Origin of the sequence: Chryseobacterium caseinilyticum, assembly GCF_014837145.1 — a bacterium.
Classification (GTDB): domain Bacteria; phylum Bacteroidota; class Bacteroidia; order Flavobacteriales; family Weeksellaceae; genus Chryseobacterium; species Chryseobacterium caseinilyticum.
In genome coordinates, this window is sequence record NZ_JACYFS010000002.1 from 230,687 (window position 1) to 282,928 (window position 52,242).

Sequence of the window (52,242 nt, forward strand, 5' to 3'; positions counted from 1 at the left end):
TCTTCATCAATGTCGAGAGAGATTTTCTCATACGATTTGAAAGAGTAGGATGGAAGACTCTGAGGTGAATTTTCTCTGTACCTGTTGTTCACTTCACGTAAAATACGCAGAGCCTCAGGATCACTTTTGTTATCGAGAGTAACTTCCTGTATTGTTTTTGTTTTGGGGTCTTCTGTGCTTAGAAAGATTTCCATCACCTTGTCTACCACGACTTCATCTTCATAAAAACCGGCAGCAGAAACGTCGGCTTTTTTGCATTTGGTTTTAAATTCAAGTTCGCCCGATGCGTTGGTTTTTCCTAAAACAGTTCTGCCACATTTCACGGTCGCACCTGAAATAGGCTGTTGGTTTGCTGCATTTTTTACAATAATCTTAGACTGCGAATGTAAAGACGCACAGATTACAGCAAACATGAAGATAAAGATTTTTTGCATAAATTTTTTGAAGGTGTTTAGGTAAATCTTTCTGCTGAAAGACATACCTTTTGCCTAAGAAAAAACAATGCCAAGAAATATGTTTAAAATTTCCTAACGGAATTTTCAGTTTAAATGTGAAAGTTTTTCAGTGAACTGTTTTGAAAATTCTTTACGGTCTTCATCAAGTTTCTCTTTATTTACAGGCAAAATGTAGTTGAAGAGAATAGTGTCGTCTTCGTTTAAAAAAATAATTTCTTTTTCTTCACCGTCTATCATCTGCGCAAAAATTTCCCACATGGAAACATCTCTGAGTTTTAAAGTTTCAAAAAACGGATCGGCCTTTATTTCGATTGATTTCATAAAATATTTACTGAGTGCAAAGCTAAATATTTCTGTTTAAATTTAAAATTGCAAAAGTTTCAGTTTAAACTGAAGGGCGAAATTTTCCTTGAAATTTCCTGTTGTATAATATCCAACACGGTAAAAAAGTCCTAAGTTGAAATAGCTTGAAAGAAAATTATTCCATTCCAGGCCAACTTCCTGATAAAGTTTGTCGAGCTGCTGGTAATCAAACTGATGATTCTGCGGCCTTTTCATCGCACCAAGCGTTCCTCTCAAGACCAAATCTACACTTGAAACGTTCTGCCCAAAACTTTTAAAATACCATGGCAGCTGATGAGTAAAATAGTAGGCGATAAATCTGTCGTTGTAATATTTTCCGCCCTCCAGCGTTGCAAAACCAAGGAAAGAAGTAAGGTTAAAATTAAGGTCACGGCTGTTGGAAGCCATCCCGTTCATCGTAAAGTTTTTCCAGATCGGAGCGTCGCCAAAAACCATTCCTCCGTAGAGTCTGAAGCCGGTGGTTCCGATTAAAGTTTTGAAATTGTGAATAAAAAGCGCATCAAAACGGGTGTAATTAAAATCTCCACCGAAAGCACTGAAACTTTTTTCAAAATTAAAATACAGCTCAGGATTTCTCTGTTCCACAATAGATTTCCCTTGTGGCGTCATAATATTCGTAGAATTTGGCGAATATTTCAGTGTGAAAAGTGTGTTGAAATTGTGAAATCCGGCACCTTCATTTCTGAAATTATAATCAAACTGAGCTTCCTCAAAATTTCTTCTTGCCGCAAAAGCCAAAGTCAAACCATTGGAAACATCGTTTAAATAAGAAAGAGAAACACCTTTGTAATGATAATATTTATCGTTATTGATATTGTTTCCATAGTTCATCATCCGCATTTTGAAATTCCAGAGCCGGCGGTGAAATTCTCCTGAGGCAAAAACATCGTCGGTATATTCTATTCTGAAAAACGAATTTTTTTCTAATGTTGTTTTAAAATCAATCCCCAAACCGTATTTCCACGAATCATCTTTAAAACCGTAGGCGATGTAATAGTCCGGCGAAACGTAGGCATCGAAATTTTCGTTGACTTTGGTTTTTATACCTACTCTCAGTCCTTCATAAAGGTTGTAGTTGACGAGCTCGCCCACATCAAAATCCAGACTTTTAATTCTGATCTGTCCGTTGATCAAACCAGTGGCGAATTTTGCCTTACTGTCGATTCTGTAAATCCTCCCAAGACTGTCTATTGTTTTGTAGGTCCGCATTTCGCGGTCACTCAAGGGTCTTGTCCGGTATTGATCAAGTGTTTTTCCGTCGGCATTTTTAAGATTGAAAGTATATCCTTTAAAGTCACTCTTGTTCTCCTCAACCGGAGACTGAAAATCGAAATATTCAGCGTAAAGATAAGCGTAGGTTCCAAAGCTTTTCCTGATCTTTTTCTGTGGACGTTTTGCCTGATCGTTTTCCTGCTCGGCATCTTCTTCCATCACCATTCTGCTCATTTCCATCTTCACTCTTTCTTCAGCCAAAAACCATTTGGAATTGTAGTAAATCCATGTACTTGAGACCCTGCTTTCGTCCTTTTCCCTGCTCAGACTTTCAATTTTTTTGATGCCGAAAGTTTCGGTATCAATGTAAACGGTTCCTGTAAATTTCCTTTTTTTAACGGGTTTCCTGTAACTGACTTCCCTGAAATTGATGACAAAAGTTTTCCTGCCATCCATTACAATTGTATCTGAAAGAAAAAAATGGTAGAGACTGCGGTTTTCCTGAGTAATCTGATGCGGAATTTTGTTTCTGTTGCTCTGAAGTGTGATCAGTTCATTGATCGGTTGTTTCAAACCTGATATTCTGTTGTCTAAAATATTTATTTTTTCGCCGAATCTTTTGGAATATTTAAATTCCTGTGCGCGTTCCCAAAGAAAAAGTTTGCTCCTTGCAAAAATCTGTCTTGCCGAGATATCACTCAGCGAATCCCGCTTTTTTTTGTTGAATAGATGGATGTTTTTATTGAAGGCTTCCTTAAAATTGGATATGCTGTCCTGATCAATATCAAGAGAAACTTTTTCGTAGGCTTTATAACTGTAAGAATCGAGGCTGCGGGGAGAATTAGAATAATAAAGCCGGTCTGCCTTTCTTAATATTTCGAGTGCTTTGGGATCACTTTTGTTTTCCAGAATTATGGTTTCAATTTCCTGAATTTTTCCGTTTTCAGAGTTTGCAGTTTTACTCTTCGATTGAGAAAAACCAAAAATCATCATGCATAAGGAAAGAAACGTGAAAAAACTTTTCATACTAAATCAGCCTCAAAATTAAGCATATCGATTAGATTTTGAGTGTTTTAAATTATAAATTTTTGTGAATGAAAGTTAAAAATGGAAAATATAAACATGATATGATTTCCAGTTTGATAATTTTTAATGACCGGTAAATTTGAATTTTACGACTTGTTCATAACTGATCATATAATAAAATATCTGTTAAAATAATATCACAAAATATTATAGCAGATCTAAAATAATATCGTGAATTAAAATTTTTGAAATTAAACTTCAAACCGCTCAACCTAAAATATTTGGCCGGTGAACAGGGTACCACAAGTTTCTCCCGCGGTAAAAAAGTTGGTGTTATTCCGATTTTTAGCACTATTTTTGATGAGCAAGCCAAACATTCCAATCAGAATTAATACTCATGATCTTAATCGTAGATGATAATGAAAATAATCTTTTCTCACTGAAAAGACTGCTTCAATCTCAGGATTTTCCTGTTGATACGGCGTCATCAGGAGAAGAGGCCCTCACCAAAGCTTTAAAAAAAACATATTCTCTTATCATCCTTGATGTTCAGATGCCTGATATGGATGGTTTTGAGGTGGCAGAAACCCTTTCCGGATACAGTAAAACCAAAGAAATTCCCATTATATTTCTCTCCGCAGTTAATACCGATAAAAGATTCATTGCAAAAGGCTATGCCTCCGGTGGAATCGATTACGTAACCAAGCCTGTGGATCCTGAAATCCTGATGCTGAAAGTGAAAACCTTCAACAATCTTCAGGAGCAGAGCATTGCACTTAAAAAAAACCAGCAGAGCCTCGAGCTCGAGATAAAAGGCCGCCGCGAAATGCAGGTGAGTATGAAATCCAGGATTGATCACTTCCATCTCATGCTTGAAGCACTGCCACAGATTGCATTTACTTTAAACCAAAACGGAGATGTAGATTTTGTAAACGGAAAATGGTATCAATATTCAGACAAAGAAACTGAATTTCCTGAAACTCATGTCGATGATCTTAATATTCATGAAGAATTTGAGCGGTTCAGAAAAAAGAAGAAGGCATTTGAGCTTGAAGCAAGAATCAAAAACCTGCATTCGGGTGATTTCAGATATCATTTGCTTAAAATGTCTCCGGTACTTGAGGGAGAAAGCGTAAAAAACTGGGTGGGAACCTTTACTGATATTGAAGATCAGAAAAAGGTGGAAAAAGAAAAAGATGAGTTCTTAAGTATTGCAAGTCATGAGCTTAAAACTCCGCTCACCAGTATAAAAGCTTATATTCAGCTGTTAGTACGTAAGCTCAGACTGGCACCGGAATGTGCTGAAGCTGGCTATCTTAGTCGCACTCAGGATCAGATTGATAAACTCAATAATCTCATCACCGATCTACTCGATGTTTCCAAAATCGATAACGGAAAACTGAAAATCAACAGAAAATCCGGTAATCTGGAAAGTGTTATCCAGAATGCGATCGATACCATTATTCAGACCCATGATCATCTTGACTTAAAAATTGACTGGCACGGTAAAAGACCGGGTCAGACTTTTCTTTTTGATGAGGTAAGAATCGAGCAGGTCATCATCAATTTTTTAACCAATGCCATCAAATATTCGCCGAAGAACAACCAGATTATCATCAGCACATTCGCAGATGATGATGAGGTGAAAGTGAGCGTCACAGACTTCGGGATCGGTATCCCGGATTTCAAGCAGGATGCGGTTTTCCGGAAATTTTACAGGGTAGAAGAATCTTCAGTACAGTTTCAGGGTATGGGAATCGGGTTGTACATCTGTGCAGAAATCATCAAGCAACATCATGGCAATATCGGTCTTTCAAGTATTGTAGGTGAAGGTTCAACGTTTTATTTTACACTTCCTTTAAATTAATTTTATGGCTAAAAAATTCCTGAGAAATTTACAGTACGGAGTGGGTTTTTCACTTTTAGTATTGATCTTAAGTTCCGTGGCATCGTTTTTCAGCTATCAGCGTCAGATCAACAACAGAGAAGAACTTTCAAAAAGTAAGCGTGCCATCACGGCAATGAAAGATGTGATGATTGCGCTTCTGGATGCCGAAACCGGCAACAGAGGTTATCAGCTCACCGGAAAAACCAGTTTTCTGGAACCGTACAATTTGAGTATGGTTGCCCTTCCCAAGGCTATGGAAAATGCTTCGGAACAGGAAGTTACAGATGTAAGTCAGCAAAAAAGAATTGCAGCGCTTGAAGATAATGTCAACAGCAGAATCAGTAAACTGAAACAGTTTGTAGACCGCCGGAAAAACGGTACTGTTATGTCTGAAGCAGAAATGCTTTCCGGAAAGGAAGATATGGACAACTGCCGGCAAATCGTGCGGGAATTTGTAAAATACGAAGAAGGTGTTCTGGCCAGAAAAGACAGAAATCTGAATACTTCTACCACTACAACAGTAATTTTTATCCTGTTTTCTACACTTGCCGCCGTTGTGGTCACTATTTTCTTCTATTTTAAACTTAAAAATGATCTTTTAAGAAGAGAAAAGCTCGAACGTCAGCTAAAAACCAAGGATCACGAGATTTCAAGAAGGGTAAATGCAATAAAAGAAGTTGCAAACAGGGTAGCACAGGGTGATTACAGCCAAAAGGCATCAGATAATTCTCAGGATGATTTAGGTGACCTTGTAGAATCTCTCAATAACATGACAGATTCTTTGAAAACTTCTTTTGATGTGATCAACGCAAGCGACTGGAGACAGAAAGGTCTTGTTGCGCTTAATGAATCTCTCGTGGGAAATAAAACCCTGAGAGACGTTTCTCAGGAGTCTTTAAATCAGCTGATCAATTATGGAAACTGTATTAACGGTGCTATATATCTTCTGGAAGACGGAGTTTTAAAACTTTCACATGCATTCGGCCGTGAAAAAAATATGAAACCCATATTTGAATCAGGTGAAGGGATGATTGGCCAGACTTTTCTGCAGAAAAAGGTAAAAGTTTATCATGATTTAAATGATGACAGTTTTACAGCGACATTTGCAGGAAGCGAACTTAAAATTAAAAGTATAGCATTGCTGCCAATCATGTCCGGAAGGCAGATTTATGGTGTGCTTGAGCTTTCATCCGCAGAAAATTTTAATGAAAACAGTCTGCAGTATTTTACTGAAAGTGCTGCAAACATTGCTGTTGCCATTAATGCAGCCAGAGGTCGCGAGAAAGAACAGCGTCTTTTGGAGGAAACCCAGACTCAGGCGGAAGAACTGCAGGTGCAGCATTCTGAACTTGAATCTTTGAATACAGAACTGGAAGCGCAAACTCAAAAACTTCAGGCCTCTGAAGAAGAGCTAAAGGTACAGCAGGAAGAGCTGATGCAGATCAATGCCGAATTGGAGGAAAGATCAAAAAGCCTTGAGGAAAAAAATCATCTGATTGCTGAAAGAAATATTGAAATTCAGAAGAAAGCGGAAGAACTTGCGCTGAGTACAAAATATAAGTCAGAATTTTTGGCAAATATGTCTCACGAATTGAGAACTCCGCTGAATTCGATACTTCTTTTGTCAAGATTAATGGCTGAGAATTCTGAAGAAAATCTCAATGATGATCAGGTAGAATCGGCGAAGGTAATTCAGAGTTCGGGAACAAGTCTTCTGCAGCTTATCGATGAAATTCTTGATTTGGCCAAAATAGAATCCGGAAAAATGGATCTTGAATATCTACCGGTACAGATCAGTGATGTGGCAGAGGATATGAGAAAAATGTTCCAGCCGCTTATCCGTGAAAAAGGCCTGGAATTTAACATCAACATTTCAGATAAAACTTCGGGGCAGATTGTCACAGACAGAATGAGGCTCGATCAGGTTTTGAGAAATCTTCTTTCAAATGCTTTAAAATTTACTTCTGAAGGAAAAATCGATTTAGAAATACTTCCTGATCATAAAAAGAAAGATTTCATCATTTTTAAAGTTAAAGATTCAGGAATTGGAATACCCAAAGACAAACAGGCGGTTATTTTTGAAGCCTTCCAGCAGGCTGACGGTTCTACCAGAAGAAAATTCGGAGGTACAGGTCTTGGGCTCTCCATCAGCCGTGAAATTGCAAAGCTTTTGGGAGGAGAACTGGTTCTTGAAAGTGAGCAGAATATTGGAAGTGAATTCAGCCTGATTATTCCGCTGAAAAATGCTGTTAAAAAAAATCCGCAGACTGTAGAAAAAGAAATTCTGGATGTAATTCATACCGATGTGGAAGAAATTATCAATCTGGCTGAAGGATCAGAAGATGCCGTTAAAGTAATTACCCAACCGGTACACAATATTCCAGACGAAATCGAAGACGACAGAAACAACATTCAGGAAGACGATAAGGTAATCCTGATTGTGGAAGACGATACCAATTTTGCCAAGGCATTATTAAAATATTCAAGGAGAAACGGTTACAAAGCAGTAGCAGTTGTACGGGGTGACCATGCTCTCGAGGCAGCCAGAAAATACAGTCCTGTTGCCATACTTCTGGATGTACAGCTTCCGGTAATGGACGGCTGGCAGGCGATGGAACAGCTGAAATCTGATTCATCAGTAAAAAATATTCCTGTTCACATGATGTCTGTCCTGCAGGTGAAAAAAGAAAGTCTGATGAAAGGCGCCATTGATTTTATCTCAAAACCGGTTGCCCTGGATCAGATGACCGAAGTTTTCAGGAAACTTGAAGATGCTTTAAAGAAATCTCCAAAAGTTTTAATTGTAGAAGAAAATGCAAAACATGCTTCGGCACTGTCTTATTTTCTGAGCAATTTCAACATAACACTTTCCGTAGAAACCAATGTGGAAGACAGTGTAAAAGCACTTACGCAGAAAGATACAGACTGTGTGATTCTGGATGTTGGAGCCACAAAAGGAAATGAATATCAGATTATTGAAGAAATTAAAAGTTACGAAGGTTTAGAAAATCTTCCTATTATTATTTTCACCGAAAGAAGTCTTTCTGCCGGAGAAGAACTCAAAATAAGAGAATATGCAGATTCTATCGTGGTAAAAACTGCCCATTCTTACCAGAGAATTTTGGATGAGGTGGGGCTTTTCCTTCATTTGGTTAAAGAGAAAAATTCAAAAGAAAATTATTCTTCGGGTAAAAATCTGGGATCACTTTCAGAAGTTTTAAATGGAAAAAAGATTCTGATCACCGACGATGATGCAAGAAATATCTTCTCGTTGAGCAAAGCTTTGGAAAAATACCAGGTAGAAGTTGTGGTCGCGATGGATGGTAAACAGGCGATGGAACAGATGGCGGTAAATTCAGATATAGACGTGGTTTTGATGGATATGATGATGCCTGAAATGGACGGTTACGAAACCATCAGAGAAATCAGAAAAAATCAGAAATATTCTAAGTTGCCGATTATTGCTGTGACGGCTAAATCTATGGTGGGCGACCGTCAGAAATGTATTGATGCCGGTGCTTCAGATTATATTTCAAAACCTGTTGATCTTGATCAGTTGCTGTCACTTTTGAGGGTTTGGCTTTACGAAAATTAATTTTAAGATGAAGAAAAAAATCTTAATTGTAGATGACGATCCGCGAAATATTTTCGCTCTGAAACTTACTTTAAAATCTGAAGGTTTTGAAGTTCTGGATGCGTCAATGGTAGATGAAGCACTGTCAGTAATTAAAGAAAATAAAGATATTTCTGTAGTTTTAATGGATATGATGATGCCGGAGAAAGACGGATATCAGGCTTTAAAAATAATCTCAGAAACCCCTGAAATATCAGATATTCCGGTAATTGCAGTAACCGCTCAGGCAATGACGGGTGATCGCGAAAAATGTCTGGATGCCGGAGCAAAAGACTACATCACTAAACCGATTAACGTGGAACTTTTATTAAAAGCAATTCAAAATATTACGTGATGCTGGAGCCGAGTATTGTAAAAGACGAAGAAGTAGAATATCTCATCAGGGATGTTTACGATCTTTACGGCTACGATTTTTCAAGATACAGCCGTGCATCTTTCAAAAGAAGAGTCAACAGACTGTGTCTTATCGATAAATTTACCAGCTTTGCAGAACTTCGTTATACGATTATTACCGAACCGGATTATCTGAAACGTTTTGTTGAAGAAATCACGGTGAACGTCACAGAAATGTTTCGTGATCCTCTGTTTTTTAAAGAACTGAGAGAGCAGATTTTGCCGCATCTGGGAACTTTTCCTCTCATAAGAATCTGGGTGGCAGGTTGCTCAACGGGGGAGGAAGCGTACTCGATGGCGATTTTGCTGAAGGAGGCAGGGCTTTATGATAAATGCCTCATCTACGGAACAGATTTAAATCCATCGGTATTGGAACAGGCTAGATCCGGTGTTTTTCCAATGCATCAAATGAAGCAGTATTCAGAAAATTATATGCTTTCGGGAGGGAAAAAGGATTTTTCTGAATATTACACAGCGAATTACGACAGCGTACAGTTTGATAAGAGCCTTCAGAAAAAACTCATTTTATCAACACATAATTTGGTTTCAGACAGCTCGTTTAACAGTTTTCAGTTGATTATCTGCAGAAATGTTTTGATTTATTTTGAAAAAGATCTGCAGGAAAGAGTTTTTAAACTTTTTGATGACAGTTTAGAGAATTTAGGCTATCTTGCTTTAGGTTCAAAAGAAACTTTGAGATTTTCAAATCTTAAAAAATCCTATGAAACCGTGAGCGAACAGAAAATCTGGAAAAAAACAGAACATCACTAAGATGAATCAGAGCATGAATTATGAATATGGATTGGTACTTATCGGCGGATCTGCCGGCAGCCTTCATGTGATAATGGAAATGCTCAAAAAGATAGATTTCAGTCTGAATTTCCCTGTAGTAATAGTGGTGCACAGAAAACCATATTCCACGAGTGTACTTCCGGTTTTGCTGCAACAGTTTACAGAGATTGAAGTAATTGAAATAGAAGATAAAACAGATCTTCTGCCCAATAAAATCTATATTGCACCGGCAGATTATCACCTGCTTTTTGAAGATACAAAATCCGTATCTTTAGACAGTTCAGAAAAGATGAATTATTCGCGCCCGTCTATAGATGTAACTTTCAGATCTGCAGCCGAAATTTTTGGTTTAAATCTTGCAGCGGTGCTGCTTTCAGGAGCCAATTCTGATGGTGTGGAAGGTTTAAAATATGTGAAGATCAACGGAGGCAGAGTTTGGATTCAGAATCCTGAGACGGCGGAGGTGGACTATATGCCCAGGATGGCTTTGGGGCAGGTGGAATATGACCTTGTATTCAACCCGGATGAACTGGCAGAATTGCTGAGGAATTTGAAAATAGAGAGAGATAAATAATATATTAATTAAGCAAGTTTTTAGAGTAAATGAACAAAAAGAAGATCTTAATATTTGATGATGACACTACAATTCTGGAGGTGGTTACCATCATTTTTGAGGAAAACGGTTACGATGTCGAGATTTCCGAAACTTCGCACGACATCATGGAAAGAGTAGAAAATTTCCGTCCCGATCTTATTTTGATGGACAATTGGATCCCGAATATCGGAGGTGTGGAAGCCACAAAAAAACTTAAAAATCATCCCGATTTTAAAGCCATTCCCGTAATCTATGTAACGGCAAATAATGATATTGCCAAACTTGCAAAGGAAGCCGGCGCAGATGATTTTGTTGCCAAACCTTTTAACCTTGATGATATTGAGGAGAAAGTGGCGAAATATCTACAGTAGATATAAACAGTGTACAGACAATGCAAAAATCCTTTCAAATAAAATTAAAAGGATTTTTGTTTTGTCACGTATTTAAATTTTCTTTTTAAATGCTGTTTTTTTACTTTCCGCCACCGCTGTTTTTTTCAACATCGGTTTTGGTATTTTCTTTTACTTTCTGATTTCCAAAACGTTTCACAAAAGTTAGTGAAACTCCGTGCCAGTCTGATTTGGTTATATTTCTGTTGCTTCCGATTTGGCTGTACGTCGTAGAGTCAAAATTTGGTCTCCCAAAGATATTCATCAGCTGTAAACTGACTTCCATCTGTGTTTTCGGGAAGATTTTTGTGGCAGAAATATTATGGAAAACATTCGTCACATTCGCGACAGAATTTCCGCTGTTCTGATTGGAAACTTCTACCCAAGCACTGAGGTTAATGTTTTTATTCCACAAATTGGTATAGGTGAGATTGGTCGATCCTGACCAGAAACTCAGGTAGTCTGATGCCTCACGCAGTTCATTTCTTTCATTGAAATCGGTATTGTCTGTATAGTTCCATCCAAAACCGAGATTTACAGTCAGTTTGTTTTTTAGAAATGTCTGGTTGGTATTTGCATAAAGACTGTATTTGTGTACTTTTCCAAGGAAATTGGTAGGTTCTGAGATAATTTTATCGCCTTCGGTTACATAAGCCTGCCAGTAATCCTGTTTGATGAAGGTGTATCTGGCTGAAAGAAAATATTTCTTTTTAAATCCAAATTTCATGTAAAGCCTGTCGCTTGGGTTGGGCAGAAGATTCATATTTCCTCTCGTGAAAAATCCGTCGGTTCCGGGTTGCAGAAACGGGTTGAATTCCGCATACCAAGGTCTCCAGAGATTTCTGTTGTAGGTCAAACTTAAATCATAATTTTCTGAAAAAGAGTATTTCACCAAAAAGTTCGGTAAAAAAGTTCCGTAAGAATCCCTTCTCGAAGTTCCGGCAACGTCCTGACGAAGTTTGAAATCTATGTATTCATATCTTAATCCAATTCTCGTCTCCAGTTTCTTAAAAAATGTTTTTGAATAATTGGCGTACAGCGAGCTGATGTTGTCTTCGTAATGAAATACATCTCTGGTTCTTAATCCTTCGGGAAGAGTTCCGTAAAGCGTGTTGGGAATTACGTTGTTGTTCAAATCTATTTTACCACCAATTTCAAAATTTCCGCCTTCTTTTCCAATAGGTTGAGTGTAGTCAACTTTCAGGTAATAATTTCGGTTTTCAACATTAGAAATTCCGCCGATTTCCTGAATTTCGGTCTTGTCTGTAAACACTGTATTTCTCAGAAAATAGCTGTTTTCAGATTGTCCGTTGTAGTTGCTTCCAAGATTGATGTCGAGAATTCTGTTTTTCTCTTTATCATAATATTTATAGAAAACGTTGCTCCCCAAAGTCCGGTTCATGCTGTTGGAACTCTGACTCTGATTTCTCAGATAATCAAAATTTCCGTTCTTAAACTGCGTAGATTCAAGCTCTGAAGTATTGTCGCCTTTGCCCTGATAATATTCCAGAATAACACCGACAGTATTTTTATCGTTGATTTCATATTCAGAAGTCGAAGATACAGAAGGGTTTTTGCCTCTGTAAATATTTTGCGTCGAGCCTTGGGTAATTATATTATTTTCGTTGATCGTGTTCACAAAAGAGCTTCCCTGCACCCAGGTGTTGTCGCTGTAGCTTCCCACAAGCGTTTGTGTGAAATTTTTTCTGTGGTAATTCAGATTAAAATTGGTGTACTGAGAATTTTGCGTATTCTGTCTGTTATTCAGCGTTACGCTTCCTTTCAGACCTTCATCGTCACGTTTTTTCAAAACAATATTAATCACAGATCCGGTGGCGTCATATCTTGCGGAAGGGCTTGTGATCACTTCAATTTTCATCAGATTGTCTGCAGGAATGGTTTTCAGATATTCCTTAAGTTCTTTGCCTGTAAATACAGATTTTCTGTCGTTGATGTAGACCGTTACAGATTCACCTTCGGCTTTCAGGGCATCGTTGTTATCAACACTTACCAAAGGCGTCATTCTCAAAACATCCCACGTGGTGTTACCCGCGAGAATCGAGCTGTTGGCAACATTAAAAACCGTACGGTCAACCTTTGACTCTACAGTCGGCTTTTTTGCAACAAATGTAACCTCCTTTATTTCATTCACTTTTGCATCTGCACTGTCTTTTTTTTCCTGAGAAAAGGCAAGACTACCTATCAGTAAAGCGATCGGTGTTATTAGTTTTTTCATTAAAAGTTTATAATCTTACCCATAAGACACCCGACGGGGAATATTTGTTACAGGAATTGAATGTTAAATATTGTTAATTAATTTCAAAGTTTTAGTAAGCTGATATTAATGAGGCACTTCCAACAGGAGAACTGTAAAAAGAAAGTTGTTGACACATCAATATTATAAATAAAACAGTTTATTTGGGCGTATCCCTTTGCATTGCCATTCCACAACGCTGGCAGGGTTTCAAACCCTGCCAGCGTTCCCCACACCAAATGCAAGCGGGTCGGGCTATCCTCTTTATCTTTTTTGTTTTGCCAATCCGCAACGCATTCCAAAAACAAAAAAGGATGCCGCTTCTATCCCTTACGCAGAACAGATGTTTCAGGCTTTTTCATTAATTTAGCATCATTAAAAATTTCTGATTTGATACACAGTTTCCTGATACATCAGTCAGATTACAACATCAACTTCTCTGAATAACGACATGCAACACCAGAAAAATCAATATGTTTTCGATCAGATCAACCTCTCAGGTTTTTCAGTTTTTGATCTGCAAAAGCACTGTTCAGAAAGGGTTGGTGTTGAAAAGGAAAATTTAAAAGACATTCAGCCTTATTTTATCGAAATCAATTCCGGTGTTTTTTTCAAACCTTCTGCTAACCTTGATTTCCCCAGCGTTGCGGTAAATTTAATTGGAAGTTCGCTGATTGTAGACTGTCCGTGCGATGCGCCGAAAACCAGAATGTGTACACACCAGGCTCAGGTTTTATATACCATTATTGAGCGTCAGGATCTGCGTATTTTCTTCGATGAAAAACTCCGGCGAAAGAAATTAGAAGACTTCGCAAAAGATTACGGCCTGGAAAATGAACCCAGTCTTGACGACTTCTTTCAATTGGAACACGTCAATCAATCTCTACGTATTGAACCTAAAATAAAAGAGCTGATCAAACTGAATGTTGATGAGCTGAAGCAGAAATTATTGCCAAAAAACACACAGGACTTTCACGAAATTAGAACTGATCATCAGTCAAAGAAAATATTTCTGCTGATAAAAAAGCATAAATACGATGACCGGTTCAGTATTGAACTTTTTGAATCAGAAACCACTCAGTCCGGAAAAATTAAAAATCCGGTAACCTCAATCGACCCTTCAGGTTTAATCTGGAAAGCTGAGACTGTTGACGATGCAAAATTCTTTACTGCAGTTTCAAAATTTGAAAATAATCTGAACGAAGAAAAAAATGAAGCCGATCTTGAAGCTTTAAAAATCGTGGTGAAAAATCCTCTCAATCTGCCCGTTTTTTATCATGATAAAAATATTTCAGAAAATGTTTCTGCTAAATCTATTGTTCCGGTTGAAGTAAAACTTTTGAATGCAGATATTGAGCTTTCAGTTTTCAAAAAAGAATCCTTCTTTGAAATCACTGGCGGACTTTGGCTAAATGATGTTTTGCAGCCATTCAGGAATCTTAAAATTCAGTTTCAGTACTTTCTTTACCACGAAAACACTTTACACCTGATCACCAATTTGGATATGCTCCGTGTACTTGAGTTTTTCAAATCCAACAGAGAGATTTTGCTGGTGCATTCATCAAAATTTGATGAATTTAAAGAGAACATTCTTTCCAGCCTGGAAAAGCAGATTAAAATCAATTACTCTTACATAAAACCCGCTACCAAAAAGCAACTGGAAGAAAAATCTTTTGATGAAAAGGTTGAAAAGATTATCTATCTGGCGGATCAGAATGATTATATTTCAATCACGCCTGTGATAAAATATGGTCAGGTGGAAGTACCCGTTTTCTCAAGAAAACAGATTTTTGATACCGATCAGAACGGTAATATTTTTAAGGTTGAAAGAGACGACAGAAAAGAAATAAAATTCACTGCGGCCATCATGCAGCAGCATCCCGAATTTGCCGAACAGATCGAGCAATACGAGTATTTTTATCTGCACAAAAATAAATTTCTGGATGAAGAATGGTTTTTAGAAACTTTTGAAAAATGGCGGAATGAGGGAATCATTATTTTAGGTTTTAATGATTTAAAAAAGAATAAACTCAATCCCAATAAAGCTGTTGTTAGCATCCAGGTGGTAAGCGGAATCAACTGGTTTAATGCCGAAGTCAATGTAAAATTCGGGAATCAAACGGCATCATTAAAACAACTGCATAAATCCATCCGGAATAAAAACAAATTTGTGCAACTCGACGACGGAACCAACGGGATTTTGCCTGAAGAATGGATGAAAAAACTGAACCGTTATTTTCAGTCAGGTGAAATTTATGACGAACTTCTGCGGTTGCCAAAAAGTAATTTTTCTGATATCAAAAACCTTTTTGAGCAAGACGTTTTAAGCAAAGAAGTTACTGAGGAAATTGATACGTACAACAAAGCATTTTTTGAAGATCAAAACATTCCCGAGACTGAAGTTCCGGCAGAATTAAAAGCGAACCTGCGCGACTATCAAAAGCAGGGACTTGACTGGCTGAATCATTTGGACAATTTTAATTTTGGAGGCTGTCTTGCCGACGATATGGGACTGGGAAAGACTGTGCAGATTATCGCATTTATTCTTTCACAAAATAAAAAACATTCTGAAAACACCAATCTTGTTGTGGTTCCAACTTCTTTACTGTTCAACTGGCAGGCGGAAGTAGAAAAATTTGCTCCTTCACTCAAAATAATGACGCATTACGGAGCCAACAGAATTAAAAACACAAGTCAGTTTGCCGGTCACGAAATTGTGCTGACCACTTACGGAATGCTGTTTTCCGATATTCGGTTTTTAAAAGAATTCAATTTTAATTATATTTTTCTGGATGAATCTCAGGCCATTAAAAACCCCAATTCTGAACGGTACAGAGCTGCAAGATTATTAAAATCACGAAACAAAATCGTTCTCACAGGTACACCGATTGAAAATAATACTTTTGATCTTTACGGACAGCTTTCCTTTGCCATTCCTGGTTTATTGGGAAGCAAGGAATATTTCAGAGATATTTATTCAACACCCATTGATAAATTTGAATACACCAAAAGAGCAAAAGATTTACAGCAAAAAATAAAACCATTCATTCTCAGAAGGACGAAGAAGCAGGTCGCAAAAGAGCTTCCCGACAAAACGGAAATGGTGATTTACTGTGAAATGGGAGAGGAACAAAGGCGGATTTATGATGCGTACGAAAAGGAACTGCGCGAATATATTTCGGCAAAAGATGAAGAGGAAATCGCCAAAGACAGCATGCACGTTCTCACTGGACTGACCAAACTGAGACAGATTTGTGATTCTCCGGTATTGCTAAAGGATGAAGAACAGTTTGGTGACAGTTCGGCAAAAATCGAAGTTCTGATGGAGCAGATTGAAAACAAATCTGCCCAGCACAAAATTCTCGTTTTCTCTCAATTTGTCTCCATGCTCGATTTAATAAAAGCGGAACTTTTAGAACGAAATATTTCATTTGAATACCTTACCGGACAGACGAAAAACAGAGCCGCCAAAGTCAACGAATTTCAGGAAAATGAAAATGTCAGGGTGTTTTTAATAAGCATGAAAGCGGGTGGAACAGGTTTGAATTTAACAGAAGCCGACTACGTTTATCTCGTTGATCCCTGGTGGAATCCAGCGGTAGAAAATCAGGCGATAGACCGCTGTTACCGCATCGGACAGAAGAAAAACGTCATTGCTGTACGGTTGATCTGTCCGAACACAGTGGAAGAAAAAATTATGAAACTTCAGCAGTCTAAAAAAGAACTGGCGAATGATTTGATTATGACAGACAGCTCGGTTTTCAAAAAATTATCGAGGCAGGATTTGTTGGAAATCTTGTAAAACAGTTTAATAAAAAATGCACGAATTCAAAACAAATTCGTGCATTTTTGCCTGACAGATACTTCTAAATCAATTATTTTACATCTTTCCACCATTGTTTAAACACCTGAGAACCGTTGTCCAGCAACACTTTTTCTCCAATCATCGGGGTTGCCAGTCTGTAAGGTTTTCCGGCTGAGAGTTTTGTCATTTTTTCCAACGGCTCTTTCCACGGATGTCGCGCCAAGGTAAATTTGGAATGATGCACGGGCAGTAGGTTTTTTGCTTTTACTTCTGTTGTTGCCAAAGCCATTTCTTCGGGCAGCTCGTGTACCGATTGCCATGCTTTGTTGTACTGTCCGCATTCCATAATCGCCCAATCTATCGGCGGATATTTTGCTGCAACCGTTTTGAAACGGTCACTGTAACCGCCATCACCACTGTAATAAATATTCATCTTGGGAGATCGAATATAGAAAGACAGCCACAATGCTTTATCAGGTGAAAATCCACGACCGCCACCGTGATGTGTATTTTCTGCAATAATATTGAAATTTGGTTTTACAGCTACAGTTTCACCCCAATCTTTTTCCAGAATCTGTTTTTGTGTGTAGCCCCATTTTTCATAATGTGCTCCGGCTCCAAGACCACAAATTACAAACTTTACTTTCGGCTGTAATGCTTTTACGGTTTCATAATCCAAATGGTCATAATGATCGTGTGAGAGCAGCATGTAATCAATTTCGGGCATGTCGTCCGCAAAATAAATGTCGCTGCCTTTGTACGCTTTCACGCCCCATGGAGTTGGCGATGCTTTACCGCTGAAAATCGGATCAACCAGAATTTTTACTCCATCCAACTGCAAAAAGAAAGAAGAATGCCCAAACCATACCAGCACATTCTCGTCTGCCGGAAGCGATTTTAAATCTGTCTTAACCGAAGGCAGAGCAGTGGTTGGTTCCGTATCAGGATAGGTCTTAGTTAATGAATTCCAGCCTTCAGTCCACATGCTGTATCCCTTTATGATGGTCGGTTTTTCTACAAGATTATGAAAGGTTCCATCTCTGAAGTGTTTTGATTTCTTCATCAATTCAAGTCGCTCACCTTCAGGTAACGCGCCGAACTGAGGCTGTTTCATATAAAAATAAGTGGCGATGATGATAAGGATGATTAACGACAGTAAAACGATGACCGTCCATTTTAATATTTTCAGAAAGCGCTTCATTATTTTGATAATTCTTTAATGTCTTTTGCCTCCAAGATTTGTTTTGAATATCCTTTCAATACTGCATTAATCATTGCTTTCCCTACTTCTGAAAGTTTTAATGTAGGTGCAGAAAAAAATGGTGACAACAGTGGAATCAATATTTTAAAAATAAACTTGATGTTTTTCTGACCTTTGCTTCCCGTCATAACCGCCGGCCGGAAGTTGTACTGACCTTTGAAAGGCAGTTTCATCAGCGCATTTTCTGTACGTCCCTTCACTCTTGCCCACATTATTTTTCCTTTTTCGCTGCTGTCGGTACCGCTTCCCGAAACGTAAATAAAAGTCATTTCCGGTTTAATTTCTGAAAGCGAAGCCGCAAACGGAACTACAAAATCGTACGTTTTTCTGGTAAAACTTTCTTCATTTTCGCCTACCGAACTGATGCCTGCACAAAAGAAACAGCCATCATATTTTTCCAGTAAATCTGAATGCTTTTTGATTTCGGAAAAATCTTTTACAATGAGTTCTTTCAGTTTGGGATGTGACAGTTCGTAAGTTCTTCTGCCGATGATCAGCACTTCATCTACTTCCGGATTTTCAAGGCATTCAAATAAAACACCTTCGCCCACCATTCCTGTTGCACCTGTGATTATGATTTTCATGTTATGTTTTTTTATGCTGTAAATATCGCAAAAACAATATGTATCTGATTAAAATTACAAATCATTTTTGCAATTGAAAAATTTCTGTGTTAAATTGCCTGTTGTAATTTTATACATTTCTCAACCAAAAACACAGATAATGGAGTGGACACAGGAGCAGAAAAACATCATTAATTCTACAGGAAATATCAAAATCAATGCGGTTGCCGGCTCCGGAAAAACTACGACCGTTATTGAATATGCCAGAACGAGACCTGAAAACAGCAGGATTCTTTATCTGGCATTTAACAAGTCGGTAAAACTGGAAGCTGCGAAAAAATTTCAGGAAAAAGGACTTCACAATGTGACTGTTGAGACGGCTCATTCTTTAGCCTATAAAAATGTTGTCTTTCAAAGCAATTATAAAATCAAAGCGCCGGGTTACAAAACCAATGAAATCGTTGAACTTCTCAATCTGCAGGGTAATGGTGAAAAACACACCGAGTATATTATTGCCAATCACATCAACAAATTCATCACTTATTTCTGCAACAGTGATAAACTGAAAGTTCAGGATCTAAATTATCTTGATACCATTACAGATCCCAATGCGAGAATTTTCGTCAGTACATTTTACCAGTATATTCTCACGCAGACCCGAATGTTATTGAGTAAAATGGATAAAGGCGAAATTGAAATCACCCATGATTTTTATCTTAAAAAATTTCAGATTTTAAATCCGAAACTGCCTTTTGATTATATTCTTTTTGATGAAGGTCAGGATGCTTCGTCGGCGATGTTGGATGTATTTCTAAAACAAAATGCAACCAAAGTAATTGTAGGGGATACACATCAGCAGATTTACGGGTGGCGTTATGCAGTCAACTCTCTGGAAAAGGCTGATTTTGAAACGTATCATCTTTCAACAAGTTTCCGCTTCGGTCAGGATATTGCGAATCTGGCCATGGAAGTTTTAAAATTTAAAAAACACATCAATCAGCATCAAACCATAACGATAACTGGTAATGGACGGGTTGAAGAAATAAAAACCAAAGCTATTCTTGCAAGAACCAATCTTGGATTATTGTTAAAAGCCATCGAATACGTTACCGAGAAAAAGAACGTAAAACATATCTACTTTGAGGGAAATATCAATTCTTACACGTATGCAGATGAGGGAGCTTCTCTATATGATGTTTTAAATTTAAAGAATGACAAACGGACGTTCATCAAAGATAAACTCATCAAAGCGATGAAAAATATGAAAGAACTTGAAGATTACATTAGCAAAACAGAAGATCTTCAACTCGGGATGATGGTTGAAATTGTAAAAGAGTATGGCAATAAAATTCCGAATATCCTTAAAACCATCAAGGACAAACACGTCGATGGCGATCAGAAAGAAAAAGCAGAAATGATCTTTTCTACCGTTCACCGCTGCAAGGGAATGGAGTATGACAGTGTGCGGCTGGTGAATGATTTTATTTCTGAAGAAAAACTGGAGAAACAGACGAAGGAAATAAAGGGTCAGGAAATCAACGCTACAAAACTCAATGAGGAAATCAATCTTCTGTATGTGGCGGTAACACGAACCAAAAATAAGTTACACATTCCTGAATCTTTGATGCCTGTCGGTTTTTATGAGTCTTTACAAATTCAAATTATAAAAGACATTCCGAAGGAAGAGAAGAAAACTGAAAAATCATATACAGTCGACCAGGTACGGGAAAAACATAAAGGCGCGTACCAACCCTGGACAGCCGAACTTGATCAGGAACTGATGGAACTTTATTCAGAAGGCATCAGCGGAAATGATCTGGCGAAACATTTCGGTCGTACAAAAGGAGCTATAGCTTCACGGATAAAGAAATTAGAGATGGATGATTTTTCATAACAGAAAATCACAGGGTTATCGCCCGTCATTTTGGATACAATGAAACTCAATTTGGCAACATTTCCGGCCGCGCATCTGCAGACATTTGTATTATAAAATTTAAAGAAAATTTACAATGCAAAAAACAGTTTTTATCACAGGCGCATCATCAGGATTGGGAAAAGCTACGGCGAAATTATTTTAATCGAAAGGATGGAACGTCATCGCAACGATGCGGAATCCACACAATGAAACTGAGCTTTCGGCGCTGGAAAATGTAACACTTCTTCCTTTGGATGTTACCAATTTACAGCAGATTCAGGAAACCGTAAAAAAGGCAATTGAACTTCATCCCATTGATGTGGTTTTTAATAATGCAGGTTACGGTTTGATTGGTGCTTTGGAAGCGTTGACAGACGAACAAATCGTAAAACAACTAGACACCAATTTACTGGGCGTGATTCGTGTAACTCAGGCTTTCATTCCTTATTTCAGAAAAAACAGAAATGGATTATTTATTACTACAACCTCCATTGGAGGATTATTGACTTTCCCTTTGGATTCGCTTTACCACGCTACAAAATGGGCTTTGGAAGGCTGGAGCGAAAGTATGTCGTTTGAATTGGCATTACATAATGTTGGCATCAAAACTATTGCGCCGGGCGGAATTAAAACTAATTTTGCAGGAGAATCATTAGCCGTTGCCAGTCATCCGGCTTATGAAGATGGTATGAAGAAATTATTTGAACTGATGAACCCTGATAATTTTGAACCGGTAGAGTGGATAGCTGATGTGGTCTACGAAGCTGCGACGGATGGGAAGAATCAATTGCGATACGTGACAGGCGAATTTGCCAATCAGCTGTACAACCGTCGTTTAGAAATCGGTTCCGAAGCTGCTGTTCAGGAAATGCAACAGATGGCATTTGGTGATTTGATCAATTAAAATTAGTAAGAAATGAATAATCCGATAAAAGTAGATTCTATCTCAAAACTTCACGAGATGTTGGGTTTCGGAAAGCCTGTTCATCCTTTGATAAGCCTCACTGACAATACCAATATGATTGTGGAAAGTGACTTATTGAATCAACATTTTCTGTTCAATTTCTATAAAATTTCCTACAAAAAAACACGGAAAGGCAAAATTGGATATGGACAAGGTTATTATGATTTCGACGAAGGCGGAATGGTTTTTACCTCGCCCAATCAGCTGATTTCCACGAGTGCCGATGATATGGAATATGAGGGTTTGACTTTGCTGATTCATCCTGATTTTTTCAGAAATTATTCATTGGCAACCCGTATTAAAAGCTTTGGCTTCTTTTCATATTCTGCCAACGAAGCCTTATTTTTATCGGACAAAGAAAAGCAGACTATATTTTCGGTTTTTGATAATATCAAGGAAGAATTGAATAATACGATTGACGATTTCAGTCAGGATGTTATCATTTCTCACGTCGAGGTTTTGCTTAATTACAGCAACCGTTTTTACAAGCGCCAGTTCATTACCAGAAAAGCAGTAAATAATGATTTACTTTCGAAAATTGAAGAACTTTTAAATGTCTATTTTGAAAAAGAAGACGGCTTGAATCAAGGTTTGCCAACCGTTGAGTTTCTCGCAACGGAGCTCAGTCTTTCATCACGGTATTTAAGTGATATGCTTCGGTCTTTGACAGGGCAGAATGCACAGCAACTCATCCACGAAAAACTGATTGAAAAAGCAAAAGATTATCTTACAACAACCCAACTTTCGGTTGCAGAAATCGCTTATCAGCTTGGTTTTGAGCATCCGCAGTCTTTGAATAAATTATTTAAAAATAAAACCAATCAGACCCCTGTGCAATTTAAGCAAGGTTTTTATCATAACTAAATTTAAAATGAATATAGAAACGTTTATCAAAGAATGGATTGCAGTAGGCAACAGTTACAACACCGAAAAATATCTTGAGTTTTACAATCAAAACGCTGTTTTAGATGACCCTTCAGTTGGAAGAAAGTTCATCGGTCACAATGGAATCAAAGATTATTTTGTGAGTTATTTTATCGGTTATAAAACTCAGACTGAATTGAGGAAATTGGAAATCAGAGAAGATTCGGCTTATTTGGAAGTAGAATTTACTGGAGATTTTCCGGAAGGTAAAATTGGTGGTAGTTTTGATTTTGTTTTTAAAAACGACAAGATTGATTTTGTAAAAGCAGATTTGATTTAAAAATAAAACCTTCCCTATATCAAATTAAGAAGGTTTTTGGAAAATTGTTCAGAAAAGTTATTCCTGGAGAGATTTGCCTGAATCAGAAAAGAAATAAGATAATCTCAATAAAATTTACAGAGGTTTATCTGCATTTTGCAGGTAAACCTTTTTTTGTTTTAAGTGAAATCAGTAAAAATGGTAAGCAATTCCGTAATCGGTATAACGATGATATGCTGGAATGGACGGAACTTTGTTTAATAACAAGAAGTAGTGAAAATGAAATATTTTTTAACCATAATTCTGCTGGTGTTCGGGCAATTTGATTTCGCACAACAGACAAAAAATCAAAATAAAATGAAAACAGACATTCCAAAAATAAGTGATTTTCCGACTGGTGAAGAAAATACAGCTTTTGCACAATATTTTATTGGTAAATCTTATTTGGCGCCACTGACGGGCAATAAAGATTTGAATATTCCACTTTCAAATGTTACTTTCGAGCCTGGCTGTAGAAATAATTGGCACAGTCACACCGGCGGACAATTGTTGATCGTGGTTGGCGGCGAAGGATTATATCAGGAAAGAGGAAAACCTGCCCGTCGATTGAAATCTGGAGATATTGTTGAAATTGCTCCGAATGTTGAACATTGGCACGGCGCAACTGCAAATAGTTGGTTTTCGCATTTGGCTACGACCGGAAATCCTCAAACTAATCAAAATACTTGGCTGGAAGCGGTTTCTGATGAAGAATACACTGAAGCTGACAAAAAATAATTTTATATGATGAGAAAAAACAAGTTTTTTCAATGGATAATTCTTTTTGTTCTCACATTAAGTTTACAAAAATGAATGCACAGCAAAATACAGCCACTCAAAATTTAAATACTAAAGAACAAAGTCTGGTAAAGATTTCTTCATTAACGGCTATTGGAAATCTTGAAAATCTGAAAGTGCAGTTGAATGTAGGTTTAGATTCGGGTTTAACGATTAATGAAATCAAAGAAGCTTTGGTACAATTGTATGCTTACTGCGGTTTTCCGAGAAGTTTGAATGCTATTAATACTTTTAAAACTGTTCTCGACGAAAGAAAAACCAAGGGAATTAATGATATCGAAGGAAAGAAAATCATTGTAGAAAATGATGTTGAAGAAAAATATGAACAAGGCAGAAAAACTTTAGAAAAACTTTCAAAAACGCCACAGCCGAAGCCGGCAAAAGGTATAGGAGAATTTGCTCCACGAATTGATGCTTTTCTTAAAGAGCATTTGTTTGCCGATATTTTTGTGAGTGATGTTTTAAATTATCAGCAAAGAGAATTGGTGACAATTTCCGCTTTGGCTTCTTTAAATGGAGTTGAATCTCAATTGCAATCACATATCGGAATTGGAAAAAATACCGGAATTACGGATAATCAATTAGAACAACTGGCAGATTTGATACAGGAATCTGTCAGTAAAACGCAAGCCAATACAATCCGTAAAATTATCGGAAAACCGCTCGCTCCAATTGTCGAAAATGATATGATGATTCGTATCTCTGAAATAGAAATCGTTCCTGAATTTTTGGAAGAATACAAATCGATTCTGAAAGAGGAAGCTTCGGCTTCGGTGAAATTAGAAAAAGGCGTGATTGCTATTTTCCCAATGTATCAGAAGGAAAATAAGTCTCAAATAAGAATTATTGAAATTTATGCAGATCAGGAAGCTTATCAGTTTCATTTACAGACGCCACATTTTCAGCTTTATAAAAAATCAACTTTAAAAATGGTAAAATCTCTGAAATTGATTGATATGGAAAGTCTTGATAAAGAAACAATCCCGAAGATCTTCCAAAAACTTAATTAAATAACGCATTCTTTTTGTAAACAATTTTAGATGCGCTTACAAAGTGATGGATGGAGGAAATGCCTGTTGTAGAAAAAACCCTTCAGGTTTCGGTTTAAGAATATTCCTTCTTAAATTTCTATCCAGATAAAACGGCACAAAAGGCAGCACAGATCCAACAAGAAAAATAATGATTCTCAAGATGCTCCACTTGTATATCACGGCAGCAACGATGAGTACGGCGAAGTCAAACAGAAACAAAACCCATAAATCCAAACGAAGTATAATATCGAAAATATATTTGATGGGCATGGCGATAAAAATCAAAATAAGGTAAGAAATCCCTTCAATAATGGCGGTTTTCCGCTAGAGGCTGATCATTTTGATTTAATATAATTTGTATTTCAGTTTTAATTAAAACTCAATTATCTGCATACACATTCGTTGTGTTCCCTGATGTATTTGATAGTAGATTGGCAGAGTTTTTCCAGAATGTCAAGATTTAAATCAGACAGTTTTTTAAAATAAATACAGGCTTTTGCCATTTTAAATCTACCTAAACTCTCAAGCAACTTTTTATCTTCTTCTTCAGGTGCTGCAACGTATAGCGAGAACTGAGCTTTTCTTGGTGAAAAACCAATGATCATCGCATCTCCTTCGTGTCCGCTTTCGTATTTATAATGATAACTGCCAAAACCTATCATAGTAGGTCCCCAAATTTTTGGCTCAAAACCAGACCATTTTTTCATCAGTTCAATCAGCTGAAAACTGTCTTGTTTTTTCTGCTCACTTTCCACAAATGAATGGATAAAATCGTCAACGTCAATTTCAGTTTCTGCCGTTTTATTTTTTGAAGCCATAATTGTTTTTCATTAAATCTAATTGCAAAAATAATATGCAACATCCAATAAAGAATAGATTTGTTTGAAAAATTTAAGTAAATAAATATCAATTTTATCTGAACAGGTAAAATTTTAATTTATACTTAAATTTAATGCATTTAGGTTTTAAAAATTTGGAATAATAGAGATTTTAAGATTCTAGAAAAAGCAGCTGTTTCTAATTCAAAAAAAATCCTATTTGATTCTAATTTTTCTTCATTCTAAATTATTTTGTGGTATTAAAAACCTTTGTTAAAAGACGTATATTACAACAAATTGTTTCATAATCAAATCAGTAAAACTATGAAAATACCTTCAATAAGCCGACGAAATTTTCTGATGACTTCAGGATTGCTCGTTTTCTGGTCGGCAATTCCCGTTCATCTCAAAGCAGCGGGCGAAAAAGTGCGAAATCTTTTCGTAACACCGAAGAAAGTTCTTCCGTTGAAAATGAAAGTTAACGGTCAGAACTTCGACCTTAATTTAGATACAAGAACTACAGTTTTAGATATGCTCCGTGAAAATCTTGATCTTACCGGAACCAAAAAAGGCTGTGATCATGGGCAATGTGGCGCGTGTACAGTGCATATCGACGGCGAAAGAGTTTTGAGTTGTCTTACTCTTGCCTGTACAGCACAGCAAAAAGAAATCACAACGATTGAAGGACTTGCCAACGGAGAAAATCTTCATCCGATGCAGAAGGCTTTTATTGAATGTGACGGTTTTCAGTGTGGCTATTGCACGCCGGGACAGATTATGTCAGCGGTGGCATGTGTGAAAGAGGGTCATACCGGTTCGGTAGAGGAAATCAAAGAGTTTATGAGCGGAAATCTCTGCCGTTGCGGAGCTTATAACGGAATTGTAGAATCTATACAAAAAGTAGCAGGATGAGACCATTTGAATTTTTCAGAAAAGATGATATTGCCAAAACAGTTTCGCAGAAGAATGACAGGGCAAAATTTATCGCAGGCGGAACCAATCTGGTCGATTTAATGAAGAAAAACATCGAGCAGCCGGATTATATTATTGATGTCAATACAGTTTTGTCAGAAACGGTTGAGGCAGATAAAAAGAAACTCCGAATCGGAGCGATGTCAAAAAACTCGTCAGTGGCCAAAAACGCTGATGTTTTAAAAGAATATTCCCTGATTTCCAGGGCGATTTTAGCCGGAGCATCTCCTCAGATCAGAAACATGGCTTCGTGTGCCGGAAATATGCTTCAGCGGACAAGATGTCCTTATTTTTATGATATTACAACGCCCTGTAACAAAAGAAAGCCGGGCTCAGGATGCAGTGCAAAAGAAGGCGAAAACAGAATGAATGCCGTGATTGGTTACAGCGAAGATTGCGTTGCCGTGCATCCTTCAGATTTCTGTATTTCTCTCGCAGCTTTGGACGCGACGGTCATTACAAGAAATTCTAAAAATAAAAAAGAAGAAATTGAGTTTAAAAACTTCCACCGTCTTCCCGGAAATACACCGAATTTAGATACCAATCTTCCTCAGAATTCCATTATTGAAGCCATTGAAATTCCGAAAAATAATTTCGGTAGAAACAATGCTTATGTCAAACTCAGAGACCGCTCATCTTACGCATTTGCACTGGTTTCTGTTGCCGCCGCTTTGGATCTGGAAAACGGGAAAATTAAAGATTCCCGTCTGGCTTCGGGTGGAGTAGCTCACAAGCCCTGGCGTTGGTATGAATCTGAAAATTTTCTGAAAGGGAAGATGCCGACAGCAGAAAATTTTTCAGCTGCAGCAGATTTGGCAATAAAAGATTTGAAACCACTTTCCAATAATGGTTTTAAAAAAGAAATGCTCCGCGGAGCGATGATTACAGCACTTCAAAACAGTTTAAATCCTTAAAAAAAGAACAGATATGGCATTTTTTGATAATGATTTAGATTTCAATATAGAAAAGGAAGGTCGCGCCGAAGCTTTGTTTAAAGTGACCGGCCGTGGCAAATACTCCTCAGAATATAAAACTGAAAATGTAACCTACGCCGTTATTGTCGGAAGTACGGTTGCATCAGGAAAAATTACGGGCATTGATACAGCAGATGCAATGCTTGCAGATGGCGTTCTCGGGATTTTGACACATACCGATAAACCGACTGTTCCCGGATTGGCATCAGAACAGAAAATTAAAGAAAGTAAAATCGGGCTTCCGGTTTTGCATACAGATACGATTTATTTTAAAGGTCAGCCTGTGGCCGTTGTAATTGCAAAAACCTTGGAGGAAGCTCAGTACGCCGCATCTTTGGTGAAGACTTCATACCAGCAGACAAGGGCAAATGTTGATTTTAAAAATACACATCCCTCAATTCCTTTAAAAAATGAAGGGAAAGAAAGAGGAAATACCGAAAACTGGAATTCTTCGCCTTTTAATGTCGAACAGGAATATCACATCGAAGGCGAGGTGCATCATCCCATGGAAATGCACGCAACAATCGCCATCTGGAACGGAAATGACAAGCTAAAATTATACGATAAGAATCAGGGCGTGAACGGAGTTCAGAACACAGTGGGGAAACTTTTTGATCTCCAGCCTAAAAATATCGAAGTGATCACAGAATTTATGGGCGGCGGTTTTGGTTCAGGATTAAGAGTCTGGCCGAATACTGTTTTAGCAATTATGGCTGCGAAAAAAATTAATAAGCCTGTTAAACTGATGCTCACGCGAACTCAAATGTCCTGTCTCGTTGGCTACCGTCCGGAATCGTGGCAGAAAATCAAACTGGGAGCTGATGCATCAGGAAAATTTACAGGTTTAATTCACGACAGTAAAAATACAACTTCACTTTACGAAAATTTTCTTGAAAATATTACCAGAATTAGCCGTCTGGCCTATGGTTTTGAGAATTTAAAAACGCAGATGGCCACGGTACCGCTTAACATGTCCACGCCAACGTGGATGCGTGGTCCGGGAGAATGTACCGGAGCTTTTGCCCTGGAATCTGCTATTGATGAACTTTGTTTTAAAATGAATAAAGATCCTCTGGCCATCAGACTTCAGAATTTATCCGACGTTAAAGATCCCGAAACCGGGAAAGACTGGTCTACCAATTTCGTCAGAGAATGTATGGAAAAAGGAGCCGCGAAAATCGGCTGGAACCAGAGAGACATGAAACCACGACAGAAAAAAGAAGGCGACTGGCTTGTAGGTTACGGAATGGGTGTCGGGATGTGGACTGCCGGAGGAGGTCAGGCAAGTGCCGGACTGACAATGGATGTAGACGGAAACGTGACTGTAAAAACCGCTATGACGGATATCGGAACCGGAACGGGAACTTCAATGCGAAATATCGTTCATGAAGTGACCGGAATTCCTTTAAACAAAATAAAAATTGATCTCGGAAAATCTACTCTTCCGCAGGCTCCAAGTCAGGGAGGAAGCCGTGGACTTTCGTCTATCAGCGCATCTTCAAATGCAATTGCTGAAACTTTGAAAAGCAATCTGATTAATTACGCTTCAAAGACCAATCCTGAATTCAAGAATTTAAAATCTTCTGATATTACACTTACAGATTCGGCTGTTCAGATTAAAAATAAATCAACATCAGTAAGTTTTCAGAAAATTTTCACTGATAATCAACTGACGGTCATTGAAGTTGAAGAAACTACCCAACCGGGCGATCTCCAGAAAAAATTTGCATTTGCATCCGGAGCAGCACATTTCTGTCGTGTAAAAGTACATGAACTGACCGGAAAAGTGAAAATCGACCGTTTCGTGAGCGTTGTTGACGGTGGAAAAATCGTCAGTGAAAAGCCCGCAAAAAATCAGGTGATCGGTGCCGTTGTTGGTGGAACCGGAATGGCTTTAATGGAAGAAATGACGATCGATAAACGCATCGGTGCCTTGGTAGCAGATGATCTCGCAGGATACCATTTCTCTGTGAACGCAGACGTCCCGATCATCGAAGTTGATTTTATCAACAAACCCGATTTTAATCTCAACGCCAGCGGCGCCAAAGGTTTGGGTGAAGTTGGAATTATCGGTTCGGCAGCAGCGATTGCCAACGCCATTTTTAATGCAACTGGAAAACGTTTCAGGAACTTACCGATTACGCCGGATAAGATTTTAAAAGGATAATTTTAATAAAAACAAAACTCCCGAAATTTAAAATTTTCGGGAGTTTTTTTATTGTGTAAGTTCAGTTATTAAGGAGAAAGCTTTTATTTCAAGATCGTCCTTTGACAGCCTGTTGCTTTCAATTTCCAGAGCTGTAAAATGACCTTTGTCTGATGTTAAAAGCGCATAGCCATTTGTTTTCTTTCCTCTGTTTTCAAAACTGTAAGAGACAAATTTCGAATCTTTATCGTCAAGTTTTATTTTGAGATCCTGAACATTAAGTTTCCTTTTTACAGATTTAAAATTCGTCATCAAATCATCAGCAGTATCGTAGGAATGCATGAAAATACTTATGTTATCGGGCTTTTTAATCGCCAGACTGAGCGTATCATCATAATTTTTCTGAAAATAAGCACCTGATTCAACCTTGATTTTAGACGAAACATCCAGCAGAATCATAGAATCTTTTTTAAGTTTTATGACGCTGTAGTTTTCCTTTTCAAAATCGCTGAGTTGGCTGATGCTGTCATAACTTTCATAAAAAAGGTTGTTGGAAGCTGTATCGTCTGCCGCTTTCGTCTGTCTCTCATAATTCCTGCTCATCAAAGCACTCACATCGTTGTAAGAGCTGTCGGAATACGAACTCTGCGAACTTTTATTGCACGTAATTGCAATGCGGATAATACTGATAAGGCACAGTGCAACCGTAAGAACGGTTTTCCAGGCAGAACTGTTATTCATTATTTTACGTCAGATCTTTTGATGGTGATTTCATTTAATTTTTTGCCTTTGCTGTCGCTGTAAATATATTTAATGTTATTTACACCGATAGCGCTGGTCTGAGCGAATATCTGTCTTACATCCGGAGATCTCATCATTTCGTCTTTCATCACCTGCGTTGCTGCGTCGGTTGCAAGTGCATCAGCATACTGATCGGGAACTTCTGCAGAGTATATAATATTGTTCTCTGCATCAGCTTTGATGGCAACAATTTTTACCCCTGAAGCTTTGTCTACAATCGGTAAACTTTTACTGAAAACTTTCAGAATTTCATTCAGCTGTGAGCTGTCCGGTTTGTCGCCTTTGGCAATGGCTTCAAGATCGATGTTGCCTTTTTTTGTGTTTTTGTCGATGGTTTGAGCAGACATCATCACATCATTTGCACTGTAAACTTTAAGGTTAAATTTCACACCTTCCGCCAGAAGTTCCTTTCCTGACGGCTCAGCCTGAATTGCCTGCCCGATGATATCGGGAATAGCATTTTTCATCAGTTCTGCCTCCACATCGGTATCTGCGTAAGTGGTTTTAATTTCGATATCTACATCACCGGTCGGAGTAGATGTTGCTTTTGTGGATTTAAAACCTGCACTTCTCACCATCATGTCGCTGGTGTTGTTGTACATTTTCACAAATTCTTCAGTTCTTGTAGCGGTAGATTTTTTACAGCTGACAAGCATGAACGCAACAGCAAAAATAAATAGGAGTTTTCTCATTTTAATGATTTTTAAAATTTTTGAAAAGATAATAAAAAACAGAATCCAAAAAGGAATTCTGATTATTAATTTCACAAAATAATGAATTTGTCATTCTTTAAAGTATGTGAACTTCTATTTTAAAACTTTTATTACTAATAAAGGCTTCGACAAGCTCAGCCTGACAATGCAGAAATGAACAGTCGGTAAAAGCGATGTCACCCTGAGCTTGTCGAAGGGTTTTTCTTAGATGTTTTTCAATATTAAGTAGAAGTATAGGTTAATAAAAACTTACCTGTCTGTTAAAGCATTCAGAAACTCAATAATCTCAGCGATCTCATTTTGTGATAAATTCAGTTTCGCATCAGAAAGTGTCTGGTTTTCAACTTTTAAATTAAAACCTTTTCCGCCTCCGTTGTTGTAAAATTCCATTACTTCCTGTAGGGTTTTGTAACTGCCGTTGTGCATGTAAGGAGCAGTTTTACTGATGTTTCTTAAGGTTGGAGTTTTAAATGATTTCTGAAGAAAAGCAACGGTTTCATGAAATTTTCCACGTCCCAAATCTGAATCCAGCTTTTTGTTCGAAGAATTTTCTGCTACACCCAAAACTTCCTGTTCCGTTTTTTTATAGTTAGGAGGAACAGTTCCGTTGAAAAGCGGTAAAAAATGACAAATTGCGCATTGTGCTTTTCCCATAAAAAGATTGAAACCTTTCTTCTGCTTTTCGGTCATGGCGTTTTTATTTCCTCTCATATATTCATCAAAGTCTGAATTGAAGGCCGCCAGAGAACGGATGTAGCTCGCAAGCAAATTCTGCAATTGCCAGACTTCGGCTTTCTCAGTTTTAAATATTTTTTTGAATGCTGTCTGATAGTTTTTATTCTGATTAATTTTCAAAATAATAGACTGCAGATCTCCGTGCATTTCTTCTTTATTCGTAATCACATCAGAGCTTTGTCCTTCCAGATCATCTTTCCGCATATCCCAGAACTGACCGTGCTGAAATGCTGAGTAATTCAGTGATGGCGTATTTCTCTGCAATTTTGAGTTGGCAAGCGACATCGATTTTTCCAATCCGTCGGTGAATGCTTTTTCTGCGTTGTGACACGTGGCACAGCTTCGGGTATTGTTTTCGGAAAGAATTTTATCATTAAAAAGCTGTTTGCCCAACTGTACTTTTTCAGGCGACATTTCATACTGCTTTCCGGGAACAAAAGCATTGACATCGAAAGCATCTCGGGAGTAAAAATTACCGGCATTTTTCCTCAAAGCAGTCAGAACTTCCACATTGGGAATATTTTCTTCTGTTCTGAAATCAAGCAGGAGGGAAGAAAGTGGGTTGAGGTGAACGCTGATGAATTCAAGATAATTGAATGTATTTTTATCTTTATTTAAATTTAAAAACTGTTTAGACTGATCAATTTCCGAAACAATTTTCTTTAAAGATGAATTTTGAGATTTTTCAGTTGAAATTAAGTTCAATACAGATTTTAAAGATTCCAGAGAAACAGGCATTTCTTCAAGAAACTTTCCTGAAATGGGGGTGTCAAAACCTGCAATTCCCAGACTTGAAATTCTGAAAATCTGCTGTCGCAACGCATCAAAGGTCTGATCTTTGGTCACAGTGATGACCTGGAAATTAGTCTTAATGGTATTCCCTTTATTAGTCAGCTTTTTCAGTATTCTGATGACTTCAGCTTTGTTCTGTTTTTCTTCAGAATAAAGCATTTCTTCCAATACCTGAAGTCCTTCCGGCTCAATTTCCACGTGCTCAGCCATCTCGATTTCCGGTAAGGCGGGCCCGTTGATAAATCTTGCGGAGTGAGGAAGAAAATATTCTACTGCCCATTCCATTTTTTTGTAGGTCTGGCGTAGGCTGTCAAATTTTTTCTGAACGGTTTTGTTGTCGGCATCCTTGGAAACGAGAGCAATCAGTTCGTCAATCTGAGCAAGAAAAAGTTCATTGTTTTTAAAAACTGCATTTTTTACTTCCACCAGATCATCCTGCAAAGGCTGATTGGGCTTGTTGCACTGAAGAATCGTGAAAATGCTGAATAGCAGAATGAGGAAAACGCAAAAGGGATCTTTTAACAGTTTCATTACGTATAAAAAAGCATCAATAGAGAAAACTCTACTGATACTTTTAAGTTTAAATGGTTAATATTATTTCTGAACGTTTCTAATCAGTACGATCTGTCCGCCCTCTTTATTGGTATTTACACCGGCACCGTCAGCATTGGCGAAACCGTTTTTCTGCCATGTGTGAGAGTGAATATTCACTGCAAAAGTATTCGGAACACCGATGATGTCTGAAACATCGATCATCGCACCGTATTCCCAGGATCCGAACTTCTGTAGATTTCCGGATTGGTTATAAGCTGTCTGCCATGCAGAATCCGTTCTGTTGTGCTTCATATTCAGCCATGGTTTGTACTGTTTTGTGCTGATATCCAACTGCCAGATGTAAGAATCGTGAGCTGCCGCAGGATAGTAAGAATCACCGTCTTCCTGAATGTAAACATAGTTTTCAGTTACACAAAGGTTGTCAGGATTAATTAAGTTACTTCCGGGATTTGAATCTCCTTCAGCTACCACTTCCAGCTTTCCGGTCATCATATTGTTTTGGTTAAGAACCAGTTTATATACTCTTCCCCACATCGTCAAGCCCGGTTTAGGATTTATTCCGTCGTTAGATTCTCCGGTTGCTGTGAAATAGATTTCTCTTCCTTTTCCTGCACCTTTTCTGTAATCTACATCTTCCACTCTAGAAAAACGGATGGCGTTGATATCCATATTTTTCTGGTTGATCTGTGCTCCGGTAAGATTCTTCGCATTGGTAATTTCTACAAATTCCACATCGTACTGAGAACCTTTAGTCATATCCGTTTCGGTAGTATTGTTGTTGGTTCTTTTAAGTGAATACAGTTTACCGTTATCCAAATCTCCCTGGGTATCGGCAACATACATTAAAAGCTGACCGGCAGACTGGTGTGAAGTTGAATAAGACTGATCTTCACCAATTAAAATATAAGATTTCCCATTGGAAACATCTTTAGGAAGCGGAACTGCATTTTCCATGGAAGCCTTTCCCAAAGCAGGTTTCACTCTTGTTTTATCTGAAGCCTGAGACGCTGCCGCCAAAGGATTCAAAGCATGAACCATACTTTCTTCACCGGATTCACCTGCCGTAAGAAAAGCGCTGAAACCGTGCTCGGCAACCGTTGCCAAAGTAGCTGAACACAATCTTGTCATTCCACCGATTCCGTTCAGTATATATTCACCTTTTACAGGCTTAAAAGATTTGTCTAAATATACTCTTGAAACCGACTGTGTGATCTCATGGTTGGTGATCATTAAATATCCGTTGGAGTTCGGGTCTTTCATAATTCCCATTCCGTCCGGCTGTCCTGCAAATACAAAGTTGGGGCTGTCCTGCAGTACATCAGAGCTCGAAATTAAAGTGGTGATGTTTAAGTTTTCAAAACCTGTCATTCCATAAACGAAAGCGGGTTCTTTTGAAAAGTTTTCGAGTTTAATGTCTGAGTTGATTGGTTCTTCAGTAGTTTCATCGTCATTACAACTCTGAAATACCGCGGCAGATAAAAATAAAGCTGCCAAAGTGTGGTTTAGTTTCATAATACTTTCTATAGTTTATTGATGTCACAAAACTAACAGGAAAGTGTGAACAGAATTTTAACAGGACAAAACCAATCATTTAAATCTGTTATGATTAAAATGATGATTTGTTAACGGAAAATCAATACTTAGAATGAGTTTAAATAGTGAGGATTTGGTTTGAGGGAGGGAAAGTGTGAGGATTTGAGACTTGTAGAATTTTGAGAGCCGGAGCGTTGTAGAAGAATAATTTTTTAGGTTTTTATATTTTAAAAGTTTTCAGAAAAGGCTGTAAAGTGTTGGATTGTAATAAATTGTACTTGATTGCCTCAACTAAGTGGTTGATTGGCTCAACTAAACAGTTGATTGCTTCAACTAAGTGCTTGAACGGCTTAACTAAGTGCTTGATTGCCTCAACAGAGTACTTGAATGGCTTAACCAAATGCTTTGTCGCCGTAACCAAATGCCTGATTGCGTTAACCAAATACTTGATGGCATCAACTAAACGCTTAATTATCTTATCAAATTTTACCAAGTATTTTTAGCAGCTTGTTTGTCATTCCGTAGGAATCTAAACCGCAGTATTTTAACGATGTTGAGATTCCTACGGAATGACAAAGTGACTGTTGAACTCAATGACTAAATATACACCGTCCTTATTATTTAGCTGACCCTTTCATCGACAGGCTCAGAATGACACGGGTGTAATTTAGATTTATTTTACAAAGTAATTTTTGGCAGCCTGTTTGTCATTCCGTAGGAATCTAAACCGCATTATTTTATCGATGTTGAGATTCCTCCGGAATGACAAAGTGACTGTTGAAGGCAATGATTAAAAAATACACTGTCCTTATTATTTCGCTGACCCTTTCATCGACAGGCTCAAGATGGCAGGGATGTAATTTAGATTTAAATTTTACAAAGTAATTTTTAGCAGCTTGTTTGTCATTCCGTAGGAATCTAAACTGCAGCATTTTAACGATGTGGAGATTCCTCCAAAATGACAAAGTGACTGTTGAACGCAATGATTAAAAAATACACTGTCCTTATTATTTCGCTGACCCTTCCTTCGACAGGCTCTGAATGACACGGGTGTAATTTAGATTAAGATTTTACAAAGTAATTTTTAGCAGCCTGTTTGTCATCCCGTAGGAATCTAAGCAGCATTATGACCTAATTCGGTTGAGATTCCTCTGGAATGACAAAGTGACTGTTGAACGCAATGATTAAAAAATACACCGTCCTTTTAAACAAGTTTTTCCACCCTTTAGCTTGGGGAAAAGAAAAATGTTTTTAAAATTTATAACGATCTGTTTAATAAAAAGCAGAAACCCAAAGATTTCTGCCTTGTAAAAAATACAGTCAAAATAGCTCACTTCAACTCCCTTTCCTTCGGAGAAGGATGGGGAGAGGATTCTAATTCAAGAAATTAAATTTCAGTTTAATTCCGAAATTCTCTTTGAACTCTGAAGTCTGGTAATGCCCAAGTCTGTATGAAAATCCAAGTCCGAAGCTTCTGCCCAGGAAACGGTTCCACAGTACGCCGACTTCCTGATAGTTGTGATCCAGAACCTGAAAATTAAACTGATGATCCTGCGGATTTTTGAAGGCACCGATGGCCGACTGATATTCCAGTTCGATGTTGGAATATCTTGTTCCGATAGTTTGAAATCTGAAAGGCAGATACTGTGTTATTTTAAATCCTACAAATTTATCGGCGAAGAAAGTTCCGGCAGGCATTGTGGTAAATCCTAAATTCGATGGTGTGTTGATGTTGGAATACCATTCGTTCGGGTTGAAATCTCTGTGACCTGCAATTTCAAAATTCTTCCAGATCGGTGCGGTTCCCGAAGAAATTCCACCAAATAATTTGACGTTGGTATAACCCAGTTTTGTTCTGAACTGATGCACAAACATCGCATCCAGTCTGTGGTAATCCAGATCACCACCCAAAGCATTGAAGCCTTTTTCAAAATTCATGTAAACCTGCGGGAAGCCTTTTTCGAAGGTGAATTTTCCGCTTGGCGTCATGATGTTTTTGTCGTTTGGTGAATATTTCAGGGAAAGCGTGGCGTTGGTATTGTCAAAACTGCTTCCGAGATTCTGATACTGATAACCGAAGAGTGCATTCTGTTTTTCTTTATTCAGAGCGATTTTCATGCTTAATGAATTCGAAAGATCATAAGAATAGTACGCTCCCCATTTTTGATTTCGGTAAAAATTGGCGTTGTGAAGATCGAGATTATTGTCTGCCAGATTCATCATCATGTCCCACATATTATTGCTGAAACGCCCTGCAGCAAAGACATCATCCACATAATCAACTCTGAAAACAGAAGTTCTTTTCTGCGACAGTTTTACATCAACTCCCAAACCGTATTTCCACCGGTGATCCTTAAATCCGTAACCGAAATAGCCGTCCGGAGAAATGGTTTTGCTGAATTTTTCGTTCAGTTTTACGCCGGCTCCCAATCGTAATCCCTGATATTTGTCGTAGCTGAAAAATTTCGTCAGATCAAAATCAATTACTTTGTAGCGCAGATTTCCACGCAATAACTGGGTAAGAAAGCTGAGTTTCTTTTCAAAATCGTGCTTTTCGACAAACTTATCCAGAGTGGCGTAAGTCGAACTTTCCCTTGTGGTAAGGCTGTCTGTGCGGTATTTGTCGAGAAGGCTGCCGTCGGAATTCTGCATTTCCAGAGAATAGCCTTTAAACTCATTGGCTTTCTGTTCCTTGTTCAGTTCAAAATCGAAGAAACGGTTTTTCACATACAGGTAATTTCCAAAAGTTTTAGAGTTGTATTTTGCTTTTTCACCTGCTTTAATGCTGTCTTTTTTGGAAGTGTCGAAAGACTGGTCGCCCATTTTGAGCCTGATATCTTCATAGTCAAGAAACCATTTTCCGTTAATGGGTTTCCAGACCGAGACAATGTTTCCGGCATTTGCTTTTTTGTTGACGCTTTCAAATTTTTTGAGAGCATACGTTTCCTTATCAATAAAAATATTTCCGTTGAATTTTCTCGGGTTCTGCTTTTTCTTGTCTGTGATTTCCTTGAATTTAATCACATACGTATCGCGCCCGTCAATCTGAATGGTGTCTGAAAGGAAGAAGTAGAAAAGCTGTCTGTTCTCCGGCTTCAGCTGTCGCGGCGTGCGGTTTAAATTAGAAATATTAATCGCCAGCGCTTCGTAGATTGGATTTTTAAAACCCGACATTCTGTTATCTAAAATATTGGTTTTTTCGCCAAACTTCTGCGAGTATTTGTACTCGGTTGCTTTTTCCCAGAGAAACATCTGCGATTCCTGAGAAGCCTCTATAAATTCTTCGCCAATCAGCGAATCTTTAATCTCTTTCGGTTTCATTTTAAGATCCTTCTTTTCCACTTTTGAAAGGGAATCTTTTCTCACGGAAAGAAAGTTTTTGTAGATGTCAACAGAATCTTTGTCTACGTCGATTGAGAATTTGGTGTACGATTTAAAATCATAGGAATTCAGAGACTTCGGCGAGTTTTCTTTTTCTCTTTTGTTCACTTCATCCAGAATTTTCAGCGCTCTGTCATCGCTTTTGCTGGAAATCACGATTTTATCGATATTCTGCATTTTTTCAGAAAGCGGATTCAGAAGTACTTCCGCATTTTTTTTGACATCAGCTGTGGCATCTTCAAAATTATTGGCGATGATTTCCACCTTTTTGCATTTGGTTTTAAAAGACAGAATCCCGTGAATATTGGTCTTCCCCAAAAGCGCATCGTCACAGTAAACGGCAGCGTTGGCAACAGGTTGATTGTTTTTTTTACTCATCACCTTCAGCTGATTCTGGCTGAAATAAAAGACGCTGAAAAACACAAAGAGAGCGGATAAAAGTTTATTCATTGAAGTTGTATTGATGCAGCAAAACTATTGATTAGCCTGAAACAAAACTATATGCAGAAATATAATCTTTTGTTAAAAGTGTAATGGTCTGTATATCGCTTAAATACAGATGATTATTTTGGTTTTCAATTCTCGGGGTTTGGATTAATGGAGGTTTATTTAAGAGATTTTAAGGGTTAAGGTAAACTGCAATTTCAAATGTTTACTCTTTATATGGCTATGTGAAAATTTTTAAAAAATAAAATTTGTATACAAGGTGTAGTTGCTTTGACTTTTTCTCATTTGGGAATGAATTAAAGATTGCTTTTTATTAGTAATTTTTTTATTTTTATCCAAATATTTATAAAGATTTCAGGAAGTTAATTAAACATAAATATTTTTTACATTAACCATATGAATAAAATTAAAAAAGTTCTTATCAAAAAATTTTGGGGAGATAAAACTGTTGAAATTGATTTTGACAAAGATATCAATTTTTTAATCGGTGTGAATGGCTCAGGAAAAACGACTATTATCAATTTAATAGCGGCTACATTATGTGCCGATTTTAAAACACTTGATCTAACACAATTTCAATCTATTGAAATTACATTATATCCAAAAGATGCTGTAGAAAAAGATCTGAACGCTGTTATAAAAGTTGAGAAGAAAGGAAGAGAGTTTTCGCCATTTCCAGAGATAACTTTTTCTCTTAAAAGTTATGATAGTAAAAGATTTAAAACGTACAATCTAGAAGATTTAGAAGAAGATAACTACTATAGATATCGCAACGATTATATAATTAGAGATAAATTAGTTAACCCTAGAAGTTTTTCAAACGATATTAATTTTGAATTAGAATCTTTGGTTAATGTTAGTTGGCTAACAATTCATCGAATGTCTAACCGAAAGCGAAAAGGTACAAGAAACTTTGAGTCAACGATTGATGAAAAAATTGAAGATTTACAAATTGATTTAGTGAAATATTTTTCACAGCTAAATAGACTCTATTCAAACGAGACTGAAAAATTTCAAAAGTACATATTTGAATCCTTATTGGACACAGCTAACGCAACTAATATAATTACAAAAAGTAAGGTTAATTCTTCAAAGGAAAAAGAATCTTTAGATTCAATCTTTAAGTATTTTAAAATTAGTACCACTAGCTATTCTAAGAAATTGGATACTTTTTTCAGTGAATATGAAAAATCTTATGCAAAATTAACCAATATTGAAAAAAGTTCTTCTGGTTTGGATTTGCGCGATTTCGCTTATCTTTTAGGAACTGTCAAAATCCATTCTGTAATAGAAGAGTGGAATAAAATTAACGAGAAACAAAAACAAATTAACAAAACAAAGGAAACTTTTCTGCAAGTAATTAATAGTTTGTTGCAAAGAAAGAGTATTTATATAAATGAGAGAAACGAATTAGTTGTTGAAACACAGAGTGGGAAATCATTTTCGCTATTTAACTTAAGTTCAGGAGAAAAACAGTTACTCATTATTTTTGGACAATCTCTTCTTCAAGATGAAAATCCTCACATTTACATTGCTGATGAACCAGAGTTGTCACTTCATATAGAATGGCAAGAAAAACTAGTTAAAAATTTAAAAAATTTAAATCCAAATTCGCAAATTATTTTTGCAACTCACAGTCCAGATATAGTAGCTGAGTATGATGATAAAGTTTTAAAAATAGAATCCCTAATAAATTAATGAGCACATTTAAAAGAACAAAAAACGGTATAAATAATCTTAGATTATTCTATAATGTAAATTATATAGTTTATTTAGAAGGCGGGAGTACAAGCTATAATAAAACTGAGGTTTATAAAAATAGTTTCAATGGAGACACTGAAGATATTTCATTTTGGTCAAAATTATTCGAAAAGTACAAAGCAAATCAAAAGTTTAAATTTCGATCTGTAGGCTCTAAAGTAACTTTGAAGGAAATTGCTAAAGATCTCATCGATGGAAGCGTTAAACATGTATATTTAGCTATGGATAATGAATTTGATGAAGTTTTGAATAAAAGAATTGTTCATCCAAATATTTTTTATACTTACGGATACAGTTATGAAAATGATGTTTGGAATGATACGACAATAATAGACATCATTAATGACCTAACGGCGGTAAAAGTTGACGAAAAGTATATTAATAATGGCTTTAGGAAATTTAAGTATAATATTAAGCTTGGTGTATTTGCTGATGGCTATTTATTTAGCAAAAATAAGTCATTCTTTCACAGAAAAAAAGGTCATTTGTTCTGTATAGACTGCAATGTTAATGCTTTTCCAAGTGTGAAAATAAATGAAATTAATAATCTTCTTATAACGAAATCATTAAATCATAATACAGTCCGAAACTTTGCATACAGAAAAAAATTAAATCCAATAAAACATTGCTTTGGTCATCTATTAGCAGATTTCTGTTGTCAAATTGTGTCACATTACTTAAAAGTAAAGCATGGTTTTACCAATTTAAAAAAAGAAATAATTTATCGTCTAGCTATAAATAAGTTTTTCCAAAATCAATATAATAATTCAGATATTGAAGCATACTATAAATCTCAATTTTCCATTTCAGGCAGAAATGTAGTATAATTTTATATTTCAAAATAGATATTGAATAAGTCATGGACACACACATAATTAGATAATATATTATTATGATAAAGCCTAGATTTTTCAAGTTTTTATCATTTAGAACTACTCATTAATAAATATTCGCATTCACATAAAGAATATAATATACTCGATCTTACAGAGAGAACCCTTATAAAATTTTTATAAAATGTCAATAAACTCCGCTTCCAAAATCTTCCTTAACTTTGCCGGAATTTTTAAACATAACAAAATGATCAAAAAAGTATTCACCATTTTATTTTTTGGGGCAATGGGTATTTTCGGTACTCAGTTGAAGGCGCAAACCATCGAGGAAATTAAGCAGAAGCAGGAACTTTTTAAAATCTATTCTCAGTTGCTTGATAGAAGTATGGATCTTGCAAAAGAAAGACAGAACAACGTAAAACTGGAAGCTCAGGTCAATTCGCTGAACAAAAAATCGGATAAGAAAACGGATAAATTCACGTCGTCAGATCCTAAAACCACATCGGCAGATGCAAAGAAAACAGCAAAACTGCTGAAGGAAACCGAAGCTGCCAACCGCGACCTCGCCAAAAGCAACAGCAAAATAAAAAACATTGAAGCTCAGATGGCAACCATTGTTTCAAAGATGGAAAAATACAATTATGTGGTTGAGATTAAGAATAAGTAAGAATAAAGAATCCGCCTGTATTTAGGCGGATGTCTTTTAAAAATTTTTTATTTCAGTTTTACCAGTAGTTGTGTAAGTTCATGTGGTGAAACAACATCAATATTTCCGTTAGGATTTTCAATGACCATTATTTTTGTGAATTTTCCGTCATAGTACCAAAAAAAATCTGATGAAATGGGATAGGGATGCTCATCGTGAAATTTACGAATCAAACCTTTTGTTCCCTGTATAAATCTAACGAAATCAACAGGTTTTTCTTTAGTGATTTTACAAATATTAATAATGCCTTTATTTGGAAAAGCAACAACAGATCCCAATTCGCCTACAAAATCTTTAGAATTATTCAGTAAGTCTAAACCATAGCTGCCTGCATAAGTTTCATTTTCAATAAAGCTTATTTCAATTTTTGAACCTCCTAAATCAATTTCTTGCGTGAGCTTTGTTACAGTCTGTTTATTGATGTTTTGCTGAGCGATTGCAAAAAGTTCTTTTTCGTCTTTTTTCCAAAAATCAAACATTTCTTTACGTTGGACATTTGTAAAAGCTGTCGGTAAATCAAGCATTAACATCGTGACAGTTCCTTCTAAATCTTTCCTGAAAACTGCATTTTCCGGCTTAAAATATTCTTCAAAATATTCTTCAGGATAAATACGAAGACTTAAATATTCTTCTACTTTATTATAGTTTTTTAGATCCAGTGATTTAGAAAAGTCTATAGAATCAAAAAGTCCATCGAAATGTTCCTTTACGATCGCAGCTAAAACTTTGTCATCATTCTCATTTTTAGATTTAGAAAGCAAGTTATCTAAACCAGCCTGAAAACCTGATTCTGTTTTTATTATTCCATCATCAAGAGAAACTACTTTTTCACGTTTCGAAACTTCCCGAACCGACAGATTTGCGATTGTTTTATATTTTTTATCACTGATCTCATTTTTGAATAATTCAGGAATATCGTACGAAATTTTTTGCGCCGATAATCCCAAGAAGAGGATTGTGGTAGAAAGTATAATGACTTTTTTTAACAACATTTTAAATTATTATAGAAGTAAAGCCTTTTGATAAGCATTTTCCAATCCATCCAGATTTTTTCCTCCTGCTGTGGCGAAACCTGGGTTTCCGCCGCCGCCACCCTGAATTTCTCTGGCTAAATCTTTAATCAGTGCTCCGGCCTGATAAACTCCTGCGAGGTCATCAGAAACACCAATGGTAATCATCGGTTTTCCGTCTGCATCGGATAAGACAATCGTGATAGAAGTCGGGATTTCTTTCTTCAGCTGGAAGACGATGTCTTTTACAGAACCGGCATCCAGAGAGGTTTTCTTTACCAGAAGAAGTTTGTCACCTTTCTGTTCGTAAGAAGTTTTCCAGTCGCCGATTTCGCCTTTGGCTTTTTCTTTTTTCAGAGATTCCACTTCAGATTTTAAAGCTGCATTTTCATCTATCAGTTTTTCAATCGATTTTACAATGTCTTTGGATTTCAGCAGTTGTGAAAGTTCAGCAACCTGTTTTTCAAGATTTTTGAAATATTCCTCAGATTTGTCTCCGGAAATCGCCTCAATTCTTCTGATTCCTGCAGCAGCAGAAGCTTCGGAATTGATTTTGAAATGACCGATTTCGCTCGTGTTTTTCACGTGAGTTCCACCACAGAGTTCCTTCGAAGTTCCAAACTGAATCATTCTCACGCTGTCACCATATTTTTCGCCAAACAATGCCATCGCACCTTTGTCTATCGCCTCCTGAATCGGAATATTCCTGAATTCCTGAAGCGCAATATTTTCTTTAATCTTAGCATTGACTTTCTCTTCAATCAAAGCCAGTTCTTCCTCAGTCATTTTGCTGAAATGTGAGAAATCGAAACGCAGATATTCAGGACCGACGAATGAACCTTTCTGTTCAACATGAGTTCCCAAAACTTCTCTCAGAGCCTCGTGCAGTAAGTGCGTTACAGAGTGATTGGCCTGAGAATTTTTTCTTTCAGCTGCATTCACTTTAGCATAGAAAACCGCTCCGGCATCCTTCGGAAGTCCGTTGATTAACGAAATAATCAATCCGTTTTCCTTTTTGGTTTCTAAAACTTCAAAACTTTCAACGGCATTTTCAAGAACACCTTTATCACCGATTTGTCCACCACCTTCAGGATAGAAAGGGGAGTTGCTCAGCACGATCTGATAAAATTCGCCGTCTTTGTTTTCTACTTTTCGGTATCTTGTGATATAGGTTTCCGTTTCAATTTGGTCGTAACCTACGAAGTTTTCAGGCTTTTCTTCCAAAACAACCCAGTCGTAAACTTTGGAAGCAGAGTCTTTTTTAGAACGCTGTTTCTGTTTATCCAAAGCATCTTCAAATCCTGCTTCATCGATTGACAAACCTTTTTCTTCAGCAATGATTCTAGTTAAATCATCAGGGAAACCGTACGTGTCATACAGTTCAAAAACTTCATTTGTCGGCAATACTTTTTTACCTTCAGAAATAGTCTGCTGAATTAATTTTTCAACTCTTAATAAACCGGTTTCAATTGTTTTTAAGAAAGATTCTTCTTCACTTTTAATCACTTCAGTAACCAGTTTGCCCTGTTTTTCAAGCTCTGGGAAGAATTTTCCCATTTGGTTTTGAAGAACAGCCACCAGTTCAAATAGGAAAGGTTCTTTTCTGTCTAAAAATCTGTAGGCGTAAGAAATTCCTCTTCTTAAAATTCTTCTGATTACATAACCGGCACCACCGTTGGAAGGCAGCTGTCCGTCAGCGATTGCAAATGAAACTGCTCTGATGTGGTCTACGACAACACGGATGGCGATGTCTTTTTCGTCCGTTAAAATTCCGGTATATTTTTTTCCTGAAAGTTCTTCCACCTTAGCAATCAAAGGGGTAAAAACATCAGTGTCGTAGTTGGATTCTTTTTGCTGTAAAGCCATGCAAAGACGCTCGAAGCCCATTCCGGTGTCGATGTGTTTGGCAGGAAGATTTTCAAGGGAGCCATCTGCTTTTCGGTTGAACTGCATGAAAACCAGATTCCAGATTTCCACAACCTGAGGATGGTCGTTATTTACCAGTTCAAGACCGGAAACTTTCGCTTTTTCTTCTTCACTTCTCAGGTCAACATGAATTTCTGAACAGGGTCCGCAAGGTCCGCTTGCACCCATTTCCCAGAAATTGTCTTTTTTGTTTCCGTTGATGATTCTGTCTTCAGAAATGAACTGTTTCCAAAGATCGTAAGCTTCGGTATCTCTTTCAAGATTTTCTTTTGCGTCACCTTCGAAAATAGTTACGTACAGATTTTCTTTCGGAATTCCGTACACTTCTGTAAGCAGTTCCCAGGCCCACGTGATGGCTTCTTTCTTGAAATAGTCACCGAAAGACCAGTTCCCCAACATCTCAAACATCGTGTGGTGATAAGTATCACGACCTACATCATCCAGATCATTGTGCTTTCCGGAAACTCTTAAACATTTTTGGGTATCGGCAATTCTTGAGGCTTTAGGCTCTTTATATCCTAAAAAATAATCTTTAAACTGCGTCATTCCCGAGTTGGAAAACATCAGGGTAGGATCGTCTTTCAGCACGATTGGCGCCGAAGGAACGATGAGGTGTTGTTTAGATTGAAAAAAGTCTAAAAACTGTTGTCTTATTTCCTGTGAAGTCATATTTGTTGCTTTTGGCTAAATGCTTTTGGCTTTCAGCTTTTTTTTTGATGGGCAAATTTAATGAAAAGAGACAAGTAAAAAGTAAAAAGAACCAAGTTTTTGAGGGCGGAAAATTATTTTAGAACTAAGTCAGAAAAAAACAAACATTGAAAGTTATTGTATTAGATTTCTTTCCCAAATTTTATCAATAAATAATCCTAATACCATAAATGAAAGACTGGAATATGGAAAACTGTCCACTGCTGAGAAAATCAACTGACCATCGCTTTCAAAATTTAAAAATACTCCCCAATAAAAATAGAATCCCAAAGGATGAATTATAAAGTAAAAAATAGACATGATGAATAAAATCTCAAAACCGCTTTTATCTGAATGTCTTTTTGCTTCATTTTTTATTACTTTAAATATTACGAAAAAAAACAGCAATAAAATAGTTACTAAAATAAAAATTGCAAGTTTTCCTACATTGCTGTAAGGATTTTTATCTACTAATCCAGAAGCCAGAATTTCTACGGCAGTTGCGGGAAGAACCGAAAATATGGGAACTACGAATGTAAGTGACAGCAAAAGAGACACTATAGTGAAAATGATACCAATTTTAAATGCAAAATATTTACGTTTCATTTTTAAAGTTGGATTTAAAATTACATCAACCTTTTTTAATAAGCATTCGGATCAAAAAACGCCTTAAAAGTAAGCGGACTCTCGGTGAAATTTTCGGCAGTTTCCAAATATTCGTGGTAATGTTCGGGATTCATTCCCAAATCAACCATAACGATGGCAATATTGGTGTACAGATTTTTATCTTCGGAGCCCAGATCTACAGCGGTTTTAAGAACTTTCAATGCATTTTCATTTTCGCCGGAATCAGACAACACCGCACCGAGGTTGATTAATGCTGAAGAATTTTGAGGCTCAAGCGTTAAGATATCTTCAAGTTCTTTAATCAGCAGGTCATTAATGTCATCCCAATAATCTTCATTTTCCCATCTTTTGGCCTGAAGTTTTACTACGTTTTCTAATCTCTGAGTGATGCTCTTCATTGTATCGTTCCCTGAATTGATTTTTCACAATTTACAAATTAATTTCACTTTTGCCAATCTGATTTTTCAATTTGAAATAAATCCATCCTATTTCCTGAATATTCAATTTGTTTTTTGAAAGTCATCCCGTTTTTCAAAGCTACATTTTTTGAATTTGAATTTTCAGAATGGATGATTGAAATTAAGCGGTTGTGAAAATTATTCTCAAAAGCAAAATCTCTGCATTTTTTTGCAGCTTCAATGGCAAAACCTTTTCCCCGAAACTGAGGAAGAATAGAGTAGGCAATTTCCAGCTCAAACTCATTTTCAACTTCACGAACAAGCAAACCACACTGGCCTATGAGTTCGTTGGTTTCTTTTGAGATTAAAACGTTTTGTCCTCCAAGATTGTTTTTATAACGGTGGAAAGTCCACTCAAACCATTTGTCACAGCGTTCTTCTGGTGTTTTGAAATTCTCCATTCCGAGCATTTTTGCGGTTTGCTCGTCTTTGAATAATTCTTGCCAGACTTGGAAATCGGAGGGCTGTAAATTTCGGAAGGAAAGTCTTTGGGTTTTTTGGTTAGTTAAAAGATATTTCATTATTTATTAAAAACTGAAAGCTCATTTATTTCTGATTTAAAAACTGTTTGAGAAACTGCTTCATTAAGCTTTTTTCTACTTATAGATAAAGGATGATCAGGAAAATCGATATCATATTTCTCTTCCTCAGATTTGTTCATTAATGTTCCTTCTTTGAAATTGGGCTCATAAGGATCTTTAAACCAGTTTTCTAACTTTTCATCCACAAAGTTTGCTTCGCCACTTAGTAACATTTCATTCAAAACAATTGCATCTCTTACTCCTGTAATTCCGATCTCTGCGGCTTGGATTTTTATTACCCAACTGTAATTTTCGAAAGGAATCGTTACAGAAGCAATATAAGTCATCCCACCTTCCGGCTGAGGAACTTTAAAAATAGTTTTTACGCTTGGAACATTATTTATCGTAAGAAGTGATACCTCTACAATTCCTCCATTTGCTTCAGGGATTGAGTTTCTGTAAAATTTTCTCAAAAAGTCTAAATTTTTTGCAGAAGGAATATCGGGCGGAACATCAAAGAAATTTAAAGAAATCAAAACACTTTCTTCGGGATTTACCCAAACAATTCTGGAAGAGGTTTCTTCTACTTTATTCCATCCAAAATTAGGGACAGAAATAGAATTAATGGTTATTTTACTCTCTTTTTTCTTAAAGAAATTAAACATATTTATTTAGAGCTATATTGGTACTAAAATAAATTTTTTTTCGTAAAAAACTCCAAAAAGCCTTAACCTTTTGGAGTTTAATTTATGATTCAAAGAATTCTACCCAAATGCCCTCTTCAGCAAACTCTCCACCTTCGGTTCACTTCCTCTGAAATTTTTATACAGTTCCATCGGATCTTTGGTTCCTCCCGAAGAAAGTAAAATCTTAAATTTTGCGGCCGTTTCATGATTGAAAATTCCTGTTTCTTTAAAATATTGGAAGGCGTCGGCATCCAAAACTTCTGCCCATTTGTAAGAATAGTATCCGGCAGAATATCCACCCTGAAAAATATGTGAGAAACTCGGGCTCATTGCTGTTTCAGGATTTACAGGATAAAGCTGTGTCGCTTTTGTGTAAGAATCTTCAAACTCTTTAACACTCAGATTTTCCAGATCTCCAACTTTCGTGTGGTAGTTCATATCCAGAATCCCGAAACCAAGCTGTCTCATCGTTTGGTAACCTTCCATGAAGTTTTTCGACTGTTCGATCTTTTCAATTTTTTCATCGGGAAGAACTTCGCCGGTTTTATAATGTTTGGCAAATGTTTTTAGAAATTCCGGCTCATAACAGAAATTTTCAAGAAACTGAGAAGGTAATTCCACAAAATCCCATTTTACAGACGTTCCTGACAGATTCGGATATTGCGTATCAGCCATCATTCCGTGAAGCGCATGACCAAACTCGTGGAACAACGTTGTCACTTCCTGAAAAGTCAGTAAACTCGGCGTGTCTTTCGTCGGCTTGCTGAAATTACAGACAATAGAAATATGCGGACGTGAATTTTCACCGTCTTTCTGATACTGATTTTTATAACTCGTCATCCAGGCACCGGCTCTTTTCCCTTTTCTTGGAAAATAGTCAACGTAAAGCAAGGCTTTGAAGCTGGTTGATGGTTGATCGTTATTAATTGTTGGTTTTTGACTATTTGTACCTGATTCTTGGTTTTCGAAGACCTCATACACTTTCACATCTTCATGGTATTTCGGAACGTCATTTTTCTCCACGAAAGTCAGTCCGAAAAGTTTTTTAGACAATCCGAACACAGCTTCCTGAACCTGCTCCAACGGGAAATAAGGTTTCAGTTCTTCATCATTTAAATCATATTTTGCTTTGCGAAGTTTTTCTGCATAAAACGCGTGGTCATAACCCTGCATTTCTTCGATTCCGTCAGCTTTTGCCAAAGATTTTAATTCCTCAATCTCTTTTTCTGCGTATGGTTTTGCTTTCGTTAAAAGTTCATTCAGAAAATCCAGAACCTTGGTTGGAGATTTTGCCATTCTTTCTTCCAGAACGTAATCTGCATAATTTTTATATCCTAAAAGTTCGGCTTTTTGCTGTTTTAAATTCAGCAATTCTTTAATTAAATTCTGATTATCAAATTCTCCTCCATCGAAAGATTTTTTACCGTTGGCCAAAGCCAGTTCTTTTCTCAATTCCCGGTTTTCAGCATAAGTCATAAAAGGGATGTAGCTTGGATACTGCAAAGTGACCACCCAGCCTTCTAGATTTTTTTCCTTGGCTTCTTCTGCGTACTGTTCAGTGATCGCTTCGGGAATTCCGGCTAAATCTTCTTTGTTGGTGATGTGTTTAAAATAATTGTTTGTTGAAGCCAACACATTCTGTCCGAACTGAAGTGATTTTAAAGATAGATCCATGCTGATTTTCTTTAATTTCTCTTTGTCTTCTTCATTTAAAAGGGCTCCGCTTCTTACAAAACCTTTATACGTCTCATCCAAAAGCATCTGTTGTTCTTCGTTCAGACTATATTTTTCTTTTTGGTCGTAAACTTTTTTAATTCTGTTAAATAAAGCTTCGTTCTGAGAAATTTTTGAAGAATATTCAGTTAAGATTGGAGAAACTTCCTGCGCGATTTTTTGTAATTCGTCATTCGTTTCAGCTGAATTTAAATTAAAAAAAATGTTGGAAGCTCTGTCCAGTTGCTCACCCGAAAAAGCTAAGGCTTCGATGGTATTTTCAAAAGTCGGTTCCTCTGAATTATTAACAATGGCGTCGATTTCCGCTTCAGATTTCTGAATTAATTCTTTAAAAGCCGAAAGATAATCTTCATTTTTAATCTGATCAAATGGCGCTGAATGATATGGTGTGTTGAATTTTTCTGTTAAAATAGACATTGAATTATTTTTAATGGTAAATTTAATTAATTGAAATGAATCAAACATGTCTGGCGCAAAAAGAATGCCCGCGAATAAAGTATGACAAAAATTCCAATTGTCTTTTTTTTCTTGTCATAGGCGAAGATGTTTTTTTCCGGCAATTGTTTAATTTTGATTCCGAAAATTCATATTAAACATAATGATGACTCAAAACAAAATCACAGTTCAGAAATACATGGATGCCTTTCAGGAAAGCGACCATGAAATGATTCTGAGCTGTCTCACCGAAAATGTGATCTGGGAAATGCCCGGAGTTTACCAGCATCACGGAAAAAAGGAATTCGATAGCGAGATTGAAAACGAAAACTTTACCGGAAAGCCAAAAATCACGGTTTTCAGAATGACGGAAGAAAATGATGTAGTCATTGCGGAAGGAAATGTAGTTGGAAAGTTCAAAAACGGAGATGTTCTCAACGCCGATTTCTGCGATGTCTTTGAAATGGAAAACGAATTGATCAAAAAACTGGTGTCTTATTTAATGCAGAAAAAGTAGATGGCTATTGGCAAATAGCTTTCAGCGGTTGGCTTTAAATCCAATTTATCATAATTTTCAGATGAATTAATCTCAATATAATTAAAAGAAATATTAAAAAACTATCTATGAAAACATTTTTAAAAATTATTGGTGGGCTTGTCCTCTTGTTTGTAATGTACGGAGTAGTTGCGATGCTGACTTTCAGTAACGAATATCACTACGAAAAATCGATGGTGATTAATGCTCCGAAAGAAAAAGTCTGGCAGCACATCAGCTCAATGAAAGCTTTCAACCAGTGGAATCCGTGGATGGATTTGGATAAAAACATGCAGGTTACTTATACCGGAACTTCGGGAGAAGCGGGAGATAAATACTGTTGGGACAGCAAAAATGATGATGCGGGAGCCGGTTGTCAGGAAATTAAAGAAAATGTTGCCAACGAAAGGCAGCGTACTGAAATGATTTTTAAAAGACCTTTTGAAGGACAGGCTTTGTCTGATATCGTTTTGACTTCTGAAGGAAACGCTACAAAAGTAACGTGGAGTATGGATACGAAACAGGAAACCTGGATGAAAATTATGCGACCGATGATGGATTATCAGATGGGAAAATCTTACGATGAGGGTTTTAAAAAACTGAAAGCTTTGGCTGAAAAATAAAACTAAGGCAAAATACTGTAAGAAACTGTTTTCAGATTTTGAAAGCAGTTTCTTTGTTAAAGATTATTAATGAGTTGTTTTGAATTTATAATCTTTAGTTAAATTTTTTAAGTGAAATAAGATAAAATATATCTTTGAAAAAAAATAATTTATGAGAAAAGAATACATGTTGTTTTTATCTGTTTGTCTGGGATTTTTTGTTACATCATGTACAGCGACGCCTGGAAAAGAAACAAATGCTGATTATCAGGATAAAAATTATCTGGAAGGCAGTCAAAGTGATATACAGAAGAATGTACAGCAGCTTGAGAAAAGAAGAGATACTGATCAGAAAAAATATGACGTTATTGATTACCAGGAGAACAAGCCCAAGTAAAAATTTAAAAACCGTTTCTTTCAGGAGCGGTTTTTGATTATTTAAAAAAATATTATCTTTAGGTAAAAGATCAAGATGTATGCAGAAGGCGGTTTACAATAAAAATGAATTAAGAATTTTTGTGCGGGACATGATTTCCGGAAAAGTAAAAACACTGGAGTTTTATCTGAATTTTACGCTGGAAGCCAGCCGGGAAATCAAAAAAACTTCGAAATATGATTCCATCCGTGAAGAAATGCAGGAGGAAATTTATCATTTGGATAAGCAGATGGCGAATCTTAAAAATATGCAGCAGCAGATGAAAAAGGTTTTAAATTCGGCCTCTGAACACGCAAAATTAGGTTCGCTTGTCATCACCAACAAAGCCCGTTTCTACATTTCAGTTTCTCTGGGTGAATTTTTCTTCGAAGGCGACCGTTTCTACGCCATTTCCCCCGAAAGTCCGATGGCTCAGAAAATCATTGGTATGAAGGCCGGTGAAGAGTTTACTCTGAATAAAATTCATCAGAAGATTGAAGAAGTGATGTAAAAGAGCCAAGGCAGAAGTAAAAGGAGTCAGGTTGAAGAGCCAAGGCAAAAGTAAAAAGAGCCAGGTTGAAAAGCTAAGGGAAAAGTAAGAAGATTTAAGTGAAGATGAGAAGTATAAAAGATCTAAATCAAAAAAAACACTTTTCAATAAAGTGAGCCAGCTCCGAAGAAGTTGAACAACAATATCCGTTGATGTAAATCATTGAAATATCAAAGTGAAAAAAGGCAAATAGACGGCATAAAATGAACGAATATTTTCACCAGTAAAAATTGATATTCGTGCATACGTGGCATTTGAAAGGAAAATTCACAGAAAATTATTACTAAAAATTTTGGGGAAAGAGCAGTGCTGTTTAATTTTGCTACGCA

The 52,242-nt window shown here is 36.9% G+C and carries 43 protein-coding genes (1 of these 43 running past the window's edge); 23 read left to right on the top strand and 20 right to left on the bottom strand.

Going from position 1 to position 52,242, the window contains the following annotated elements; translation table 11 throughout:
- The 3 genes from IC610_RS09150 to IC610_RS09160 all read right to left on the bottom strand — a co-directional run.
- Positions 1-434 carry the start of a DUF5686 family protein gene (locus IC610_RS09150; RefSeq protein WP_191736585.1) on the bottom strand. The gene continues 2,008 nt to the left of window position 1, outside the view, so only the first 434 of its 2,442 coding nucleotides appear in the window; it begins with the start codon at positions 432-434; its stop codon lies beyond the left edge, outside the window.
- A 105-nt stretch (positions 435-539) separates the two neighbouring features.
- Positions 540-776, bottom strand: a complete 237-nt coding sequence (locus IC610_RS09155; protein WP_191736586.1) for a hypothetical protein — start codon at positions 774-776, stop codon at positions 540-542.
- A gap of 42 nt (positions 777-818) precedes the next feature.
- The gene (locus tag IC610_RS09160) at positions 819-3,056 is read right to left on the bottom strand and encodes a hypothetical protein (RefSeq protein WP_191736587.1); all 2,238 of its coding nucleotides are present in this window, start codon (positions 3,054-3,056) and stop codon (positions 819-821) included.
- 397 nt (positions 3,057-3,453) lie between these two features.
- On the opposite strand from IC610_RS09160, the gene IC610_RS09165 reads away from it, so the two are divergent.
- Genes IC610_RS09165 through IC610_RS09190 form a run of 6 tightly spaced genes read left to right on the top strand, consistent with a single transcriptional unit; the run spans position 3,454 to position 10,729 of the window.
- Complete coding sequence (locus IC610_RS09165; protein WP_191736588.1) at positions 3,454-4,923, top strand: hybrid sensor histidine kinase/response regulator; 1,470 nt, start codon at positions 3,454-3,456, stop codon at positions 4,921-4,923.
- A gap of 4 nt (positions 4,924-4,927) precedes the next feature.
- Complete coding sequence (locus IC610_RS09170; RefSeq protein WP_191736589.1) at positions 4,928-8,539, top strand: response regulator; 3,612 nt, start codon at positions 4,928-4,930, stop codon at positions 8,537-8,539.
- Between the two features lie 7 nt (positions 8,540-8,546).
- Entirely contained in the window at positions 8,547-8,912 is a 366-nt protein-coding gene (locus IC610_RS09175; RefSeq protein WP_191736590.1) for a response regulator, read from the top strand.
- The gene (locus tag IC610_RS09180; protein WP_191736591.1) at positions 8,912-9,742 is read left to right on the top strand and encodes a CheR family methyltransferase; all 831 of its coding nucleotides are present in this window, start codon (positions 8,912-8,914) and stop codon (positions 9,740-9,742) included. The genes IC610_RS09175 and IC610_RS09180 overlap by 1 nt, the downstream gene beginning before the upstream one ends.
- A gap of 13 nt (positions 9,743-9,755) precedes the next feature.
- Positions 9,756-10,337 carry a chemotaxis protein CheB gene (locus IC610_RS09185; protein WP_056082159.1) on the top strand — a complete coding sequence of 194 codons (582 nt, stop codon included), beginning with the start codon at positions 9,756-9,758 and terminating at the stop codon, positions 10,335-10,337.
- A gap of 29 nt (positions 10,338-10,366) precedes the next feature.
- Positions 10,367-10,729 carry a response regulator gene (locus IC610_RS09190; RefSeq protein WP_056076935.1) on the top strand — a complete coding sequence of 121 codons (363 nt, stop codon included), beginning with the start codon at positions 10,367-10,369 and terminating at the stop codon, positions 10,727-10,729.
- A 100-nt stretch (positions 10,730-10,829) separates the two neighbouring features.
- Here the strand turns inward: IC610_RS09190 and IC610_RS09195 are convergent, their stop codons facing one another.
- Positions 10,830-12,983, bottom strand: a complete 2,154-nt coding sequence (locus IC610_RS09195) for an outer membrane beta-barrel protein (RefSeq protein WP_191736592.1) — start codon at positions 12,981-12,983, stop codon at positions 10,830-10,832.
- A gap of 469 nt (positions 12,984-13,452) precedes the next feature.
- Here IC610_RS09195 and IC610_RS09200 point away from each other — a divergent pair, with 469 nt between their 5' ends.
- Positions 13,453-16,803: a DEAD/DEAH box helicase gene (locus IC610_RS09200; protein WP_191736593.1), complete on the top strand. Its 3,351-nt coding sequence runs from the start codon at positions 13,453-13,455 to the stop codon at positions 16,801-16,803.
- Between the two features lie 73 nt (positions 16,804-16,876).
- Here IC610_RS09200 and IC610_RS09205 read toward each other — a convergent pair whose 3' ends face one another.
- Together IC610_RS09205 and IC610_RS09210 are read right to left on the bottom strand one after the other, a co-directional pair.
- On the bottom strand, positions 16,877-18,007 hold the full coding sequence (locus IC610_RS09205) for an MBL fold metallo-hydrolase (protein WP_191736594.1): 1,131 nt from the start codon (positions 18,005-18,007) through the stop codon (positions 16,877-16,879).
- Complete coding sequence (locus tag IC610_RS09210) at positions 18,007-18,651, bottom strand: NAD-dependent epimerase/dehydratase family protein (RefSeq protein WP_191736595.1); 645 nt, start codon at positions 18,649-18,651, stop codon at positions 18,007-18,009. The genes IC610_RS09205 and IC610_RS09210 overlap by 1 nt, the downstream gene beginning before the upstream one ends.
- Before the next feature lie 139 nt (positions 18,652-18,790).
- On the opposite strand from IC610_RS09210, the gene IC610_RS09215 reads away from it, so the two are divergent.
- From IC610_RS09215 to IC610_RS09240, 6 genes are all read left to right on the top strand, one after another.
- Positions 18,791-20,524, top strand: a complete 1,734-nt coding sequence (locus IC610_RS09215) for a UvrD-helicase domain-containing protein (protein ID WP_191736596.1) — start codon at positions 18,791-18,793, stop codon at positions 20,522-20,524.
- A 211-nt stretch (positions 20,525-20,735) separates the two neighbouring features.
- Positions 20,736-21,449, top strand: coding sequence for an SDR family NAD(P)-dependent oxidoreductase (locus tag IC610_RS09220; protein WP_394368294.1), 714 nt, complete (start codon positions 20,736-20,738; stop codon positions 21,447-21,449).
- A gap of 12 nt (positions 21,450-21,461) precedes the next feature.
- Entirely contained in the window at positions 21,462-22,373 is a 912-nt protein-coding gene (locus IC610_RS09225; protein ID WP_191736597.1) for a helix-turn-helix domain-containing protein, read from the top strand.
- A gap of 7 nt (positions 22,374-22,380) precedes the next feature.
- Positions 22,381-22,713: a nuclear transport factor 2 family protein gene (locus IC610_RS09230; protein WP_191736598.1), complete on the top strand. Its 333-nt coding sequence runs from the start codon at positions 22,381-22,383 to the stop codon at positions 22,711-22,713.
- Between the two features lie 336 nt (positions 22,714-23,049).
- Positions 23,050-23,469, top strand: coding sequence for a cupin domain-containing protein (locus IC610_RS09235; protein ID WP_228462893.1), 420 nt, complete (start codon positions 23,050-23,052; stop codon positions 23,467-23,469).
- Positions 23,470-23,540: 71 nt separating this feature from the next.
- The gene (locus IC610_RS09240) at positions 23,541-24,539 is read left to right on the top strand and encodes a carboxymuconolactone decarboxylase family protein (protein WP_228462894.1); all 999 of its coding nucleotides are present in this window, start codon (positions 23,541-23,543) and stop codon (positions 24,537-24,539) included.
- 36 nt (positions 24,540-24,575) lie between these two features.
- Here IC610_RS09240 and IC610_RS09245 read toward each other — a convergent pair whose 3' ends face one another.
- Together IC610_RS09245 and IC610_RS09250 are read right to left on the bottom strand one after the other, a co-directional pair.
- Positions 24,576-24,872 carry a DUF3817 domain-containing protein gene (locus tag IC610_RS09245; RefSeq protein WP_191736826.1) on the bottom strand — a complete coding sequence of 99 codons (297 nt, stop codon included), beginning with the start codon at positions 24,870-24,872 and terminating at the stop codon, positions 24,576-24,578.
- A gap of 71 nt (positions 24,873-24,943) precedes the next feature.
- The gene (locus IC610_RS09250; RefSeq protein ID WP_191736601.1) at positions 24,944-25,378 is read right to left on the bottom strand and encodes a DUF1801 domain-containing protein; all 435 of its coding nucleotides are present in this window, start codon (positions 25,376-25,378) and stop codon (positions 24,944-24,946) included.
- Between the two features lie 324 nt (positions 25,379-25,702).
- On the opposite strand from IC610_RS09250, the gene IC610_RS09255 reads away from it, so the two are divergent.
- From IC610_RS09255 to IC610_RS09265, 3 genes are read left to right on the top strand one after another with little or no spacing between them, the layout of a single operon-like run.
- Positions 25,703-26,290 (top strand): (2Fe-2S)-binding protein, encoded by a 588-nt coding sequence (locus tag IC610_RS09255; protein ID WP_191736602.1) that lies wholly within the window; start codon positions 25,703-25,705, stop codon positions 26,288-26,290.
- A complete protein-coding gene (locus IC610_RS09260) occupies positions 26,287-27,264 on the top strand; it encodes an FAD binding domain-containing protein (protein WP_191736603.1) in 978 nt (325 codons plus the stop codon). The genes IC610_RS09255 and IC610_RS09260 overlap by 4 nt, the downstream gene beginning before the upstream one ends.
- Before the next feature lie 13 nt (positions 27,265-27,277).
- Positions 27,278-29,491 carry a xanthine dehydrogenase family protein molybdopterin-binding subunit gene (locus IC610_RS09265; RefSeq protein ID WP_191736604.1) on the top strand — a complete coding sequence of 738 codons (2,214 nt, stop codon included), beginning with the start codon at positions 27,278-27,280 and terminating at the stop codon, positions 29,489-29,491.
- A gap of 48 nt (positions 29,492-29,539) precedes the next feature.
- Here the strand turns inward: IC610_RS09265 and IC610_RS09270 are convergent, their stop codons facing one another.
- From IC610_RS09270 to IC610_RS09290, 5 genes are all read right to left on the bottom strand, one after another.
- Positions 29,540-30,211, bottom strand: a complete 672-nt coding sequence (locus tag IC610_RS09270) for a hypothetical protein (RefSeq protein ID WP_191736605.1) — start codon at positions 30,209-30,211, stop codon at positions 29,540-29,542.
- Complete coding sequence (locus tag IC610_RS09275) at positions 30,211-30,963, bottom strand: hypothetical protein (protein ID WP_191736606.1); 753 nt, start codon at positions 30,961-30,963, stop codon at positions 30,211-30,213. Before IC610_RS09275 ends, IC610_RS09270 begins: the two co-directional genes overlap by 1 nt.
- Positions 30,964-31,233: 270 nt before the next feature.
- On the bottom strand, positions 31,234-33,042 hold the full coding sequence (locus IC610_RS09280; RefSeq protein ID WP_191736607.1) for a cytochrome-c peroxidase: 1,809 nt from the start codon (positions 33,040-33,042) through the stop codon (positions 31,234-31,236).
- Between the two features lie 63 nt (positions 33,043-33,105).
- Entirely contained in the window at positions 33,106-34,578 is a 1,473-nt protein-coding gene (locus tag IC610_RS09285) for a PhoX family protein (RefSeq protein ID WP_191736608.1), read from the bottom strand.
- A gap of 1,395 nt (positions 34,579-35,973) precedes the next feature.
- Positions 35,974-38,430 carry a DUF5686 family protein gene (locus tag IC610_RS09290; protein WP_191736609.1) on the bottom strand — a complete coding sequence of 819 codons (2,457 nt, stop codon included), beginning with the start codon at positions 38,428-38,430 and terminating at the stop codon, positions 35,974-35,976.
- 393 nt (positions 38,431-38,823) lie between these two features.
- Between IC610_RS09290 and IC610_RS09295 the strand changes: the two genes are divergently transcribed.
- The 3 genes from IC610_RS09295 (at position 38,824) to IC610_RS09305 (ending at position 41,688) form a co-directional block, all read left to right on the top strand.
- The gene (locus IC610_RS09295; RefSeq protein WP_191736610.1) at positions 38,824-40,125 is read left to right on the top strand and encodes an AAA family ATPase; all 1,302 of its coding nucleotides are present in this window, start codon (positions 38,824-38,826) and stop codon (positions 40,123-40,125) included.
- Positions 40,125-41,015 (top strand): hypothetical protein, encoded by an 891-nt coding sequence (locus IC610_RS09300; RefSeq protein ID WP_191736611.1) that lies wholly within the window; start codon positions 40,125-40,127, stop codon positions 41,013-41,015. Before IC610_RS09295 ends, IC610_RS09300 begins: the two co-directional genes overlap by 1 nt.
- A 190-nt stretch (positions 41,016-41,205) precedes the next feature.
- Positions 41,206-41,688, top strand: a complete 483-nt coding sequence (locus IC610_RS09305) for a hypothetical protein (RefSeq protein ID WP_191736612.1) — start codon at positions 41,206-41,208, stop codon at positions 41,686-41,688.
- A 47-nt stretch (positions 41,689-41,735) separates the two neighbouring features.
- Here IC610_RS09305 and IC610_RS09310 read toward each other — a convergent pair whose 3' ends face one another.
- The 7 genes from IC610_RS09310 to IC610_RS09340 form a co-directional block, all read right to left on the bottom strand.
- Complete coding sequence (locus tag IC610_RS09310; protein ID WP_191736613.1) at positions 41,736-42,719, bottom strand: hypothetical protein; 984 nt, start codon at positions 42,717-42,719, stop codon at positions 41,736-41,738.
- Between the two features lie 9 nt (positions 42,720-42,728).
- The gene (gene alaS / locus IC610_RS09315; RefSeq protein ID WP_191736614.1) at positions 42,729-45,332 is read right to left on the bottom strand and encodes an alanine--tRNA ligase; all 2,604 of its coding nucleotides are present in this window, start codon (positions 45,330-45,332) and stop codon (positions 42,729-42,731) included.
- Between the two features lie 153 nt (positions 45,333-45,485).
- Complete coding sequence (locus tag IC610_RS09320; protein WP_191736615.1) at positions 45,486-45,956, bottom strand: hypothetical protein; 471 nt, start codon at positions 45,954-45,956, stop codon at positions 45,486-45,488.
- A 35-nt stretch (positions 45,957-45,991) separates the two neighbouring features.
- The gene (locus IC610_RS09325) at positions 45,992-46,375 is read right to left on the bottom strand and encodes a tetratricopeptide repeat protein (RefSeq protein WP_191736616.1); all 384 of its coding nucleotides are present in this window, start codon (positions 46,373-46,375) and stop codon (positions 45,992-45,994) included.
- Positions 46,376-46,419: 44 nt separating this feature from the next.
- Positions 46,420-46,956, bottom strand: coding sequence for a GNAT family N-acetyltransferase (locus tag IC610_RS09330; protein ID WP_191736617.1), 537 nt, complete (start codon positions 46,954-46,956; stop codon positions 46,420-46,422).
- Positions 46,956-47,621 (bottom strand): hypothetical protein, encoded by a 666-nt coding sequence (locus tag IC610_RS09335; protein ID WP_191736618.1) that lies wholly within the window; start codon positions 47,619-47,621, stop codon positions 46,956-46,958. The genes IC610_RS09330 and IC610_RS09335 overlap by 1 nt, the downstream gene beginning before the upstream one ends.
- A gap of 99 nt (positions 47,622-47,720) precedes the next feature.
- Complete coding sequence (locus tag IC610_RS09340) at positions 47,721-49,793, bottom strand: M3 family metallopeptidase (RefSeq protein ID WP_191736619.1); 2,073 nt, start codon at positions 49,791-49,793, stop codon at positions 47,721-47,723.
- Positions 49,794-49,974: 181 nt separating this feature from the next.
- Here IC610_RS09340 and IC610_RS09345 point away from each other — a divergent pair, with 181 nt between their 5' ends.
- The 4 genes from IC610_RS09345 to IC610_RS09360 all read left to right on the top strand — a co-directional run bounded on the left by IC610_RS09345 (position 49,975) and on the right by IC610_RS09360 (position 51,874).
- Positions 49,975-50,328, top strand: a complete 354-nt coding sequence (locus IC610_RS09345) for a nuclear transport factor 2 family protein (protein ID WP_228462895.1) — start codon at positions 49,975-49,977, stop codon at positions 50,326-50,328.
- A gap of 107 nt (positions 50,329-50,435) precedes the next feature.
- Entirely contained in the window at positions 50,436-50,969 is a 534-nt protein-coding gene (locus IC610_RS09350; protein WP_191736620.1) for an SRPBCC family protein, read from the top strand.
- A 151-nt stretch (positions 50,970-51,120) separates the two neighbouring features.
- Positions 51,121-51,345, top strand: a complete 225-nt coding sequence (locus tag IC610_RS09355) for a hypothetical protein (RefSeq protein ID WP_056076985.1) — start codon at positions 51,121-51,123, stop codon at positions 51,343-51,345.
- A 79-nt stretch (positions 51,346-51,424) separates the two neighbouring features.
- Positions 51,425-51,874: a hypothetical protein gene (locus IC610_RS09360; protein ID WP_056076987.1), complete on the top strand. Its 450-nt coding sequence runs from the start codon at positions 51,425-51,427 to the stop codon at positions 51,872-51,874.
- The last annotated feature ends 368 nt before the right edge of the window (positions 51,875-52,242 follow it).

Bases quoted from the DNA above. Each gene is read 5' to 3' on its own strand.
- IC610_RS09190 (WP_056076935.1), top strand. From the start codon at position 10,367: ATGAACAAAAAGAAGATCTTAATATTTGATGATGACACTACAATTCTG.
- IC610_RS09265 (WP_191736604.1), top strand. From the start codon at position 27,278: ATGGCATTTTTTGATAATGATTTAGATTTCAATATAGAAAAGGAAGGT.
- IC610_RS09325 (WP_191736616.1), bottom strand. From the start codon at position 46,375: ATGAAGAGCATCACTCAGAGATTAGAAAACGTAGTAAAACTTCAGGCC.
- IC610_RS09350 (WP_191736620.1), top strand. From the start codon at position 50,436: ATGAAAACATTTTTAAAAATTATTGGTGGGCTTGTCCTCTTGTTTGTA.
- IC610_RS09360 (WP_056076987.1), top strand. From the start codon at position 51,425: ATGCAGAAGGCGGTTTACAATAAAAATGAATTAAGAATTTTTGTGCGG.
- IC610_RS09280 (WP_191736607.1), bottom strand. From the start codon at position 33,042: ATGAAACTGTTAAAAGATCCCTTTTGCGTTTTCCTCATTCTGCTATTC.
- IC610_RS09170 (WP_191736589.1), top strand. From the start codon at position 4,928: ATGGCTAAAAAATTCCTGAGAAATTTACAGTACGGAGTGGGTTTTTCA.
- IC610_RS09285 (WP_191736608.1), bottom strand. From the start codon at position 34,578: ATGAAACTAAACCACACTTTGGCAGCTTTATTTTTATCTGCCGCGGTA.
- IC610_RS09205 (WP_191736594.1), bottom strand. From the start codon at position 18,007: ATGAAGCGCTTTCTGAAAATATTAAAATGGACGGTCATCGTTTTACTG.
- IC610_RS09330 (WP_191736617.1), bottom strand. From the start codon at position 46,956: ATGAAATATCTTTTAACTAACCAAAAAACCCAAAGACTTTCCTTCCGA.
- IC610_RS09200 (WP_191736593.1), top strand. From the start codon at position 13,453: ATGCAACACCAGAAAAATCAATATGTTTTCGATCAGATCAACCTCTCA.
- IC610_RS09320 (WP_191736615.1), bottom strand. From the start codon at position 45,956: ATGAAACGTAAATATTTTGCATTTAAAATTGGTATCATTTTCACTATA.
- IC610_RS09180 (WP_191736591.1), top strand. From the start codon at position 8,912: ATGCTGGAGCCGAGTATTGTAAAAGACGAAGAAGTAGAATATCTCATC.
- IC610_RS09255 (WP_191736602.1), top strand. From the start codon at position 25,703: ATGAAAATACCTTCAATAAGCCGACGAAATTTTCTGATGACTTCAGGA.
- IC610_RS09210 (WP_191736595.1), bottom strand. From the start codon at position 18,651: ATGAAAATCATAATCACAGGTGCAACAGGAATGGTGGGCGAAGGTGTT.
- IC610_RS09295 (WP_191736610.1), top strand. From the start codon at position 38,824: ATGAATAAAATTAAAAAAGTTCTTATCAAAAAATTTTGGGGAGATAAA.
- IC610_RS09165 (WP_191736588.1), top strand. From the start codon at position 3,454: ATGATCTTAATCGTAGATGATAATGAAAATAATCTTTTCTCACTGAAA.
- IC610_RS09195 (WP_191736592.1), bottom strand. From the start codon at position 12,983: ATGAAAAAACTAATAACACCGATCGCTTTACTGATAGGTAGTCTTGCC.
- IC610_RS09215 (WP_191736596.1), top strand. From the start codon at position 18,791: ATGGAGTGGACACAGGAGCAGAAAAACATCATTAATTCTACAGGAAAT.
- IC610_RS09300 (WP_191736611.1), top strand. From the start codon at position 40,125: ATGAGCACATTTAAAAGAACAAAAAACGGTATAAATAATCTTAGATTA.
- IC610_RS09240 (WP_228462894.1), top strand. From the start codon at position 23,541: ATGAATGCACAGCAAAATACAGCCACTCAAAATTTAAATACTAAAGAA.
- IC610_RS09155 (WP_191736586.1), bottom strand. From the start codon at position 776: ATGAAATCAATCGAAATAAAGGCCGATCCGTTTTTTGAAACTTTAAAA.
- IC610_RS09275 (WP_191736606.1), bottom strand. From the start codon at position 30,963: ATGAGAAAACTCCTATTTATTTTTGCTGTTGCGTTCATGCTTGTCAGC.
- IC610_RS09290 (WP_191736609.1), bottom strand. From the start codon at position 38,430: ATGAATAAACTTTTATCCGCTCTCTTTGTGTTTTTCAGCGTCTTTTAT.
- IC610_RS09305 (WP_191736612.1), top strand. From the start codon at position 41,206: ATGTCAATAAACTCCGCTTCCAAAATCTTCCTTAACTTTGCCGGAATT.
- IC610_RS09310 (WP_191736613.1), bottom strand. From the start codon at position 42,719: ATGTTGTTAAAAAAAGTCATTATACTTTCTACCACAATCCTCTTCTTG.
- IC610_RS09250 (WP_191736601.1), bottom strand. From the start codon at position 25,378: ATGGCTTCAAAAAATAAAACGGCAGAAACTGAAATTGACGTTGACGAT.
- alaS (WP_191736614.1), bottom strand. From the start codon at position 45,332: ATGACTTCACAGGAAATAAGACAACAGTTTTTAGACTTTTTTCAATCT.
- IC610_RS09185 (WP_056082159.1), top strand. From the start codon at position 9,756: ATGAATTATGAATATGGATTGGTACTTATCGGCGGATCTGCCGGCAGC.
- IC610_RS09340 (WP_191736619.1), bottom strand. From the start codon at position 49,793: ATGTCTATTTTAACAGAAAAATTCAACACACCATATCATTCAGCGCCA.
- IC610_RS09260 (WP_191736603.1), top strand. From the start codon at position 26,287: ATGAGACCATTTGAATTTTTCAGAAAAGATGATATTGCCAAAACAGTT.
- IC610_RS09235 (WP_228462893.1), top strand. From the start codon at position 23,050: ATGAAAACAGACATTCCAAAAATAAGTGATTTTCCGACTGGTGAAGAA.
- IC610_RS09345 (WP_228462895.1), top strand. From the start codon at position 49,975: ATGATGACTCAAAACAAAATCACAGTTCAGAAATACATGGATGCCTTT.
- IC610_RS09335 (WP_191736618.1), bottom strand. From the start codon at position 47,621: ATGTTTAATTTCTTTAAGAAAAAAGAGAGTAAAATAACCATTAATTCT.
- IC610_RS09175 (WP_191736590.1), top strand. From the start codon at position 8,547: ATGAAGAAAAAAATCTTAATTGTAGATGACGATCCGCGAAATATTTTC.
- IC610_RS09230 (WP_191736598.1), top strand. From the start codon at position 22,381: ATGAATATAGAAACGTTTATCAAAGAATGGATTGCAGTAGGCAACAGT.
- IC610_RS09355 (WP_056076985.1), top strand. From the start codon at position 51,121: ATGAGAAAAGAATACATGTTGTTTTTATCTGTTTGTCTGGGATTTTTT.
- IC610_RS09225 (WP_191736597.1), top strand. From the start codon at position 21,462: ATGAATAATCCGATAAAAGTAGATTCTATCTCAAAACTTCACGAGATG.
- IC610_RS09270 (WP_191736605.1), bottom strand. From the start codon at position 30,211: ATGAATAACAGTTCTGCCTGGAAAACCGTTCTTACGGTTGCACTGTGC.
- IC610_RS09220 (WP_394368294.1), top strand. From the start codon at position 20,736: ATGCGGAATCCACACAATGAAACTGAGCTTTCGGCGCTGGAAAATGTA.
- IC610_RS09160 (WP_191736587.1), bottom strand. From the start codon at position 3,056: ATGAAAAGTTTTTTCACGTTTCTTTCCTTATGCATGATGATTTTTGGT.